Origin of the sequence: Mycobacterium sp. 134 (genome assembly GCF_048282715.1) — a bacterium.
Lineage (GTDB): Bacteria > Actinomycetota > Actinomycetes > Mycobacteriales > Mycobacteriaceae > Mycobacterium > Mycobacterium septicum.
In genome coordinates this window covers 2,150,414-2,208,084 of the sequence record NZ_JBLVUN010000008.1, presented here as the reverse complement: position 1 = coordinate 2,208,084, position 57,671 = coordinate 2,150,414, and the positions used below count along the sequence as shown (strand labels likewise).

48 protein-coding genes, 1 tRNA gene and 1 pseudogene (2 of these 50 running past the window's edge) are annotated in these 57,671 nt (G+C 66.4%); 17 read left to right on the top strand and 33 right to left on the bottom strand.

The window, feature by feature from the left end; translation table 11 throughout:
- Together ACNQVK_RS15365 and ACNQVK_RS15360 are read left to right on the top strand one after the other, a co-directional pair.
- Positions 1-1,122, top strand: partial view of a serine hydrolase domain-containing protein gene (locus ACNQVK_RS15365; protein WP_418030193.1) — the 3' portion only. It extends 66 nt beyond the left edge of the window; only the last 1,122 of its 1,188 coding nucleotides appear in the window; its start codon lies beyond the left edge, outside the window; it ends in the stop codon at positions 1,120-1,122.
- A 51-nt stretch (positions 1,123-1,173) separates the two neighbouring features.
- A complete protein-coding gene (locus ACNQVK_RS15360; protein ID WP_418030192.1) occupies positions 1,174-2,004 on the top strand; it encodes a DUF1542 domain-containing protein in 831 nt (276 codons plus the stop codon).
- A 20-nt stretch (positions 2,005-2,024) separates the two neighbouring features.
- On the opposite strand, the gene ACNQVK_RS15355 is transcribed toward ACNQVK_RS15360, so the two are convergent.
- The 7 genes from ACNQVK_RS15355 to ACNQVK_RS15325 form a co-directional block, all read right to left on the bottom strand.
- Complete coding sequence (locus ACNQVK_RS15355) at positions 2,025-3,710, bottom strand: cation:proton antiporter (RefSeq protein ID WP_418030191.1); 1,686 nt, start codon at positions 3,708-3,710, stop codon at positions 2,025-2,027.
- Positions 3,711-3,747: 37 nt separating this feature from the next.
- Complete coding sequence (locus tag ACNQVK_RS15350; RefSeq protein WP_418030190.1) at positions 3,748-4,542, bottom strand: Fpg/Nei family DNA glycosylase; 795 nt, start codon at positions 4,540-4,542, stop codon at positions 3,748-3,750.
- A gap of 3 nt (positions 4,543-4,545) precedes the next feature.
- On the bottom strand, positions 4,546-5,025 hold the full coding sequence (locus ACNQVK_RS15345) for a ribose-5-phosphate isomerase (protein ID WP_124712389.1): 480 nt from the start codon (positions 5,023-5,025) through the stop codon (positions 4,546-4,548).
- Between the two features lie 37 nt (positions 5,026-5,062).
- The gene (locus ACNQVK_RS15340; RefSeq protein ID WP_418030189.1) at positions 5,063-6,022 is read right to left on the bottom strand and encodes an isopenicillin N synthase family dioxygenase; all 960 of its coding nucleotides are present in this window, start codon (positions 6,020-6,022) and stop codon (positions 5,063-5,065) included.
- Positions 6,019-6,459, bottom strand: a complete 441-nt coding sequence (locus tag ACNQVK_RS15335) for a nucleoside deaminase (protein ID WP_418030187.1) — start codon at positions 6,457-6,459, stop codon at positions 6,019-6,021. Before ACNQVK_RS15335 ends, ACNQVK_RS15340 begins: the two co-directional genes overlap by 4 nt.
- Positions 6,456-7,853, bottom strand: coding sequence for a purine-cytosine permease family protein (locus ACNQVK_RS15330; RefSeq protein WP_418030186.1), 1,398 nt, complete (start codon positions 7,851-7,853; stop codon positions 6,456-6,458). Before ACNQVK_RS15330 ends, ACNQVK_RS15335 begins: the two co-directional genes overlap by 4 nt.
- Before the next feature lie 67 nt (positions 7,854-7,920).
- Positions 7,921-8,553, bottom strand: coding sequence for a DsbA family protein (locus ACNQVK_RS15325; protein WP_409551438.1), 633 nt, complete (start codon positions 8,551-8,553; stop codon positions 7,921-7,923).
- A gap of 280 nt (positions 8,554-8,833) precedes the next feature.
- On the opposite strand from ACNQVK_RS15325, the gene ACNQVK_RS15320 reads away from it, so the two are divergent.
- From ACNQVK_RS15320 to ACNQVK_RS15310, 3 genes are all read left to right on the top strand, one after another.
- Positions 8,834-9,238 (top strand): DUF732 domain-containing protein, encoded by a 405-nt coding sequence (locus ACNQVK_RS15320; RefSeq protein WP_044524178.1) that lies wholly within the window; start codon positions 8,834-8,836, stop codon positions 9,236-9,238.
- Between the two features lie 38 nt (positions 9,239-9,276).
- Positions 9,277-11,862 (top strand): aminopeptidase N, encoded by a 2,586-nt coding sequence (gene pepN / locus ACNQVK_RS15315; protein ID WP_418030185.1) that lies wholly within the window; start codon positions 9,277-9,279, stop codon positions 11,860-11,862.
- 93 nt (positions 11,863-11,955) lie between these two features.
- The gene (locus tag ACNQVK_RS15310) at positions 11,956-12,297 is read left to right on the top strand and encodes an HNH endonuclease (protein ID WP_205866954.1); all 342 of its coding nucleotides are present in this window, start codon (positions 11,956-11,958) and stop codon (positions 12,295-12,297) included.
- A gap of 94 nt (positions 12,298-12,391) precedes the next feature.
- Here the strand turns inward: ACNQVK_RS15310 and ACNQVK_RS15305 are convergent, their stop codons facing one another.
- The 3 genes from ACNQVK_RS15305 to ACNQVK_RS15295 are packed head-to-tail and all read right to left on the bottom strand — an operon-like array spanning position 12,392 to position 13,786.
- Positions 12,392-12,862, bottom strand: a complete 471-nt coding sequence (locus ACNQVK_RS15305) for a DUF5130 domain-containing protein (RefSeq protein ID WP_418030183.1) — start codon at positions 12,860-12,862, stop codon at positions 12,392-12,394.
- A complete protein-coding gene (locus ACNQVK_RS15300) occupies positions 12,849-13,082 on the bottom strand; it encodes a hypothetical protein (protein ID WP_044522623.1) in 234 nt (77 codons plus the stop codon). Before ACNQVK_RS15300 ends, ACNQVK_RS15305 begins: the two co-directional genes overlap by 14 nt.
- Before the next feature lie 59 nt (positions 13,083-13,141).
- Positions 13,142-13,786: an HNH endonuclease gene (locus ACNQVK_RS15295; protein ID WP_044522620.1), complete on the bottom strand. Its 645-nt coding sequence runs from the start codon at positions 13,784-13,786 to the stop codon at positions 13,142-13,144.
- 162 nt (positions 13,787-13,948) lie between these two features.
- On the opposite strand from ACNQVK_RS15295, the gene ACNQVK_RS15290 reads away from it, so the two are divergent.
- Together ACNQVK_RS15290 and ACNQVK_RS15285 are read left to right on the top strand one after the other, a co-directional pair.
- Entirely contained in the window at positions 13,949-14,335 is a 387-nt protein-coding gene (locus ACNQVK_RS15290) for a globin (RefSeq protein ID WP_418034173.1), read from the top strand.
- A 1-nt stretch (position 14,336) separates the two neighbouring features.
- Positions 14,337-15,884: a glycoside hydrolase family 13 protein gene (locus ACNQVK_RS15285; protein ID WP_418030181.1), complete on the top strand. Its 1,548-nt coding sequence runs from the start codon at positions 14,337-14,339 to the stop codon at positions 15,882-15,884.
- 87 nt (positions 15,885-15,971) lie between these two features.
- Here the strand turns inward: ACNQVK_RS15285 and ACNQVK_RS15280 are convergent, their stop codons facing one another.
- The 11 genes from ACNQVK_RS15280 to ACNQVK_RS15230 all read right to left on the bottom strand — a co-directional run bounded on the left by ACNQVK_RS15280 (position 15,972) and on the right by ACNQVK_RS15230 (position 33,053).
- On the bottom strand, positions 15,972-16,475 hold the full coding sequence (locus ACNQVK_RS15280; RefSeq protein WP_418034172.1) for a putative immunity protein: 504 nt from the start codon (positions 16,473-16,475) through the stop codon (positions 15,972-15,974).
- Positions 16,476-16,518: 43 nt separating this feature from the next.
- Positions 16,519-17,190, bottom strand: coding sequence for a hypothetical protein (locus ACNQVK_RS15275; RefSeq protein WP_418030179.1), 672 nt, complete (start codon positions 17,188-17,190; stop codon positions 16,519-16,521).
- Positions 17,187-17,594, bottom strand: coding sequence for an acyl-CoA thioesterase (locus ACNQVK_RS15270; RefSeq protein WP_276127193.1), 408 nt, complete (start codon positions 17,592-17,594; stop codon positions 17,187-17,189). The genes ACNQVK_RS15275 and ACNQVK_RS15270 overlap by 4 nt, the downstream gene beginning before the upstream one ends.
- Positions 17,591-22,432, bottom strand: coding sequence for an NAD-glutamate dehydrogenase (locus ACNQVK_RS15265; protein WP_418030178.1), 4,842 nt, complete (start codon positions 22,430-22,432; stop codon positions 17,591-17,593). Before ACNQVK_RS15265 ends, ACNQVK_RS15270 begins: the two co-directional genes overlap by 4 nt.
- A 99-nt stretch (positions 22,433-22,531) precedes the next feature.
- On the bottom strand, positions 22,532-24,205 hold the full coding sequence (gene ettA / locus ACNQVK_RS15260) for an energy-dependent translational throttle protein EttA (protein WP_276127191.1): 1,674 nt from the start codon (positions 24,203-24,205) through the stop codon (positions 22,532-22,534).
- Between the two features lie 110 nt (positions 24,206-24,315).
- The gene (locus ACNQVK_RS15255; protein ID WP_090431875.1) at positions 24,316-24,765 is read right to left on the bottom strand and encodes a single-stranded DNA-binding protein; all 450 of its coding nucleotides are present in this window, start codon (positions 24,763-24,765) and stop codon (positions 24,316-24,318) included.
- 160 nt (positions 24,766-24,925) lie between these two features.
- Positions 24,926-26,962, bottom strand: coding sequence for a cytochrome c oxidase assembly protein (locus tag ACNQVK_RS15250; RefSeq protein WP_418030177.1), 2,037 nt, complete (start codon positions 26,960-26,962; stop codon positions 24,926-24,928).
- 45 nt (positions 26,963-27,007) lie between these two features.
- Positions 27,008-29,383, bottom strand: coding sequence for a glycerol-3-phosphate 1-O-acyltransferase (locus ACNQVK_RS15245; protein WP_418030176.1), 2,376 nt, complete (start codon positions 29,381-29,383; stop codon positions 27,008-27,010).
- Positions 29,380-31,005 carry an HAD-IB family hydrolase gene (locus tag ACNQVK_RS15240; protein WP_418030175.1) on the bottom strand — a complete coding sequence of 542 codons (1,626 nt, stop codon included), beginning with the start codon at positions 31,003-31,005 and terminating at the stop codon, positions 29,380-29,382. Before ACNQVK_RS15240 ends, ACNQVK_RS15245 begins: the two co-directional genes overlap by 4 nt.
- The gene (locus ACNQVK_RS15235) at positions 31,002-32,489 is read right to left on the bottom strand and encodes a wax ester/triacylglycerol synthase family O-acyltransferase (RefSeq protein ID WP_418030174.1); all 1,488 of its coding nucleotides are present in this window, start codon (positions 32,487-32,489) and stop codon (positions 31,002-31,004) included. The genes ACNQVK_RS15240 and ACNQVK_RS15235 overlap by 4 nt, the downstream gene beginning before the upstream one ends.
- Before the next feature lie 108 nt (positions 32,490-32,597).
- Complete coding sequence (locus ACNQVK_RS15230; protein WP_418030173.1) at positions 32,598-33,053, bottom strand: group I intron-associated PD-(D/E)XK endonuclease; 456 nt, start codon at positions 33,051-33,053, stop codon at positions 32,598-32,600.
- 100 nt (positions 33,054-33,153) lie between these two features.
- Between ACNQVK_RS15230 and ACNQVK_RS15225 the strand changes: the two genes are divergently transcribed.
- Positions 33,154-33,229: transfer RNA gene (locus ACNQVK_RS15225), tRNA-Arg, on the top strand.
- A gap of 416 nt (positions 33,230-33,645) precedes the next feature.
- Complete coding sequence (locus tag ACNQVK_RS15220) at positions 33,646-34,134, top strand: universal stress protein (protein WP_418030172.1); 489 nt, start codon at positions 33,646-33,648, stop codon at positions 34,132-34,134.
- Positions 34,135-34,147: 13 nt separating this feature from the next.
- Here ACNQVK_RS15220 and ACNQVK_RS15215 read toward each other — a convergent pair whose 3' ends face one another.
- Complete coding sequence (locus tag ACNQVK_RS15215; protein ID WP_418030171.1) at positions 34,148-34,981, bottom strand: MBL fold metallo-hydrolase; 834 nt, start codon at positions 34,979-34,981, stop codon at positions 34,148-34,150.
- Between the two features lie 82 nt (positions 34,982-35,063).
- Between ACNQVK_RS15215 and ACNQVK_RS15210 the strand changes: the two genes are divergently transcribed.
- The 8 genes from ACNQVK_RS15210 to ACNQVK_RS15175 all read left to right on the top strand — a co-directional run bounded on the left by ACNQVK_RS15210 (position 35,064) and on the right by ACNQVK_RS15175 (position 44,591).
- Positions 35,064-35,846 carry a FadR/GntR family transcriptional regulator gene (locus ACNQVK_RS15210; RefSeq protein WP_211155143.1) on the top strand — a complete coding sequence of 261 codons (783 nt, stop codon included), beginning with the start codon at positions 35,064-35,066 and terminating at the stop codon, positions 35,844-35,846.
- Between the two features lie 59 nt (positions 35,847-35,905).
- Positions 35,906-37,522, top strand: coding sequence for an AMP-binding protein (locus ACNQVK_RS15205; protein ID WP_418030170.1), 1,617 nt, complete (start codon positions 35,906-35,908; stop codon positions 37,520-37,522).
- Positions 37,509-38,282, top strand: a complete 774-nt coding sequence (locus ACNQVK_RS15200; RefSeq protein WP_044522591.1) for a class II aldolase/adducin family protein — start codon at positions 37,509-37,511, stop codon at positions 38,280-38,282. The genes ACNQVK_RS15205 and ACNQVK_RS15200 overlap by 14 nt, the downstream gene beginning before the upstream one ends.
- Positions 38,283-38,296: 14 nt before the next feature.
- The gene (locus tag ACNQVK_RS15195) at positions 38,297-39,565 is read left to right on the top strand and encodes an amidohydrolase family protein (protein WP_418030169.1); all 1,269 of its coding nucleotides are present in this window, start codon (positions 38,297-38,299) and stop codon (positions 39,563-39,565) included.
- Positions 39,566-39,568: 3 nt separating this feature from the next.
- Positions 39,569-40,528: a D-2-hydroxyacid dehydrogenase family protein gene (locus tag ACNQVK_RS15190; RefSeq protein WP_418030168.1), complete on the top strand. Its 960-nt coding sequence runs from the start codon at positions 39,569-39,571 to the stop codon at positions 40,526-40,528.
- Between the two features lie 160 nt (positions 40,529-40,688).
- Positions 40,689-41,129, top strand: coding sequence for an MmpS family transport accessory protein (locus ACNQVK_RS15185; RefSeq protein ID WP_418030167.1), 441 nt, complete (start codon positions 40,689-40,691; stop codon positions 41,127-41,129).
- A complete protein-coding gene (locus ACNQVK_RS15180) occupies positions 41,126-44,002 on the top strand; it encodes an RND family transporter (protein WP_418030166.1) in 2,877 nt (958 codons plus the stop codon). The genes ACNQVK_RS15185 and ACNQVK_RS15180 overlap by 4 nt, the downstream gene beginning before the upstream one ends.
- Before the next feature lie 22 nt (positions 44,003-44,024).
- On the top strand, positions 44,025-44,591 hold the full coding sequence (locus tag ACNQVK_RS15175; RefSeq protein ID WP_418030165.1) for a TetR/AcrR family transcriptional regulator: 567 nt from the start codon (positions 44,025-44,027) through the stop codon (positions 44,589-44,591).
- Between the two features lie 88 nt (positions 44,592-44,679).
- Here ACNQVK_RS15175 and ACNQVK_RS15170 read toward each other — a convergent pair whose 3' ends face one another.
- From ACNQVK_RS15170 to prpD, 11 genes and pseudogenes are all read right to left on the bottom strand, one after another.
- Positions 44,680-44,871, bottom strand: a complete 192-nt coding sequence (locus tag ACNQVK_RS15170) for an excalibur calcium-binding domain-containing protein (protein WP_418030164.1) — start codon at positions 44,869-44,871, stop codon at positions 44,680-44,682.
- Between the two features lie 166 nt (positions 44,872-45,037).
- Positions 45,038-45,685, bottom strand: a complete 648-nt coding sequence (locus ACNQVK_RS15165) for a dihydrofolate reductase family protein (RefSeq protein WP_418030163.1) — start codon at positions 45,683-45,685, stop codon at positions 45,038-45,040.
- An 80-nt stretch (positions 45,686-45,765) separates the two neighbouring features.
- Positions 45,766-47,331 (bottom strand): long-chain-fatty acid--ACP ligase MbtM, encoded by a 1,566-nt coding sequence (gene mbtM / locus ACNQVK_RS15160; RefSeq protein WP_418030162.1) that lies wholly within the window; start codon positions 47,329-47,331, stop codon positions 45,766-45,768.
- Positions 47,328-47,597: pseudogene (locus ACNQVK_RS15155) on the bottom strand (acyl carrier protein); the annotation flags it as partial. The pseudogene ACNQVK_RS15155 and the gene mbtM, both read right to left, overlap by 4 nt.
- A gap of 101 nt (positions 47,598-47,698) precedes the next feature.
- The gene (locus ACNQVK_RS15150) at positions 47,699-48,295 is read right to left on the bottom strand and encodes a GNAT family N-acetyltransferase (RefSeq protein ID WP_418034171.1); all 597 of its coding nucleotides are present in this window, start codon (positions 48,293-48,295) and stop codon (positions 47,699-47,701) included.
- A gap of 592 nt (positions 48,296-48,887) precedes the next feature.
- Positions 48,888-49,688 (bottom strand): dihydropteroate synthase, encoded by an 801-nt coding sequence (folP, locus tag ACNQVK_RS15145; protein ID WP_418030161.1) that lies wholly within the window; start codon positions 49,686-49,688, stop codon positions 48,888-48,890.
- Between the two features lie 10 nt (positions 49,689-49,698).
- On the bottom strand, positions 49,699-50,595 hold the full coding sequence (locus ACNQVK_RS15140) for a mycobacterial-type methylenetetrahydrofolate reductase (protein ID WP_418030160.1): 897 nt from the start codon (positions 50,593-50,595) through the stop codon (positions 49,699-49,701).
- A 25-nt stretch (positions 50,596-50,620) separates the two neighbouring features.
- On the bottom strand, positions 50,621-54,013 hold the full coding sequence (locus tag ACNQVK_RS15135) for a pyruvate carboxylase (RefSeq protein ID WP_418030159.1): 3,393 nt from the start codon (positions 54,011-54,013) through the stop codon (positions 50,621-50,623).
- Positions 54,014-54,142: 129 nt separating this feature from the next.
- The gene (locus ACNQVK_RS15130; protein WP_418030158.1) at positions 54,143-55,276 is read right to left on the bottom strand and encodes a bifunctional 2-methylcitrate synthase/citrate synthase; all 1,134 of its coding nucleotides are present in this window, start codon (positions 55,274-55,276) and stop codon (positions 54,143-54,145) included.
- Complete coding sequence (gene prpB / locus ACNQVK_RS15125) at positions 55,273-56,196, bottom strand: methylisocitrate lyase (protein ID WP_418030157.1); 924 nt, start codon at positions 56,194-56,196, stop codon at positions 55,273-55,275. Before prpB ends, ACNQVK_RS15130 begins: the two co-directional genes overlap by 4 nt.
- Positions 56,193-57,671: the 3' portion of a 2-methylcitrate dehydratase PrpD gene (prpD, locus tag ACNQVK_RS15120; RefSeq protein WP_418030155.1), read on the bottom strand. The gene runs 27 nt beyond the window's last position; 1,479 of the gene's 1,506 nt are visible here — the last part of the coding sequence; its start codon lies off the right edge, out of view; the stop codon is at positions 56,193-56,195. The genes prpB and prpD overlap by 4 nt, the downstream gene beginning before the upstream one ends.

The following is a 57,671-nucleotide window of genomic DNA, read 5'->3' as shown; positions in this document are numbered from 1 at the left end:
GCCTTCGCGGACAACTTCTCCCACCACAACGAGGTCGGCGCTGCCGTCGCGGTCTGGGTCGAGGGCGACCTGGTGGTCAACCTGTGGGGCGGATCGGCCGACGCAGCCGGTACCAGGCCATGGCAGCAGGACACCCTGGCCAGCGTGTATTCCGGATCCAAGGGGCTGTTGAGCACCTGCATCCATCTGTTGGCCGACCGCGGTGAGATCGACCTCGATGCGCCGGTGGCCCGCTACTGGCCCGAGTTCGGCCAGGCTGGAAAGCAGAACATCACCATCGCCATGGTGCTGGGGCACCGCTCCGGCGTGATCGGCCCGCGCGAACCGATGAGCTGGCAGCAGGTGACCGACTGGGACGCGGTGTGCGCCAGGATCGCAGCCGCGACGCCGTGGTGGCCGCCGGGCAGCGCGCAGGGCTACCACGTGGTGACCTTCGGCTTCATCCTCGGCGAGGTGGTTCGCCGGGTCACGGGCCGCACCCTCGGTCAGTACCTGCGCACCGAGATCGCCGAACCGCTGGGCGCCGACATCCACGTCGGCCTGCCCGCCTGGCACCACCATCGCTGCGCGGAGATGGTGAACAAGCCGTCGGTGCGCAGCCTGCTGGCCGACAACGGGGTCGACGAGCCGCCGGCTTCGCTCGGAGACCATCCGATGGCCGGCTGGGCGGTGTCGATGGACTTCGTGCCGGATGACGAACTGGGCGTGCGGGCCCTGGACGCCTGGCGCAGCGCCGAGTTCCCGAGCACCAACGCCCACGTCTCCGCGCTCGGCATGGCGACCTTCTACAACGCGCTGGCCCAGGAGAAACTCCTGACCCGCGAGCACATGGAGCGCTGCCGGGTTTCCCAGGGCGGATTCGACGGCGACGTGGTGCTGGGAGCGCGGGTCGCCGATCACGGCTGGGGTCTGGGCTACATGCTCAACCAGCGCGGTATCGCCGGACCGAACACCCGCATCTTCGGGCACGGCGGGTCGGGTGGTTCGTTCGCCTTCGTCGACCTGGAGCACCGGATCGGCTACGCCTACGTGATGAACTATTTCGACGCCACCAAGTGCAATGCCGACCCGCGCACGGTCGCGCTGTCCAACGAGGTGTACTCCGCTCTCGGCGTAATTTGAGTTCTCTTCGAGGACCCGGAAACGCCGTTTTCCGTGGGTACGCTGGACGCCATGAACAGCGTTTTGCTGGTACTCATCGTTCTCGTCATCGCCGCGATCGCGTTCGCTGTCTACAGCTCGTCGCAGGCCAACGGCCGCCGTTCCGCGGAGTCGCTGGCCGACGCCAAGGCTGACGCCCGCCGGCTGATCGAACGTCTCGGCGGGCAGGTGCTCAACCTGACCGGCTCCGACGATGCGTCCAAGCAGGCACTGGCCGACGCCTCCGAGCGCTACACCGCGGCGTCCTCGCAGATCGATCAGGCCACCACCGCCAAGCAGGCTGCGCTGGCCAAGGAGAGCGCCATCGAGGGGCTCTACTACGTGCGCGCGGCCCGTACCGCGATGGGCATGGATCCGGGTCCCGAGTTGGAGTCGCTGAGCGGGCAACGTTCGGCCGGCGCGGTCACCGAGGACCGGCGGATCAACTTCGAGGGCCGCGAGATCGAGGCCTCCCCGACTCCCTCGGCGAACACCCCGAACTACTACCCCGGCGGCCGGGTCGCCGGACGCCCGGTGCCCGCCGGCTGGTACTCCGAGCCGTGGTGGAAGCCGGCCCTGGTGGCCGGCGCCTGGGGCCTGGGCTCGGTGCTGCTGTTCGACGCGATGTTCTCCGGTATGCACGGGGTCGACTACGGCGCCCAGGGTTTCGAAAACGGTTACGGTGACGGCTATTCCGACGGTTTCGCCGCGGGCCAGGACGGTGGCGGGTTCGACGGTGGCGACACCGGCGGAGGCGACGCCGGCGGTGACTGGGGCGGTACGGATGCCAGCGGCTGGGACGGCGGAGGCTTCGACGGGGGCGGCTTCGGTGACTTCGGTGGTGGCGATTTCGGGGGCTTCTGAGCCCCTGCCGAGCCGAAGCTTCAGAGGCGGCTCTCCAGACGCGCCGACACGCCGGCCTCCTGCAGGTCCAGACGCTCGAGCATGGCTCGCACAGCCTCGTCCTCGATTCGGCCTTCATCGCGCTCGGTGATGAGCGCACCGCGTTGTGCCGCAAGGACATCGCGGTACAGGCCCGAGAACACCGCGGCCCGTTTGGTGAGCGCCTCGGGGTCGGGCATCTCATCTGCGTCCTGTGAATGCCGGGCGATCACCGCGCGGATCTCGGTCACCACGCGGGGATCCAGGCCTTCGGGCGGATCTGCCTCGAACGCGTCGAGCACATCGTCAGCAGCGTCGTGCACCACGCGTTCGGCCTTGAGTTCCTCCTCCCGGTCGGCGGCGTGGTCGTCGCAGAACCGGGACAGGTTCAGCCGGCGGATCAGCAGGGGCAGGGTCCAGCCCTGGATCAGCAAGGTGCCCACACTCACCGCGAACGCGATGGCCTGGATGGTGGCGCGTTCCGGGAAGGGTTCGCCGGAAGCCGTGGTCGCCGGGATCGCGGCGGCCGCGGCCAGTGTCACCACGCCACGCATCCCGGTCCAGGACACGACGACGTTCTCCCGCCAGCTCAGGGAGCGGCGATCGATCATCCTGCGCCAGCGTGCCCTGGGCTTTCGGTTGCGCCTGCCGAGGGCACCGCGAGCACCGTCGGGCACCGGCACGCTGAACTTGCTCTCCATGTGCCGGGACAACTTGTTGCGGCCGAACATCAGGAACACCGACAGCGGGCGGATCACCAGCACGATGAGCAACACGATCACCGAGGCGACCGCGACGACAGCCAGCGACTCGTGGGCTTCGTTGAGGTCCTGCAGCACGAACCGCAGATGCAGACCGATGTAGGCGAACACGAATGCCTCGAGCAGCACGTCGACCGAGTTCCAGACATAGCGTTCCTGCAATCGCGTCTGGTACCCCGCCCCCATCGCGCCGTTGCCGACCACGAAGCCGGCGACCACCACCGCCAACACACCGGAGGCGTGCAGTTCCTCGGCGGTGATGAATGCCGCGAACGGAACCACCAGACCCTGCACCGTTTCCAGGCCCGGGTTGTCCAGGTGCTTGCGAATCCACAGCGTCACGTAGCCCAGCAGTGCCCCGACGACCGGGCCGACCGTGGCGCTGTACCCGAACAGCAGGAAGGGGTTCTCGATGAAGGTGTGGCTCCCGGCCACCTGGGCCACCGCGATGGAGAACAGGGTCAGCGCGGCCGCGTCGTTGATCAGGCTCTCGCCGGTGAGGATCGCCATCACCCGTTTGGGCAGACCGAGCTTGCGGCCCACCGCAACGGCGGTGACGGCGTCCGGCGGCGCGACGATGGCGCCGAGCACGAGGGCCAGCCCGAAGGTCAGTGGCACCAGCACCAACCAGGACGAGACCGCTGCCACGGCGAATGCCGTCACCACGACCAGGCCGATACCGAGGCCGAGGATCGGGCGGATGTTGCGGAAGAACGTCGGGAAGGAGAAGTCCAGCGCTGCCGAGTACAGCAGCGGCGGCAGCACCACCGTCAGCAGAATGTGCGAATCGAGTTCAGGTGGTTCGAAGCCCGGAAGGAACGACACCGCGCTGCCGATCACCACGATGATCAGGGCGGGTTCCATCCCACGGCGGTGCGCGATTGCTGTGACGAGGATGGCTCCGACGACGACGAGGATCAATTCCACCCGGGAATTGTCCCGTGCCCGCGCCGGCGCCGCGCGCTCACACCTGGCAGTCGGGGCACCAGAACAGGTTGCGGCCCTCCAGTTCTGCGGTACGCACCGTGGCGCCGCACACCCGGCAGGCCTCCCCCGCCCGGCGATACACGTAGGTGCGGGGCCGGCCCGGACCGTAGGACGGGGCACCGTGATCGTGCTCGGGGCGGACGACGACGATCTTGCCCCGGCGTACCCCGACCTTCATCAGCTCGACGAGATCGGTCCACATGTCGCTGAATTCGGCCTGAGCCACGTGCGTGCCCGGCCGGTACGGGTTGATGTGATGGCGGAACAGCAGTTCGCTGCGGTACACGTTGCCGACTCCGGCGATCACCGACTGGTCCATCAACAACGCACCGATTGACCTGCGCGACTTACTGATTCGCGCCCAGGCCGACGCGGGATCGGCGTCCTTGCGCAGCGGGTCGGGACCGAGGCGGGCCACCACATCGGCGATCTCGGGCTCCGCGATCACCTCGCACACGGTGGGGCCACGCAGGTCGGTGCCGTACTCGGCACCCACGATCCGCATCCGCACCTGGCCGACCGGCAGCCCCAGCGGAACGGGAGCCTCGGTGAACGTGCCGTACAGGCCGAGGTGGATGTGCACGACCCGGCCACCGTCGTAGTGGTGGAACAGGTGCTTGCCCCAGGCGTCGGCCTGCTTGAACACCTGGCCGTTGACCGCGGCCGCACCGTCGGCGAAGCGGCCCTGCGGGCTGGACACCACCACCGGTGCCCGGCCGAACCGCTTCTGGTGCAGCCGGGCCAGCCGGTGCAGGGTGTGCCCTTCGGGCATGGGTCAGGCAGGCGCGCCGGGAACCGGCGGGGCCACGTGATCCTTCTCGTAGGCGGCGAGAATGTCGATGCGGCGCTGGTGACGCTCGGCCTCCGACCACGGCGTCGACAGGAACGCGTCGACGATGGCCAGCGCCTCCTCCTCGCTGTGCATGCGCCCACCCAGACCCATCAGTTGCGCGTTGTTGTGCTCGCGGGCCAGTTTGGCGGTCTCGACGCTCCAGGCCAGGGCGCAGCGGGCACCGGGCACCTTGTTCGCGGCGATCTGCTCACCGTTGCCCGACCCACCGAGCACGATGCCCAGGCTGCCCGGATCGGCGACTGTCCTGACCGCCGCGTCGATACAGAACGCCGGGTAGTCGTCATCGGCGTCGTAGGTGTAGGCACCGCAGTCGATCGGCTCGTGGCCGGTCTTCTTGAGGTGCTCGATGATGGTCTGCTTGAACTCGAATCCGGCGTGGTCGGCACCGATGTAGACGCGCATGGCGGTCATTCTCTCAGACGGCGCTGCACGCCCCGAGCTAACCGATGGTGATGGCGTCCAGGCGTTCCTTGATGAAGGCCGACGACGTCACCGGTTCCAGGCCGCCGACCTTGCCGACGGGCGGTTCCAGTGGGGTGACGAGTGCGTCGTGGTTGGCCTCATAGAAGTAGATCAGCGAGACCAGGTCCTCCTCGGGGGCGTGCGGCTGCGGCGGCAGCACGCGGTGCCGGCCCGAGGGCCAGCGGCGGCCACTCCAGTACTCCAGCAGGTCACCGATGTTGACCGTGAGCGATCCCGGCTCCCACGGCGCGTCCTCCCAGCCCTCCTGCTCGGAGAAGACCTGCAGTCCGCCCGCACCCGGTTCGCGGTCCAGGATCGTCACCGTGCCGAAGTCGGTGTGCGGACCGATGCGGAACTGGCCCGGCTCCGGCTCCCCCACCACGCTGACCGGCGGGTAGTGGTTGATGTTCATCGTCCAGGTCGGCCGATCGGCCAGGGCGACAAAGGGATTGACCGGCAATCCGAGGGCGTGGGCGAACAGCGCCAGCAGATCGTCGGAGACCTTCCGCATCGCGGCGGTGTACTCGTCGACCAAAGCCTTCAGCACGGGCACCTCGGACGGCCACACGTTGGGTGCGAACCAGATCCGGTCGACCTCCGGGTCACCGGTCGCGGTCTCGGCACCCAGGCTGTAGCTCTCCTTGAGATCGGGCGGGGTCTCGGTGCCCTCGGCGTAACCGTTGGCTTCGGCTCCCGGCCCGATCCAGCCGTGCCCACCCACGGGCACCGAGTAGCCCCGCTTGACCTCGTCCGGGAGTGCGAAGAACTCCCGGCTGGCCGCGCGCACCTTGGCCGCCAGGTCGGTGTCCACACCGTGGCCGGTGACGACGATGAAGCCCGCGAGCTGCAGTCCGGCGTCGACCTCGGCGGCGACCGCGTCGGCCTCGGCCCCGCCGGCGTACCACCGGGACATGTCAATCGTTGCTATGGCGCTCATTCGCCGATGTCCTCCGCCCACAGATCCGGCCGTTCGGCGATGAAGTCCTCCATCATCGCCACGCAGCGTTCATCGTCGAGCAGGGTAACCGCCACTCCGTGCTCGGCCAGCCAGTCATGGCCACCGGTGAAAGTCCGGCTCTCGCCGATCACCACCGCGCCGATGTTGAACTGGCGGACCAAGCCGCTGCAGTACCAACAGGGAGAGAGCGTCGTCACCATGACCGTGGAGCGGTAGCCGCGCTGACGCCCGGCCGCCCGGAACGCGTCGGTCTCGGCATGGATCGACGGGTCGTCGTTCTGCACGCGCCGGTTGTGGCCGGCCCCCAGCAAAGTCCCGTCCGAGCTGAACAACGCGGCGCCGATCGGAATACCGCCTTCGGCCAACCCTTTTCGTGCCTCCTCGACGGCGACGTCGAGCATCTGTTCCGGGGTCATACCGAAACCGCCCGTTCAGCGGTGAGCTTGGACCGGCACAACACGAGATAGCAGGCACCGGCGATCAGGAACCCGACGAAGAAGGTGATGTCACCCAACTGCGGCACCTCGCGGGCGATGTAGCCGACGAACTTCGCCTGGTTGCAGAACAACGTCACCGACACCACCAGACCGATCAGGAACGACGCCAGGCCGGGCCAGTTCGTATAGGAGCGGTCGTAGAGGAAGTGCGCGACGGGCGCGTCGCCGCGCAGGTACTCGTCGGCGAACACCACCCCGAGCCACGGTCCGATCCAGTAGGCGATGATCAGTAGGAACGCCTCGTAGCTGGCCGCGGCGTCGGCCAGTGCCCACCACGCGATGAGGAATCCGACCACCCCGAAGAACGCGGTGGCCAGTGCCCGGGCGATGTGATGCGGGAGCTTGATCCCGATGGTGACGAAAGCCATTGCGCCCGAATAGATGTTGATCGCGTTGGCGGCCACCGCCCCGATCGCGATCGCCAGCAGGGTCAGGCTCGCCAGCCACGGAGCCAACTCAGAGGTGAAGGCAGTGGTCGGGTTGTCCGAGACCGCGGGGCCGATGGTCACCGACGCCGCACCCACCGTCTGGAGCAGCATGCAGGACACGAACAGGCCTGCGGCGGCGTAGAACCCGGTGCGCGGTCCGGCCGCGGACCGCGGCAGGTACCGCGTGTAGTCGGCGGCGTACGGCGCCCACCCGGCGACATAACCGAACGCGGTGCCCACGGTCAGCAGGAAGCCACCCGTGCCGCCGACACCGCCGGAAACCGCGGGCGCACCGAATTCCGCCTTGGTCAGGATCACCACGGACGTGATCGCGAAGATGACGGCGAGCACCGGGAAGGCCCACCGCTCGAAAGCCTGAACCAGGTTGTGCCCGAACACCGCCAGCGCGGTCTGCACCACGACGACGAGCACCAATGCCAGCACCGGAGCGATGCCGAACAGGGTGGAGAGCGCGAACGCACCGCTGACGCTGTTGGTGGCGAACCATCCGATGCCCGCGGTCACCGTCATCAGCAGCGAGGGCACGGCGTTGCCCTTGAAGCCGAACGCCAGCCGGCCCAGCACCATCTGCGGCACGCCGTGCAGGGGCCCGCGCTTGGACAGGAAGTAGTGCGCGAGCGCCCCCAGGCCGGTGCCGATCCCCAGGCCTGCCACGGCCTGCCAGAACGTCATGCCGTAGACGGAGACCGCCAGCACGCCCAGGAAGATCGTCGCGAATTCGAGGTTCGGCGAGGTCCAGGTCCAGAACAACTGGCTGGGCTTGCCGTGCCGATCGGCCTCGGCGATGTGCTCGTTACCGCCCGGCTCGACAGCTGCGATCCGGTCGCGGTAGGAACCGTCAGTACTGGGCTCAGCCGCTGTCATGCGTACACCGTGGCGTGAGCCGCGGTGTCACGCAACCGGAATCGCGATTTTGGGTGCGGTTCACCCGTCAGTCGAACTCGGGTGCCTCCGTACGGGAGCGCTTGAGCTCCCAGAAATGCGGGTACGACGCGAACGTCACCGACGCATCCCAGAGCTTGCCGGCTTCTTCACCGCGCGGGATCTTCGAGAGCACCGGACCGAAGAACGCGACACCGTTGACGTGGATGGTCGGGGTGCCGACGTCGTCGCCCACGGCATCCATACCGGCGTGATGGCTCTTGCGGAGTTCCTCGTCGTACTTGTCGGTGGTGGCAGCCTCGGCCAGTTCGGCGGGCAGACCGACCTCGTCGAGTGACTGCGCGATGACCTGATCGAGGTCTTTGTTGTTCTGGTTGTGAATCCGGAAGCCCATCGCGGTGTAGAGCGGGCTCAGGATCTCCGGACCCTTGAGTTGCTCGGCGGCGATCGCGACCCGGACCGGGCCCCACGCCTTCTTCATCAGTTCCTGATAGTTCTCGGGCAGGTCGCGGCCCTCGTTGAGCACTGCCAGGCTCATTACGTGGAACTGCACGTCGATATCGCGGACCTTCTCGACTTCGAGGATCCAGCGTGAGGTGATCCAGCACCACGGGCACAGCGGGTCGAACCAGAATCCGGCCGTGTCTTTTTGGTCTGTGGCCTTCTGATCTACGGTGGCCATCTACGCGTCCTCTCGATGTGGTTCAGGGCACAACTGCATTCAGCACAACTCTGCACCTGCACCGAGATGTTCCCGAAGCGAGTAACTATCCGGGGAGCAATCGCGACAAGCTTGGTGGCATGCATGTCGACATGCATGCTGGAGTCACGGCAGCAGCACAGGAAACGCATAGTGGGCGAACCTTTATCGAAACGTGTTGTTCCTGTGACCCTGGTAAACCACTGTTGCCCAAGTGAGCAGAGCGATGTAAGGGTTCTGCGTGATAGCTGAGGAGCTCCACATGGCCGCTCGTGCCTTCCTGGCGACCGCAGGTGCCGTCGCCGCCGCCCTCGCGTTGGCAGTCCCTGCGCAAGCCGACCCGGTCCCGGCGCCGAACGATCCGACCGATACGTCGTTCCTGAACGCCCTGAACAGTGCCGGGGTGGGCTACGGCGACCCCAATACCGCCGTCCAGATGGGCCAGGACGTGTGTCCGATGCTGGTCGAGCCGGGCAAGAACTTCGCGTCGGTGGCCTCGCAGATGCGCGGCGACGGCGGCATGTCCCCGCAGATGGCGTCGTTCTTCACCGGCATCGCGATCCAGATGTACTGCCCGCAGATGATGTCGTCGATCAGCGACGGTTCGATCCTGAACAACCTGGGCGCGCTGAACGGGCTCGCCGGGATCGCCGGCTTCCCCCAGTAGCCCGGGTCCCGCGGACGTCCAGCCACTAGGTTGGACACGTGGCACTTCCCAATCTCACTCGCGAACAGGCCGTCGAGCGCGCCGCTCTGGTCACCGTCGACAACTACGACGTCGTCCTCGACCTCACCGACGGCAACGGCAACCCCGGCGAACGCACCTTCCGGTCCACGACGACCGTGACGTTCGATGCCCTCGCCGGCGCCGACACCTTCATCGACCTGGCGGCCGACACGGTCCGCAGTGCGACGCTCAACGGCGTCGCACTGAACGTATCCGGCTACGACGAATCCACCGGCATCGCACTTACGGGCCTCGCCGAGCACAACACCCTGGTGGTCGATGCCGACTGCCTGTACTCCAACACCGGCGAGGGCCTGCACCGCTTCGTCGATCCCGTCGACAACGAGGTCTACCTCTACTCCCAGTTCGAGACGGCCGACGCCAAGCGGATGTTCGCCTGCTTCGATCAACCCGACCTCAAGGCCACGTTCGATGTCCGGGTCACCGCGCCGTCGCACTGGCAGGTGATCTCCAACGGGGCAACCACGAGCACCGAGCCCAACGGGGTGGGCACCGTGCACACCTTCGCCACCACCCCGAAGATGAGCACCTACCTGGCGGCGTTGATCGCCGGACCGTACGCGGTGTGGCGCGACTCGTACACCGACTCCCACGGCGAGATCCCGCTGGGTATCTTCTGCCGGGCCTCGCTGGCCGAGTTCATGGACGCCGACCGGCTTTTCACCGAGACCAAGCAGGGTTTCGGCTTCTACCACAAGAACTTCGGCACGCCGTACGCGTTCGGCAAGTACGACCAGCTGTTCGTCCCCGAGTTCAATGCCGGGGCCATGGAGAACGCCGGCGCGGTGACGTTCCTCGAGGACTACGTCTTCCGGTCCAAGGTGACCCGGGCCTCCTACGAGCGTCGCGCCGAGACCGTGCTGCACGAGATGGCCCACATGTGGTTCGGCGATCTCGTCACCATGCAGTGGTGGGATGACCTGTGGCTCAACGAGTCCTTCGCGACGTTCGCGTCGGTGCTGTGCCAGGCCGAGGCCACCGAATACGACACGGCGTGGACCACTTTCGCCAACGTGGAGAAGTCCTGGGCCTACCGGCAGGACCAGCTGCCCTCGACTCACCCGGTCGCCGCCGACATCCCGGACCTGGCCGCCGTCGAAGTCAACTTCGACGGCATCACCTATGCCAAGGGCGCCTCGGTGCTCAAGCAGCTGGTGGCCTACGTCGGGCTCGAAGAGTTCCTCTCCGGGCTGCGCGACTACTTCCGCGACCACGCCTTCGCGAACGCCACGTTCGGCGACCTGCTGGGTGCACTGGAGAAGTCCTCGGGACGTGACCTGTCCGGCTGGGGCCGGCAATGGCTCAAGACAACGGGTTTGAACACCCTGCGGGCCGACTTCGACGTGGACGGATCGGGTGCGTTCACCCGGTTCGCCATCTCCCAGTCAGGTGCGGCCCCGGGCGCCGGGGAGACCCGGGTGCACCGGCTGGCCATCGGCATCTACGACGACGACGGTTCGGGCAAGCTCGTCCGCGTGCACCGCGAGGAGCTCGACGTCGAGGGCCCGGTCACGGAAGTTCCCGCACTGGTGGGCATTTCACGCGGCAAGCTGATCCTGGTCAACGACGACGACCTGACCTACTGCTCGCTGCGGCTCGACCCCGCCTCGCTGTCGACCGTGCTGTCCCGGATCGCCGACATCGCCGATCCACTCCCCCGCACGCTGGCATGGTCGGCAGCCTGGGAGATGACCCGCGAGGCCGAGATGAAGGCCCGCGACTTCGTCGCCCTGGTGATGAGCGGAGTGCACGCCGAGACCGAGGTCGGTGTCGCCCAGCGACTGCTGATGCAGGCGCAGACCGCGTTGAGCTCCTACGCCGATCCCGCCTGGGCCGCCGAAATCGGTTGGCCGTCGTTCGGGGATGCACTTCTCGATCTGGCCCGAGAGTCCGCGCCGGGTTCTGACCACCAACTCGCGTTCGTGAACGCGCTGTGCACCTCGGTGCTGTCGCCGAACCACGTCGCCGTGCTGTCGACCCTGCTCGACAACGAGCCGGCCGCAGTGAACATGACCGGCCTGGTGATCGACACCGACCTGCGCTGGCGGATCGTCACCGCGCTGGCCCGGACCGGCGACGTCGACGCCGACGGGCCCGAGACGCCGTTCATCGATGCCGAGGCCGAGAACGACCCGACCGCGGCCGGCAAGCGTCAGGCCGCCGCGGCCTCGGCCGCCCGCCCGCAGGACGTGGTGAAGTCCGCGGCGTGGGAGCAGGTCATCGAGGACGACACCATCGCCAACATCACCACCCGCTCGATCGTCGGCGGTTTCGTGCAGCCCGGTCAGTCCGAGTTCCTGGCACCGTTCACGGCGCGCTACTTCGCGGCGATCTCCGGGGTGTGGGAGCGGCGGTCCAGCGAGGTCGCCCAGACCGTGGTGATCGGGCTGTACCCGTCGTGGGACATCAGCCAGAACGGACTCGACGCGGCGGACGCGTTCCTGTCCGATCCCGAGGTGCCGCCCGCGCTGCGCCGGCTGGTGATCGAGGGCCGCGCCGGGGTGGAACGCTCCCTGCGCGCCCGCGCCTTCGATGTGAGCTGATTGCCTCTGCCCCGCGAGCGACCGTGTCTGTACGGCGACACGCCGTGATTCCTGTACCGACGCGGTCGCTCGCGGGGCTCATAGGCTTGATCAGTGGCGGTCAGTCGAACCCGCGCGGCACGGGCTGCCCGCAAGCGCAAGCGCCGGATGGACCTCGTGGTCCACGACCTCACCGACGAACAGTGGGAGGCCATCAAAGCGGCATGGGGCGGGTGCGCCTACTGCCGCGGCACCGCGGGTCCGTTCCAGAAGGACTGCGTCATGGCGATCTCGCGTGGCGGGCGCTACACCGTGGACAACGTCGTTCCGGCGTGCGGATCGTGCAACGCCAGCAAGTGCAACTTCGAGGTCAGCACCTGGATGCGGCGCAAGCGGCTCGACGAGCGTGCGTTCTTGACGCGATATGTGGAGATCCGCAATGAGCTGGCGGGCTAGGTGACATCACAGCTAGGCCATCCCAGAAATGCAGCGAGCGTGCGTGCTTGTCAGTCGACAACCACGCACGCTCGCGGTGCTAGGTATTGAAAAATCAGGCAGGAGCAACGCCGGCAGACAGCACGCGCACGGCGCTGATCAGACCGTCGATCAGGTTGCCCTCCTTGAAGGAGGCGGCAGCTGCCGAGACGCCCAGCGGGGCGGCCTCTTCGATGCCACGGCCCTTGACGTCGGCGCCGTAGACCACCTCGATCGCGTGCTGGTCGGGTGAGACCGCGAGCAGCACCGCGTTGTTGGGGGTGGGCACCTTGGCCAGGATCTCGCGTGCCGAGGCGGCGGTGTCCGCGCCGAGGTCGCCGATGTAGACGGCGAACCGGGCCTTGGCCGCGCGCGAGCCGTACTTCAGGGCGTCGTCGAGCACGACCAGGTCCATCGTCGGGAACGGGTAGTGCACCGAGAGCTCACCGGGCTCGGTGACCCCGGAGATCCGGCCGCTGTAGGTCAGGGCGTAACCGTAGGGCAGGTCGAGGTCCTGCGTGGCGGTCGCCAGTTCACCACTTGCCACTTGCGCCGCCTCCGATCGTCACACCGTGTGAATCATGCCCGCCGTGCCCGTGATCCTGCGGCTCCTCGGCAGCCCACAGGATGGGCTCGTGGGTCCACGGCTCGGACAACTTGTAGGTAGCCGGGTGCGGTCCCTTGCGGGTCATAAAGATCAACGCCAGGACCACGAACAACAACAGCGGAACCCCTCCGAGGAGGGAATGGGTAAGTGCTGTGCTCACGCGCAAACCGTATCAGCCGCAAAGCGACGACGCGCCGAGAGTGCCCAGCAAGTCGGGCGTCAGGCCGCACCTTCACCCAGATAGCGCACCCAGGCCGGGTCGAGCTCCTTGATCGTCGACAACAGCCTCCAGTGCTGGCCCTTCGGCGGCATCGGCACGCACCGCAGTGACCAGCCCAGTTCGGCCAGCAGACGGTCGGCCTTGCGGTGGTTGCACGGCGCGCACGCCGCCACACAGTTCTCCCAGGAGTGCTCGCCGCCGCGGCTGCGCGGGATCACGTGGTCGACGGTGTCGGCCCGCCCGCCGCAGTATGCGCACCGGAAGCGGTCCCGGTGCATGAGCGCGGCCCTGGTCATCGGGATACGGGCCCGGTAGGGCACCCGTACGAAGGTGCGCAGCCGGATCACCGAGGGCACCACGATGGTGCGGGTGGCCGAGTGGATGACCGGTCCCGACGGGTCGTCGTGCACGACGTCGGCTTTGCCACACATCACCATGATCACCGCACGCCGCAGCGGCAGCGCGGTCAGCGGTTCATAGGTGGAGTTGAGCAGCAGCACCCGGCGCCGCCCCCACAGGGAGGCGTCAGGGTTGATCGTCGGGAGTGCCTCGACGCTGTGCAGAGGGCGATTTGGCACATGGGGTCCCGATGGGCCGGGTATGTGGCCGGTCCGTCGCATATGGCTTTTTTTGCTGTGCGCCATGGAGCCTCCGAGGAGACAGTCCACCATGGATCCTGCGGATACGCACGAAAATTCTTTGTGTGTTCGCAGGTCAGTCCAATGAACACCAGGTGACCACGATGCCGTGACCGGCGCCGACGTGCCGTCAGGCCACAATGGACCACAATGAACGACGTGACGCAGGTGCAGCGATCTTTCTACGACGAAGTCGGTGGGCACGACACTTTCGCGGCGATCGTGTCGCGGTTCTACCAACTGGTGCGCGAGGACGAGATCCTGCTGCCGTTGTATCCCGAGGACGACATCGACGGTGCCGAAGAGCGGCTGCGGATGTTCCTCGAGCAGTACTGGGGTGGGCCGCGTACGTACTCCGACCAGCGTGGCCACCCGCGGCTGCGGATGCGGCACGCCCCGTTCCGGATCGGGTACCTCGAGCGCGACGCCTGGCTGCGCTGCATGCACACCGCGGTGGCCTCGATCGACTCGACGACGCTGGACGAGTCGCACCGGCGCGCGTTGCTGGACTATCTGAACATGGCCGCAGACTCGATGGTGAACTCGGCGTTCTGACATGCGCCGGTGGTGGGCAGACGCGGTTTTCTACCAGGTCTATCCCCGCTCATTCGCCGACAGCGACGGCGATGGAGTCGGCGACCTCGACGGGGTGTGCGCCGGGCTGGACTACCTGGCGGCGCTCGGTGTCGATGCCCTGTGGCTCAACCCGGTGATGGTCTCGCCGATGGCCGACCACGGCTATGACGTCGCCGATCCGCGCGACGTCGACCCGCTGTTCGGCGGCATCGACGCCCTGGACCGTTTGCTCGACGCCGCCCATGCCCGCGGCATCCGGGTCACCATGGACCTGGTGCCCAACCACACCAGTTCGGCGCACCCGTGGTTCGTCCAGGCGCTGGCCGATCACCGCCATCGTGACCGCTACATCTTCCGTGACGGCCGCGGCCCACAGGGTGACGCGCCGCCAAACAACTGGGTGTCGGTGTTCGGCGGCCCGGCATGGACCCGCGTCACCGAGCCCGACGGCACACCGGGCCAGTGGTATCTGCACCTGTTCGACCCCGCCCAGCCCGACCTGAACTGGGACCACCCCGCCGTGTTCGAGGACCTGGAGAAAACGCTGCGGTTCTGGCTCGACCGCGGGGTCGACGGGTTCCGCATCGACGTCGCCCACGGCATGGCCAAGCCACCCGAGCTCCCCGACATGGCGGTCACCGACACCGCGCTGCTACGCAACAGCGACGACGACCCGCGGTTCGACAACGACAGCGTGCACGACATCCACCGGTTCATCCGCACGGTGCTCGACGACTATCCGGACGCGGTGGCCGTCGGCGAGGTCTGGGTGCACGGCAACGAGCGCTTCGCCAGGTACCTGCGCCCCGACGAACTGCACCTTGGCTTCAATTTCCGTCTGGTGCAAGCCGATTTCGACGCCGTCGAGGTGCATGACGCGATCGTGAACGCCATCGCGGCAGCCGAACTGGCGGGGGCGACACCCACGTGGACGCTGTCCAACCACGACGTCGAACGTGAAGTGACCCGCTACGGCGGCGGCCCTCTGGGGCTGGCCCGAGCGCGGGCGATGGCGCTGGTGATGCTGGCACTGCCCGGATCCGTATTCGTCTACAACGGTGAGGAACTCGGGCTGCCCAATGTGGACCTGCCCGATGAAGTGCTCCAGGACCCGGTGTGGGAGCGCTCCGGCCACACCGAACGCGGACGTGACGGGTGCCGGGTGCCGATGCCGTGGTCGGGCGATGCTCCGCCGTTCGGCTTCTCGTCCAACGCCGACACCTGGCTGCCGATGCCCGCCGAGTGGGCACCGTTGACGGTGCAGCGTCAGCAGGCCGACCCGGCGTCGACGCTGGAGTTCTACCGCCAGGCCATCCAATTGCGCACCAGCCGTGCGGAATTCACCGGCAGCCGGGTCGATCTCGACATCGCCGACGAGGTTCTCACGTTGCGGCGCGAAGGTGGCCTGGTGTGTGTCCTCAACACCGGTGACGAGCCGGTGCCGTTGCCGCCGGGCGAGGTGCTGCTGAGCAGTGCTGAGCTGACGGATGCCCTGCTGCCGGCCGACACCGCCGTCTGGCTGGTCTGATTCCCCTCGTTCCTCCCGCGAGCAGACGCGAAGGTACCCGGTATTCGTGGAATCAGGGCACTTTCGCGTCTGCTCGCCCAGGAAGGGTCAGCGCGACGCCCGCAAGGAACCATCCAAGGTCGCCATCAGCTGGGCCACCCGGTTGGTACCGGCCGGTGCGGGCGGATAGCGGCAGAGCACGTCGATCAAGACCGGTGTGGCCCGGTGCCGAACTCGTTGCAGCACCATGTCCCCCGCCGCAGGATCGCCGCTGTTGATCTCGGCGATGCGGGCCACGCTCGCCGCGGCGCGCAGGATGTGGCCGACCTGATGGGCCTTCGTGATCGGGTGCAGGTAGGCCGCCGAGGCGGCGTCACCGGCCGCCTGTGCCGCCAGACGCGCGGATTCGGTATCGGCGTCTTTCGCTGCCCGGTGCGCATCCAGCGAGGCGACCCGCTGCGCCTGGGATCGGGGGGCGCCGTTGACGAACCGCCAGGCGGCGGTGATGGCGGCCCGCGGCCGAGGGTCGTCGGGATGCACGCTCTCGAACACGACGAGGACCTCTTCAGCCGTCTCCGTCACGTATCGAGCCACGACCCGCAGCTCGTCCATGCTCAGCTCGAAGTCGCCCGATGTCACGTTGCACGCCCGACGGTCAGCCCAGGATCAGCGCGGCGCTGTCGCGGCGCCGGTACACCGAGCCGAATCGGGCGTCGATGCGCAACCACGACGGGTGCGCGCGGACCCGGACGATCTCCTGCTCGCTGACCTCATTGCCCGTCTGCGGCAGAAAGCCCATGGCCGTCAACGCGAAGACGCAGCGCATCGGGATGCCGACGCTGTATTCGCCTGCGCTGACCGCGATCACCTCCTGGTCGAGCAGCGAGGACGGCGGGCCGTGAGCGCTGCCGTGCTCGCGGGCCAGCGCACCACCCTGCTGGGCCAGGTCGAGCATCACCCGCGCGGGGATGTCATCGAGGTGGACGAATCCGTCCTCGGGCGGCAAGCCGCCGCGCCAGGCCGAATCCATCGGGAAACCGGGGTCGACGTATCCGTCTGCGGCAGTTGACAATCCGGTCACCAGCGCGTCGGCTCCCGCGGACAGGTCCGACGGACGTACCCGTCCGGTTACCACCCGGCTGGCCAGCACTTCCAACCCGGTCGCCACCCAGGCGACGGCTGTGCCGCCACTCCCCGGCCCGCCGGTGCGCTCCCTCAGCCGCACCACCGCAGCATCGTCCAACCGCAGGGCACGGTCGAGGAACGTCGCGAGATCCTCTCGGTCGCGCGGATCGTCGATCCACAGGCCGCGCTCCGGGATGGTCATCGCAGGTGGCTCTCCAGATAGCCGCGCTGCTCGGCCGTCAGACGTTCGAGTCGTTGCTCGGCGATGTGCACCGCGGCCAGCTGGGTCTCGCCGATCACCGACGGTTTGGAGTCGGGTGCGGCATGCAGCGAACGCACCTCGTAGCCGATCGTGAAGTCGACGGCCCGCACCCGCTTGGACCACATGGTCACCTGAAGCGGTGAGTCCACCAGCCGCAACTGCCCCTTGTAGGCGATGTTGACCTCGGCGATCAGCAGGCCGATGGTCTCGATCGTGGCGCCGAAAGGCTCACGCAGGAACGGTATCCGGGCCTCTTCGAGAAGGGTCACCATGGTGGCGTGATTGATGTGCTGGTACATGTCGATGTCCGACCAGCGCACGTGCACCGGCGTTGTAAAGCTCACGCAGTTGTTCCCGTTCCACTCGTTCGTGTCATGCTGCGGATCTGCCGCGCCGCCACAGACAGCGTTGCCAGATCCTGCTCACCATCTTGGTATATCTCGGTCAGCGTGCGACGGGCGCGGGTCACCCGGGAGCTGTTGGTCAGCTCCCACTCTGCGATCTTCTCCTCGCCGGTCTCGTCGGGTTCGCCGACGGCGAGCACATCGAAGCACAGAGCCCGAAGCGAACCGTAGATGTCGTCGCGAATCGCCAACCGCGCCAGGGAATGCCATCGATCATCACGGCCCAGTTGGGACACCGCGGTGAGCAGCCCGTCGGCACCGAGGCGATCCATCAGCGCGAAGTAGGTGTCGGCCACCTCGGCGGGCTCCCGGTCGACGATGTCAGAGATGTCGATCACGTCGAGCAGGCTGTACTGGTACAGACCCGTCGCCACGGCAAACGCCAGTTCGTCGGACACCCCCTGCGCGGAGAACTCCCCGGCCTCTTTCTCGACGATCGCCTTGTCGTCACCGCGCAGCCATTGCGACATGTGCGGGCGCAGGGCGGACACCTTCGCGGCGAACCGGTTGATCTCGGCACCGACCGCCAGCGGCTGCGGACGGTAGTTGAGCAGCCAGCGCCCGGCGCGGTCGACCAGCCGGCGCAGATCCAGCGTCATCCGGTCGGTCACGAACACCGGGACCCCTTCGTCACCGGCTGCCCGGATCTCGCGCCACACCTTGCCGATCCCGAAGATGGCGTCGGTGGCGACGTAGCTGCGCACCGCGTCGACCGGGCCGACACCGACGTCCTCGGTGATGCGGTAGGCGTAGCTGATCCCGCTGGTGTCGACGAGATCGTTGACCAGCATGGTGGTGACGATCTCCCGGCGCAGTTGGTGCGACCGGATCTCGCTGGTGAACTGCTTACGCAGCTTCTCGGGGAAGTACCGCGGCAGCCGGGAGGCGAACACCTCCTGATCGGGCAGGTCGCTGGCCAGCACATCGTCTTTGAGATTGAGCTTGACGTGGGCCATCAGCGTCGCCAATTCCGGTGAGGTCAAACCGATTCCGGCATCGACGCGACGCTTGATCTCCTTCTCCGATGGCAGCGCCTCCAGCTCACGGTTGAGACCGCGGTTGGCCACGAACTCCTTGATCATCCGGGCGTGGACCGAGAGCATGCTCGCGGCGTTGGCCCGGCTGGTCCCCATCAGGTCGTTCTGGTCCTTGTTGTCGATCAGCACCAGGGCACCGACCTCGTCGGTCATCGACAACAACAACTCGGTGCGTTCTTCGGGGCTGACCTTGCCCGCGGTGACCAGTGAGTCGATCAGGATCTTGATGTTGACCTCGTGGTCCGAGCAGTCCACACCCGCGGAGTTGTCCAGCGCATCGGTGTTGATCCGGCCACCGGCCAGGTCGAATTCGATGCGACCGAGGGAGGTCACGCCGAGGTTGCCGCCTTCGCCGATGACCTTGGCCCGCACCTCGTTTCCATTCACCCGGATCTGGTCGTTGGCGCGATCACCGACGTCGGCCTCGGTCTCGGCCTTGACGTAGGTGCCGATACCGCCGTTCCACAGCAGGTCCACGGGCGCCTTGAGAATGGCCTTCATCAGGGCGGGCGGCGTGAGTTCTTCTATGTCACCGTCGATCCCGAGTGCCGCGCGGGCCTGCGGGCTGATCGGGATGGACTTCTGCTGACGGCTGAAGACACCGCCGCCCTCGCTGATCAGCTTGGCGTCGTAGTCCTCCCAGCTGGATCGCGGGAGCTCGAAGAGGCGCTTGCGTTCCACCCACGACACCGCGGGGTCGGGGTTGGGATCGACGAAGATGTGCCGGTGGTCGAAGGCGGCGATGAGGCGGATGTGCTTCGAGAGCAGCATGCCGTTGCCGAACACGTCACCGCTCATGTCGCCGACGCCGACGACGGTGAAGTCCTGGCTCTGGGTATCCACGCCCATCTCGCGGAAGTGCCGCTTCACCGATTCCCACGCGCCCTTGGCGGTGATGCCCATGGCCTTGTGGTCGTAGCCGATGGAACCGCCCGAGGCGAACGCGTCGCCCAGCCAGAACCCGTAGGACTTGGCGACCTCGTTGGCGATGTCGGAGAACGTGGCCGTGCCCTTGTCGGCCGCGACCACCAGATAGGCGTCCTCGCCGTCACGCCGCACCACGTCGGGTGGGGTGACGACGGCACCGGTCCCCTTGTCGACGTTGTCTGTCAGGTCGAGCAGTCCGGAGATGAAAAGTTGGTAGCACGCAACGCCTTCGGCGCGGGTCGCCTCGCGGTCGACGGCGGCGTCACCGGTGGGCTCGGGCGGTCGTTTGACCACGAACCCGCCCTTGGCCCCGACGGGCACGATGACCGCGTTCTTCACCGCCTGGGCCTTGACGAGACCGAGGATCTCGGTGCGGAAGTCCTCACGGCGGTCCGACCAGCGCAGCCCGCCGCGGGCCACGAACCCGAACCGCAGGTGCACGCCCTCCACCCGGGGCGAGTACACGAAGATCTCGAACTTGGGCCGCGGCAACGGCAGCTCGTTGATCAGGCCGGGGTTCAGCTTCATCGCCACCACGCCGCGTTGCCGCGCCGAATCCGGCTGCTGCACGAAATAGTTGGTACGCAGCGTCGCCTGGATCAGGGTGGCGAAGGCACGGAGAACCCGGTCGGTGTCCAGGCTCACCAGTGCGTCGATGTCGGCGGCGACGGCAGCGGCCGCCCCCTGGGCGTCCCGGGCGCCCGCGGTGTCCTCGGACGGGTCGAACAGCGCCTCGAACAGTTGCACCAATGACCGTGTGGTGTGCGGGTTCTCGTTGACCACCGACTCGATGTGCGACTGGCTGTACGGAAATCCCGCCTGGCGCAGGTACTTCGCGTAGGCGCGCAGGATCACAACCTGCTGCCAGGTCAGGTCGGCACGCAACACCAGTTCGTTGAACCGGTCCACCTCGACCCATCCGTGCCAGATGGCGGTCACCGCGTCGGCGAATCGCCGGGCGGTGGCCTCGCGGGAAGCCGCGTCGGGTTCATCGGGGATGCCCCGCTGCCGGGCCACCTTGAACTGGTAGATCCAGACCGGCAGGCCGTCGGCCCGGCGCACGGTGTACGGACGCTCCTCGAGCACCACCACACCCATCGACTGCAGCATCGGCAGCAGTTCGCTCAGCGAGGCCGACTGGCCACCGAGGTACCAGGTGAGCTGGGCCAGCCCGTCGTCCCCGCCTTCGGCGAACACGAGCTTGACCGAATTGTCTTGGAGCCCTTCGATGATCGCGATATCGGCGATGGCATCGGCCGGGGCGACAGCTTGTTTGTAGTCTTCCGGGAACGCCGTCGCATAGTGCTCGACAGCGGCGGGACTGAGCGCCGCGTGCGCTGCAGCGCTGGTCATGCGGTCACCCCAGTTGCGGGTGGCCTCGGTCAGCAGGTTCTGGATCCGGTTCTCGTTCTCGGCCGACGTGTCCACGGTGTGCGAGGCGGTGCCGTCGGGCAGCCGGACCGTGAAATGAACCACTGCCCAGGGCGATTCGCTGACCCTGGCCGAGTAGTCGATGCTCTCGCCGCCGAGCTCGCGCACCAGGATGTCCTGCATCTCCAGCCGCACCGCGGTGGTGTAGCGGTCTCGTGGCAGGTACACCAGGCAAGACACGAAGTGCGCCAGTTGATCCGCACGCAGGAACAGCAGGGTACGGCGCCGTGACCCCAGGTCCACCACGGTCAGCGCCATGTCCAGCAGCTGCTTGGAGCTCAGCGCGAAGAGTTCGGGGCGTGGGATGGTCTGGACGATGTCACGCAGCAGCTGCCCGGGATGGCTGGGATCGCGGCGGGCCATCGCCAGCGCTTCCTCGACGCGCCGCGAGATCAACGGGATCTCCAGCACGTTGGCGTTCATCGCAGCCACCGTGAACAGCCCGACGAACCGGTGCTCGATGACCCGCTCGCCGCCCTCGCGCACGACGACGATGTACGGGTACGCGCCGTAACGCACATAGCTCGGGATCGTGGCCTGCGCCAGCACCAGCAGGTCGTCCGCGGCGGTCAGCGGCGGGAGCACATCCTCGCGCAGCTTGAGCACGCCGAGCCGGCTGGCCGGGTCGACCGAGGCGTGCCCGTCGCTGATCGCGCACTGCTGGTACCCCAGCAGCATGAAGTGTCCGTCGGAAAGCCAGCGCAACAGCGCTGCGACGTCCCTGCGGTCGGCGTTGGGAAACCGGCCCTCCACATCGGTCGCCACATCGTTGGCCAGGGCGTGCAACGCGGCACCCATGGCCGCCGAATCCAGCCCGATCTGACGGGCCTCGGCCAGCACCCCGGGCACCATCCCGACCACCTCGGTGAGCGCCGGGCCGTCGGCCGCCCCGATGACCGGGACCAGGATCCAGCATTCGTCCACGCCGTCGACGCCGGTGGCCTCGGCCGCGGGTTGGAAGTCCAGCAGCACTCCGTCGGCGTCGCGGCGCACCCGAAAGACCGGGTTCATGATGGCCGGGTAGGCGATGCCGTGGCGGTGCAACAACACCGTCACCGAATCCACCAGCATCGCCGCCTGCTCGGTGACGATCTGCAGGGCCGGGCCGGAGTCACTGTCCCCGGGATACACCATGACCTTGGTTTCGCCCGGCGCCCGTTGGCCGGCCAACGCGTAGTGGGCGGCCAACGTGGCATCGGAGACCAGGCGCTCGGCCACCGCGGCCTGAGGACCGGTGGCCGCGACCCCCGGGGCATCGGCCTGCGGAGCCCGGTAGGTGGACAGGAAAGCCACCGCGAGCCGGTGGATCACCTCAGGCGGTGCCTGTGAGCGATCCCGGTCGCTAATTCCCTGTCCCCGAAGAGCTCCCGGTTCGGCCGTCATACGGATCACTCCCTACTCACGCCCATGCACCGGCATTGGTGCATAGCTGCGACATTAGTAGCGTCACCGAGCCCGCTGCGCGGTTTATCCCGTCACGGCTCAGTCGCGGGTCAGTCTCCGGTGGGTCACCCGGTGCGGGCGTGCTGCTTCGGCACCGAGACGTTGGATCTTGTTCTCCTCGTAGGCACCGAAGTTGCCCTCGAACCAGAACCACTTGGCCTCGTTGTCGTCGTCGCCCTCCCACGCCAGGATGTGCGTGCAGGTGCGGTCCAGGAACCACCGGTCGTGGCTGATCACCACGGCGCAGCCGGGGAACTGCTCGAGCGCGTTCTCCAGCGACGACAGCGTCTCGACGTCGAGGTCGTTGGTCGGCTCGTCGAGCAGGATCAGGTTGCCGCCCTCTTTGAGGGTCAGCGCCAGGTTCAGCCGGTTGCGCTCACCACCGGACAGCACACCCGCGGGCTTCTGCTGATCCGGCCCCTTGAACCCGAACGCCGACACGTAGGCCCGCGACGGGATCTCGTTCTGACCGACCTCGATGTAGTCCAGCTTGTCGGAGACGACCTCCCAGACCGTCTTCTTCGGGTCGATGCCGGCGCGGCTCTGGTCGACGTAGGACAGCTTGACCGTGTCGCCGACCTTGACCGTGCCGCTGTCGGGCTGCTCCAACCCGACGATGGTCTTGAACAGCGTGGTCTTGCCGACGCCGTTGGGGCCGATGACGCCGACGATGCCGTTGCGCGGCAGCGTGAACGACAGGTCCTTGATGAGCTGGCGACCCTCGAAGCCCTTGTCCAGATGCTCCACCTCGACCACCACATTGCCCAGCCGCGGCGGGGTGGGGATCTGGATCTCCTCGAAGTCGAGCTTCCGGGTCTTCTCGGCTTCGGCGACCATCTCCTCGTACCGGCCGAGGCGGGCCTTGTTCTTGGCCTGACGGGCCTTGGCGCCCGAGCGGACCCAGGCCAGCTCGTCCTTGAGCCGCTTCTGCAGCTTCTGGTCCTTCTTGCCCTGGACCTCAAGGCGCTCGGCCTTCTTCTCCAGGTAGGTCGAGTAGTTGCCCTCGTACGGGTAGGCCCGGCCGCGGTCGAGTTCGAGGATCCACTCGGCGACGTTGTCGAGGAAGTACCGGTCGTGGGTGACCGCCAGGATGGCGCCCTTGTAGTTGGCCAGATGCTGCTCGAGCCACAGCACGCTCTCGGCGTCGAGGTGGTTGGTCGGCTCGTCGAGCAGCAGCAGGTCCGGCTTGCTCAGCAGCAGCTTGCACAGCGCGACGCGGCGGCGCTCACCACCGGAGAGGTGGGTGACCGGCTCGTCGGGCGGCGGGCAGCGCAGCGCGTCCATGGCCTGCTCGAGCTGGGAGTCGATGTCCCAGGCGTCGGCCGCGTCCAGTTCCTCCTGCAGATGGCCCATTTCCTCCATGAGCTCATCGGAGTAGTCGGTGGCCATCAACTCGGCGACCTCGTTGTACCGGTTGAGCTTGCCCTTGATGGCCACGCCGGCCTCGACGTTCTCGCGAACGGTCTTGGTCTCGTCGAGCTGCGGCTCCTGCATCAGGATGCCGACGGAGGCGCCGGGTGCGAGCAGCGCGTCGCCATTGTTGGCATGGTCGATGCCGGCCATGATCTTCAGCACACTCGACTTACCAGCCCCGTTGGGACCGACGACGCCGATCTTCGCGCCGGGCAGGAAGTTCAGGCTGACGTCGTCAAGGATGACCTTGTCGCCGTGCGCCTTGCGAACCTTGCGCATCGTGTAGATGAATTCGGCCATGCCGTGATGTGCCTTTCTGAAACTCTTCGGGAATGTCGGATGGGCGCTTGCGCGAAGGGTTGCGTCAAGCCCAACTCACTCGCGCCCATCCTATGCGTGACCGAAACCGGCTAGGCCGACAGTGGCAGGTCGCCCTCGTCGGGCTCGGCTTCGGGCGCGTCGCCGGCGACGGGTTCGGGCTCGAGTACCGGGCCGGCCGACGGCTTCGGCAACGGTGCGACCTTGGCGGTGCAGCGGGACAGATCGGGCCCGACCGCGGTGGCCCGCACCTCCACCGAGGACCGGCGCACACCCTCTTTGTCTTCGTACTCATCGGTGTGGACATGCCCGACCACGATCACGGCGTCGCCCTTCATCAGAGAGGCGCTGGTGCCGGTGGCGAGATTTCCCCAGCAGTTGACCGTGACGTAGAGCGAGTTGCCGTGCTCCCAGTTGCCGTCGGGCGTGCGGCGCCGCGAATTGCTGGCCACCCGGAACTTGTACAGCTCCTGATCGCCGAATCGCCGTCGGACGGGGTCGGTGATGATGTTGCCCACGATCGTGAACGGGGTCTCGAACATTTCTGGTTCCTTTCGCTTCATCCATTGCGGTGGCCGACGCTGAATCGGCGCGGCCGCCTTACGCAGCCATTGACCGCCGGAAGCCCGACGCGCGGCCGGCATGCGGACCCGACGTACCCGTCGGCTGTGGATGAAACGCAGGCTGGGGATAACTCCGGTGTCAGCCGGACGGATGGTCGCGCCGCGCCATCTCGGCGAGCATCGCGTTGTAGGCCGCCAGATCGGCGTCGTCATCGCGGTCGGCGGCCCGGTCCAGCCGCTTGGCGGTGCGCTGATCGCTGCGCCGCCACTGGATGAGCAGCGCCAGCATCACGATGACCAGCGGGACTTCCCCGGCCGCCCACGCGATGGCGCCGCCGAGGTGCTGGTCTCCGAGCAGGTCTGTGTGCCACGGCAGTAGCAGCGACCGGTAGAAGCTCTCGCCGAGCACGTTCTTCATGCCCATCAACACCACACCGAAGAACGCGTGCAGCGGCAGCGAGGCGAACACCATCCCGATCTTGACCAGGTGCGGGACGGGCCTCGGGGTCGGGTCCACGCCGATGACCACCCAGTAGAACAGGTAGCCAGACAGCAGGAAGTGCACGTTCATCAGGATGTGCGCAGCGTGGTTGCTGACCGCGGCGTCGAAGATGCCGCCGAAGTACAGGCCGTAGAACCCGGCCACGAACAGCACGGTGGCGACGATGGGATGGGTCAGGAATTGCGACACCCTGGAGTGCAGCGCCGCCAGCAGCCACTCTCTGGGGCCGGGTGGCGAGCCGCGGCCCGCGGTCGGCAGCGCCCGCAGCGCCAGGGTCACCGGGGCGCCCAGCACCAGCAGCACCGGAACCAGCATGGACAGCAGCATGTGGGCGATCATGTGCACGCTGAACATCGCCGGCATGTAGCGACCGAGCCCCGATGAGGTGGTGAACAGCAGGACGGCACAGCCGAGCAGCCAGGCGAACGTGCGGCCCACCGGCCAGGCGTCGCCGCGGCCGCGCAGCCGGTACACACCGGCCAGGTACACCACCGCACCGACGATGGCCGCGGTCCCGAACAGCAGGTCGAATCGCCAGTCGAACAGCACCCGAGCGACCGTCGGCGGCCCGGCGAAGTCGTATCCGATCGCGACCTCGGTGGCGCTGGGGGTCCTCGGCTCGGGCGGCGGCGGGGTGCGTCCCAGCCCGACGGCGATGCCGAATGTGGCGCCGAACAACGCGGCCTCCGTCAGCGCCAACCGGATCAACGGCCTGCGCGCACCAGCGTCGGCGGCCAGAGCGGTCAGGCTGACCCGACGCTGTCGCCAGCCCAGCACGCCGAGCAGGCCGAGGGCCACGAGCTTGGCCACCAGCAACCAGCCGTAGCTGGTGCGCACCAGATCGGCCGGTTGGATCCGCACCAGCGCGTTGACCACACCGCTGATGGCCATCGCGATGAAGCACCACAGGGCCAGCGCCGAGAAGCGGCGTGCCGCCAGCGCGGTGGCCGGGCCGTCACCGCCGGACCCGGAACCGGCCCGGATCGCGTGGGCCAACAACGCCAGCAGACCGCCGGCCCACAGCGCGGCGGCCACCAGGTGGATGAACAGGCTGTTGGTGGCCAGATCGTGGGCTCCGCCTGCCGACGAATGCCCGGTCAGAACCAGCGGCATCAACGTCAGCAGGGACCCGGCCAGCAGTACCGGCGTCCACCCCCACCGCAGCACCGGGAGGCTGGCGATGGTGACGGCGGCCGCCAGGATCGCCGTCCACCGCCAGGCCACGGCGACATCGACCAGGCCGGCGGCCGACCACACGTCGACCGGTGCGAGATGGTCGAGCAACGGCTGCCCGGACACGTCGGAGACCGTCAGCGGAACCAGCAGCGCTGCGCACACCGTCCACACGCCCGAGGCCGCCGAGCCGAGCCGCAGCGCCCGGTAACCGGCGACATCGAGCACGCCGTTGGTCTGGGGTGCGGCCAGGAACGCCGCGAACAGGAAAGACCCCACCGCGACGACGGCGGCGATCTCGCCGGCAGCGCGCACGAATGGCAGTCCGTAGGTGGTGACCGGGCCGGGATCGGGTAGGCCGGTGGCAGTCAGGGCGTCGGCCAGCGACAGCGCGCCGATGCCTGCGGCCACTGCCCCGGCCAGCAGACCCACGCCGACCAGCACAGGCCACACCACGCTGTTGCGCACGCTGGATGCGGCCACCTGGCCGGCAGAAGTCATGGTGCAAGGGTATGGCGTGGGCTCCACCACACCTCCAGGCGTCGCCTAGCTGGACGGGCCCCGCACGACCCGACGCTGCTTTTCCCGGTTGTAGAACTGCTCACGCGCGATCTCGTCGACCTTGTCCATGTCGGCGACGATCCCGCGCAGTTCCTCGCGGAAGGCGTTGCGGCGCGCCTGCAGATCGGGGCCGTTGACCAGCAGGTTTTGGTCGGCCGCCACCTGCCGCGCGGTGGCGAACAGCAACGCCGAGACCGACTCGTTGCTGCTGACCCGCCCCTGCGCGACGTACTGACGACCGACACCGAGCGCCCGCCTGGTCAGGTCCCGCTCACCGATCTCGGGCGGTGCATCGCGCAGTACGTCGGCGACGATCGCATAGGCCTCGAAGAACGGCCGCAGCATGGCGCCCACCAGCAGCGGTCGCTTGCTGCGCAACATCTGATAGATCTCGTCGCCTCCCGCCGAGACCTTCGTTTCCCAGCCGCCGGCCGCCTGCCCTTCCGGTGTGCGGTCGTACCACGACATCTCTTCGGCGACGTTGTCGCGGAAGGCCTCCGAATCGGCGAAATAGAAGTCGAACTTGAGCAGATCGCGCAGCCGCATCACCTGGTCCCAGAAGACCTGTAGCGGGTCGCCGGCGACATGCGCGGCATGGGCCAGGGCCAGTTCGACGATCGAGGTCTCCTGGAAGGCGTGGATCAGCGAGTTGCGGTAGAACGCCGCCTCCAGTTCGTCCTCGGGGGCGATCCGCCATACCGGTTCGCGGCCGCTGTCCACCATCGTCACGGGGTGTCCCCCGGAGAGCGCGTCGACGGCCGAGCGCACCCCCTCGGCGGTACGCAGGCGCAGTGCGCTGTTGGTCACCGGGGTGTTCTTGCGCTCCAGGTAATCCAGCGAGTCCTGCAGCGTGTGGTGCAGCTGATCGAGGGTCAGGGCGACCCCTCGGGCGCCCAGCAGCAGCGCCGAGACCAGGTTGGTCGCGCTGACCGGGGTGACCCGCAGAATCCGCCAGGCCACCTCGAACGCCATCTTCTGCATCGCCAGGCGTTTGGCCGCCTCGTCGTGGGCCATGTCGCCGCCCGGCTCTCCGAGGTGCTCACGCATCGAAACCGCTTCGGGGAAGCGGACATAGATCTTGCCGTAGTTGCGTTCGCCCTGCGCCTTGATGAAGTTGTACAGCCAGCTCAGGCCCTCTGGCGTCTTCTCGCCGCCGCGGGCGTACGCGGCGTACTCGGCGGTCTCGTGCAGTTGGTCGAAACTTATCGAGACCGGCTGCAGCAGGATGTCCTCACTTCGGCCGTCGAGGTAGGCATTGGCGACGTAGGCGAGCAGACCGAGCTTGGGCGGCAACATCTTTCCGGTCCGTGACCGGGTTCCCTCGATGGACCAGTTCAGGTTGAACCGCTTCTCCACGATGTAGCCGACGTACTGGCGCAGCACGTACTTGTACAGCGGGTCATCGAGTTTGCGGCGCAGGAAGATGACGCCGGAGTGCCGGAACAGCGGACCCATCAGGCCGAACGACAGGTTGATCCCGGCGAACGTGTAGACCGGCGGCAGCCGGTTCTCCTGCATGGCCACCGGGACGATGACCCCGTCGAGATACGAACGGTGGGAGAACAGCAGCACCGCCGGATGTTGTTCCAGGGCATGGCGCATCGACTCGATCTCGGAGCGGTCGTAGTCGATACGCGGATCGAATCCGCGGCTGAAGATGGCCCGGCCCAAAGTTGGGATCAGGTCCACCGAGAACCGGCTCCACCCCGTGGAGAGCTCGTCGAGCATCTCCCCGGCCTTGTCCACCGTCGCGCCGGGAATCTGTTCCAGGCCTTGACGGAACCGTGCCGAGTCGAGCATCTCCGGCTTCACCAGCCGCGGCGACTTGTATTCGGGGCCCAGCAGGCGAAGCTCCACCCGCTCGATCGCCAGTACGGCCCGGCGCAGCACGAATCGTGCGAATTCCCTGGGGTTTTCCGCGACCGTGGTCTCGCTCCACTGCTTCCGCAGCTCCGATACCTTGGCCGGTTCACCGGCGACGATCCGGGCCCGCGTCGGGTCCTTGCGCAGGATGCGTCGCTGCAGGATTTCCGGCGGCCGGTAGGTGTCGCGGCCCGAGATCAACCCGACCACCTTCAACCGGGTGGGCAACCCCGCGGGCACCCAGAACACCCGGACCGGGACCACCAGCCGGTCCTCGTCGGATTCCAACTCCTCGACCAGCCGGGCCACCACCCCGGGCGCGGGCTCGTCGGTGGCAGGCAGCTGCAGGACCTCGACCGTCGAGTCGGGGTGTTCGCGCCGCTGCGTCTTGAGCCAGTCGTTGAGTAGTTCCAGTTCGGCCGGCGACGACGCCGATGCCAGCACCAGCGCATCGTCGGTGGTGCTGAAGCTGGGGAAATCGTCGAGCCCCGCGGTCACGGTCGACCCTTGGGGGTCGATCGCGACGACGAGGTATCCGGTTTGGGCGCAGCCTTTTTCGCAGGCACCTTCTTCGCCGGCGCCTTCTTGACGGCCCGGCGCGGTGCGGCCTTCTTGGCCGGAGTGGGTCGGGCGTAGACGTCGAACACCGGCAATTCGCCCTCCGGCCAGGATTTCAATGTGTCGAGGTAGATCTGGCGGACCTCGGCGATGCGGTCGGACAGGTTGTCGACGGTCCAATCCTCGACTGATATCGGCGGGTACACCGCGACGTCCACCTTGCCGGGGTTGAACGTGCTGGAGTCGCGGGCCGCGATGACCTCGGCGTTGCGGATCACGATCGGGACGATCGGAATGCCCGCAGCCATGGCGATGCGGAACGGACCCTTCTTGAACGGGCCGACCTCGGTGGTGTCGAGTCGGGTGCCCTCGGGAGCGATCAGGATCGACAAACCTTTGCGGGCAAGCTCTTCGATCCTGTGCAGGCTTTCGACGGCCTTTTCCGGGTCGTCGCGGTCGATGAACGCCGCGTCCATGACCTTGCCCAGCGGGCCCATCAACGGGTTCTTCTCGAGCTCCTTTTTCCCGACGCCGGTGAAGTCCACCCCGACCAGCCGGCCCGCGATCATCGGGTCGGCCTGGTTGCGGTGATTGAAGATGAACACCGCGGGGCGCTGCGCGGTCAGGTTCTCCTCGCCGAGGATGTTGAGCTCGATGCCCGTGGTGAGCATCAGCAGCTTGCTCCAGTTCGACGTGAAGAAGTTGACCCCGGTGCGCTTGTTGCGGGTGAGCAACCCGAGGCCGATCGCACCGGCCGCGACGGTCGGGATGGTGGCAAGGCTGGCGAGCGTGCGTAGTTGCGCGACGGGGCTGCTGCCACTGCGGCTGCTGAACCTCAGTACGGGCCAGCCGCGTTTGGCGGCCACGGCGGCCAACTTGCCTGCCGGATTGGTCGGCCGCGGATTGCCCACCAGGTACATCAGGGCGACGTCCTCGTCACCGTCGGCGTAGAAGTAACTCTTGGCCAGGTCCACCCCGTTGGCCGCCGAGAAGTTCTGCACCGCACGGGCTTTGCCGGGACCCCAGATGACAGGTCTCATCACCTCCCCGGTGATCAGGCCGTCCTCGTCGGTCTCGAACTTGTTGCAGAGCACGTTGTCGATGCCGAGAAAGCGCGCCACCGGCTCCACCTGAACCGTCAGCGCAGAGGAACTCAGCACCACGGTATGGCCACGGGCCATGTGGGCGCGCACCATCGCACGCATCTCCGGATACATGCGGCCCTTCACGTGCTGGACGAACAGCCGCTCGCCCAGCTCGTCGAGATCGCTGAGCGAGTTGCCGTTCAGCATCCGCGCGCCCTTGCCGATCAGGTCCTCGAACTCTGAGCGTCCCAGCTGGTGATTGAGCCCGGCCTGCACCATCCCGATGAACTCGCCGATGCTCATCTGACCGCGACGCAATCGATCCTGCGTCATCAGCACGCCCGTGAACCCGGCCACCAGTGTCCCGTCGAGGTCGAAGAACGCCCCGATCTCCGGGCCTTCCGGACTCGCCTCGATCTCGGCCAGTGACCCCGGCAGCCGCTGCTTGGATTTGCCTGCCTGCCCTGATGACGTCACTGTGCAGCGCTCCCGTTCGACGACGCGTTGTCAGCCCCTGGTGGCACCGCGGCCGCGAAGGTGACCGGTTCGGCGCGCCCGTCGCCCCCGAGCGCGAGCACCTCGTTGAAGCCGTCGAGCAGGCATTGCGCGAACAGGGCCTCCTCGGTGATCGCCGCGCGGTCGTAGCGCGTGGTCACGGTGAAGTACCCCGACCGCGAGATCAGCACCGCCATGATCGCGACACCGGGCAGCGGGCCAATTCCGTAGTGCCGCAGGATCTTCGCTCCGGCGATGAACGTATCGCCGGCATACATCGCGACGTTGCTGGCCTGCACGTCGGAGTTCACGACCGAGCCGGCGACCGACTCCAGGATGTTGTCCGGTAGCAGACTCAGGACCGGAGCGATGGCGCCCACGATGTCGATCGCACGTTCTTCACGCTTGGTGGTCATCTGGGCCCGAACGGCTTTGATCCGTAGCTCCGGATCGGCGATGCCGACCGGGGCGGCCAGATTGACTCCCGCGAATCGGTTGCCACCGGCCGGATCATCCTCGGAACGCAGGTTGACCGGCACCGCCATCGGCAAGTCCTCGATCGGGACTCCCATCGCCTCGTGGTAGCGCCGCAGCGCGCCGCACAGGCCGGCCAGGTAGGCGTCGTTGATCGAACCACCGGCGGCCTTGGCGGCACTCCGCAGGTCACCGAACGGGATGTCGATCGCCTCGGTCCGCGAGGACAAGCTACGCCGACGCAGCAGTGGCGACCGGTCGGCCGCAGGCCGATTCACCCGGGCTCCCGACATCGCGTACTCGACGACTCCGCCGACCGCCGATACCGGGTCCCTCACCGTCCGGTTGGCGACGCGCGCGGCACCGCCGATCAGGCCGAGCACGCCACCGGCGATCTTGCCGGGAAGCCGGCCGAGCCCTTCCCGCATGAGATCGTTGGGCGACAGGTCCTGAGGAATGGGCACCGGCGCCATCTGCCGAGGCTCGGGATCGCGTTCCAAGTCGTAGATGTTGGCGAACATCTCGATCGCGCCCACCCCGTCGGTCACCGCATGGCTGAGGTGCAGGATCGTAGCCGCACGCCCGCCTTCGAGCCCTTCGACCAGCGTCGCACTCCACAGCGGGCGCGTGATGTCCATCGGTGTCTGCAGCGCAATCTCGGCCAGGTCGAACAAGTCCCGGAGTGTGCCCGGGGAAGGCACTCTCATGCGCCGGACATGGAAGTCGAGGTTGAAGTCAGGATCGACCACCCACCGGGGCGACGCCGTCGGCAGCGTCGGCATGACGACCTTCTGCCGCAGCCGTAGGACGTTGCGGGAGGTGTTCTCGAACCGGGTGCGGAACCGCTCCCAATCTGGGGTGGTGTCGAGGATTTCGAGGCCGACGATGCCCGATCGCGTCCGGGGATTCGCCTCACCACGATGCAGCAGCTGGTCCACTGCGCCCAGTTTCTCGGGCAGTCCGGCCGCATCGACCTCCGGCACGTCGCTCATAAGCGTGGTCCCTCTCCCCTCCCCTGGCCACCAAGTGCAGCGTCCACGCTAGTCCGCCTCCGGCTCCGCGGGAGGGCTTTGCCGGGCGTCCGTCGCGCGTCACCGCCCTCACGCCGAGGTACGGGTTTCGTCGATCGGCGGGAGGTGTTTGTCCGGTAGGTCGCGAAACGAAGCGGCTGCCAAGATCCGTTTCTGCTGACCGTTCTTGGTCGGCGTGATCCGGAGATTGACGGAGACGCCGTGATCGGTGGGCCGGATGTAGTAGCACTCGTCGGTGTCCGGACAGTAGATGCAGATGACGTCGATCGCGTCCTTGTCGATGGGCGTGCTGTGCGCGCCGTGGCGATCAGCCCAGGTGGACCGGAGGTTGAGTTTGACCGCTCCCGCTCGTGCCGACCGGTACTTCACCTGGATGCGGTGGAAGGCGCCTGCCGCGTACGCCACAAGGTCGAAAGGAGCATGCTCGGTCGCGGGGAACAGCACGTAAAAACCCTTGCCTACCAGGTCGGCATGCGCTTTGGCGACGCCAAGGTCGCCTTTGTCTTTGGTGTGATGTCGACCCACTGACTCGCTCGTTTCATCGGTCGCGGTTCGAGCAGCCCACGTGCTGCATATCCGTTTCGGCAACGACACCCACGCGGTGTAAATTGTGGTGGTCCGACTTGCCCCCGTGGCGCAACGGATAGCGCATCCGGTTTCTACCCGGTCGGTTGCAGGTTCGAATCCTGTCGGGGGTGCCATTTCTCGTTCGTTTGACGTGTGCTTCTCGTTCTTGAGCGCACCGTACCCCGCACATCCGACAACTCCATTTCGGTCGACTGCTCGCTCAATACGAGGGTGAGCCTGAATCTCACGTCGCTCGTCTGATTAGCAGACACGCTCGGCAGCATGCTCCTTTCGGCGTTGGCCTCGCCGGCGTGCCAGTACGGCGAAAGCATCAAGCGCATTTGCTTGACTTCAGTTGGCACAGACCTTCGACGTTGCCGTTTACTCGGCGCACATGACCGAAAACCGCTCTCCATCTGCAAGACGTCGGCTGATTGTTGACACCTGTGTCGGTTGATCCTTGACGCGGCGCGAAGCCCAATCTCCAACAGCGGAAGATTGACGTGCATTAATGTCCTGTTCGCCCCGCTAGCCGAAGTTCGGAGACAACATGAGCACGTATCGGACGATCCTTGTCGGGACCGACGGCTCCGACTCATCGCTACGCGCGGTCCACCGCGCTGCCGAGATCGCCGCGCAGGAGAACGCGAAGCTGATCGTGGCGAGTGCTCATCCGCCCGTGGCCGAGAAGGGCGGCTGGTCGCGACCGCCGTCGCCCGATCATGTGGTCGATACCCGTGCGGAGGACAGCCTCAAGAGCGAGGGCTACCGGATGCACGGCGCCGCCCCGGTCTACGAGATCCTCCAGGTGGCGCGCGACCGGGCCAAGGCCGCCGGCGCCACGGATATCGTCGAGCGGGCGGTCGAAGGTGCCCCGGTCGACGCCCTGGTGAAGCTCGCCAAAGAGGTCGATGCGGATCTGATCGTCGTCGGTGACATCGGACTGGACTCCGTCGCCGGCCGCCTGTTGGGCTCGGTGCCCGCCACCATCGCCCGCCGCGTAAAGATCGACATCCTCATCGTCCACACCGCGGTCTGAGACGCTCGCGGTCTTAGGCCGACACCCAGATCAGCCTGTCGTCGTCGGCGACGACGGTGCCTGCGGTCGGGGCCGCGAAATGCGTTCCGAACAACAGTGCCTGCTCATCGACGATGCCCTGCAGCAACCGGGCGCGGGTCACCGCGGCAGCTGCCGGATCGTCGTCAGGCAGGGCCTGCACCTCGGGGTGGGTGATCTGGATCGGATGGTGGATGACGTCACCGCTGATGATCGCCACCTCCCCGTCGGATTCGATCCGAACCGCGGCATGCCCCGCGGTGTGACCGGGGGTGGCCAACAGCCGGATCTCGTCGGTGATGGCGTGGTCCGAGTCGGTCAGACGCAGGACGTCATGTGCGACAAGCGGTTCGACGGTCTCGGAGGCGGCGCGGTTCGGCGCCGAGGACTCCCGCCATGACGTGTACTCGTCGGCGGTGAGCAGGTATGTCGCGTTGGGATAGGTCGGGACCCAGGCACCGTCACGCTGGGAGGTGTTGCGCCCGGCGTGGTCGAGGTGAAGGTGAGTGCAGACGACAGTGGTCACATCGCCGGGGGTGAATCCGGCCGCGGCCAACGACTGCCGGTACTGCTCGGGATCCATGGGGATCTGATAGGGCAGGTCGTGGCCCTCCCCGAAACAGCAGTCCACCACCACGAGTTCGTCACCGGATTCGATGAAGAACGACTGGATGGCCACCAGCAGGTTGCCGGCACCGTCGACATAGTGCGGCTGAAGCCAGCTCGGCAGCTCGGACGGAAGCCCGCGAAACAGCCGGTCAGGCCGGGTCGGCACCACCGTCTCCAGGACGGAGTGAACCGTCAACCCGCCGATCGTCCACTTCTGCATGGCTCACCGTATGAGACAAATCATTTGGATACAAGGCTCCGCACAGCCCCATCATCGACCGACCATCTGGCACACTCGACACGTGGCGCAGCCAAACGTCCGGTTCCAGCGACTTGCCGAACAGGTCGCCGACCAGTTGCGTCGCCAGATCCTCACCGGGGAACTGCCCGACGGCACGATCCTTCCCAAGGAAGACGAACTTCTCGTCGAGTATCCGATCAGCAAACCGTCCCTGCGTGAGGCGATGCGGATCCTCGAGGCCGAGGGGCTGTTGACGGTACGGCGCGGCAAGCTCGGCGGCGCGGTGGTCCATCGACCCGACGCAGCAAACCTCGCATACACCATGGGGTTGGTGCTCGGCGCCGGGCAGGTCGGACTCGCCGACGTGGGCACGGCCCTGCTGCAGGTCGAGCCGGCATGTGCCGCGCTCTGCGCCCAGCGCCCGGACCGCAAGCGCACCGTGGTACCCATTCTCCGTGAATTGCACGAAGAATCGGTCAGATCGGTTTCTGATCTGCTGCAGGCCACCTCGGCGAGCCGCCGGTATCACGAAGCGCTGGTGCGGCACTGCGGAAACGAGACGATGATCATTCTGGCGGGCGCGTTGGAGGCGCTGTGGTCAGCCCATGAGCAAAACTGGTCGGCTCAGGTGACGGACCACTCGACCGTGCCCGTCGAGGAGCGCCGAGCGGTACTGGAAGACCATCGGCAGGTGATCGACGCGATCGACATGGGTGACGCACAGCGAGCCCGCGACCTGGCCGCGGCTCATCTGGTGAACGCCCAGCAGTACCCGGGCGTCGACGGGGTCGTCGATCCGACGATGGTGCGCACATGGGCGCAGTCCGGCCCCCGACGACCGTGATCGACGGCCGGCATCGATGTGACCGTTGACACAGGTTCTTATTTTCATATGATTTGGTGATGAAGGTCGGCGACGTCGCCGTGGACGTAGTAGACGCGGCCCGCTATCGGTCGGCCGGGTGGTGGTCTGACCGCACGATCTCGCAGACCGTGCGCGGTCACGCACTGGCCCACCCCGACAAGCCGGCCTATGTGGACCACCCCGCCGCCACCTATACCTGGCGTGAATTCGACGAGGCCGCAACATCACTCGCGGCCCAGCTGGCGGGCGCCGGAGTTGACCCGGGTGACCGGGTCGCCGTGTGGCACGGCGACACCGCCGCCATTCATGTGCTGTTCGTGGCGATCGAACGATGCGGTGGTGTCGTTGTCGGGATCGGTGCCCGCGCCGGGACGCGCGAGGCCACCCAGATCCTGCGGACCACCGAACCGCGCCTGCTGATCAGCGACGCGGCGCGGCAGGCCCCGGCGCGGGCCACCGTCGCCGGCCTCGCTCCGCAACTCGACATCGCCGCCGTGGTCCTGCGGACCGAACAGGATGGTCTGTTCATCGACACCCGCACTCCCCCGCGTGCGCCCGACGACGCCGCGGCGGTCGGCCCCGACGACGTGTTCCTGATCAACTCCACCTCGGGGACCACCGGCCTACCCAAATGTGTTGTACACACGCAGAACCGGTGGCATTACTTCCATCAGCAGGCGGTCGCCAACGGCGCGCTGAGCGCCGACGACGTCTTCCTGCCCGTCATCCCGGCCCCGTTCGGGTTCGGCATCTGGACCGCCCACACCACCCCGATCTACCTCGGCGTCACCACGATCCTGCTCGAGCGGTTCGACGCGGCGGCCGCGTGCGAGGCGATCGCCCGTCACCGGGTCAGCGTGTTGTGCTGTGTCAGCACCCAATTGATGATGATCATGGCCGACCGTGCATCGCGCGAGAACGACCTGAGCTCGTTGCGCGTCGTCTTCACCGGCGGTGAGGCGCTGCCGTATCAGCGCGCCGCCGACTTCGAGGAACTCACCGGCGCCACCATCCTGCAGTTCTACGGCTCCAACGAAACCGGCCTGCTGAGCGGGACGACGCTGGACGATTCCCGGGAGCGCAGGCTGCGCACCGCCGGAAGGCTGGTGCCGGAGATGGCGGTGCGCCTGTTCGACGGCGATGACGACGTGACCTCGACGGGCCGTGGGCAACCGGCCTGCCGCGGGCCGGCCACCAGCCTGGGCTACCTCGGCGGCCTCGACCACGACAAGCTCTACACCCCGGACGGCTGGATGCGGATGGGCGACGTCTGCGAGGTCGACGCCGACGGCTACCTGTCGGTCACCGGTCGCACCTCGGACTTCATCGTGCGCGGCGGCAAGAACATCAGTGCCGGCGAGGTCGAGGACGCGGTGACGACGCATCCGGCCGTGGCCGTGGCCGCCGCGGTGGCGATGCCCGACCCGGTCTTCGGCGAGAAGGTCTGCATCTACGTAGAACCTGCGAACGGGCAAGCCGTCGATCTCCCCGGGCTCGTCGAACACCTCCTGGCCCAGGGCATGTCGAAGGAGCTGCTTCCCGAGCGGCTCATCGTGCTCGACGAGCTGCCCCGGTCGTCGGGCGCGAAGATCGCCAAAGGGCAACTCCGCGAAGATATCCGGACGCGGTTGGGAGACGACTATGAACGTCGATGAGATGCGGCAGGGCGGATTGAAGGTGTGGTCGCCGTCGGTCACCCCGCCGATCGGCGTCGACCTGTCCGAGGAACAGGCGCTCGCCGTGGCGTTCCGGCACCTGGCCGCCATCGGATTCGCCGAGAACATGGCCGGCCACATCACCTGGCAGCCTGAGGGCCGCACCGAGATGCTGGTCAATCCGTGGGGACTGTGGTGGCAGGAGCTCACCGCATCCGACATCTGCGTGGTCGACGAGAACGCCGCCGTGGTGCGTGGCCGCTGGGATGTCACCCCGGCCATCCACATCCACACCGAACTGCACCGCATGCGCGACGATGCTCGCGTAGTCATCCACAACCACCCCTACTACGTGAGCCTCATCGCGGCGTTGGGGAAGCTGCCGGACCTGGTGCACCAGACCGGATCGCTGTTCCTCGACGACATGTGCTTCGTCGAAACCTATGACGGCGAGGTCGATTCGGCGCCCAGGGCGCGCGAACTGGCCGAACGGATCGGCACCGCCAATCTCACGATCCTGGCCAACCACGGCGTCATCACCACCGGAGGCACCGTGGCCGAGGCCGTGTACCGGGCCGCCTCGATCGATCGGGTGTGCAAACTGGCCTACCAGGTGATGCTCACCGGCCGGGAGCCGACGGCGATGAACCGCTCCGACATGTACGGCATGAAGGCCTCGCTCATCGAGCGAGCCGCCGACGTGTACTGGGCCGGGGCGGCCCGCATGACCATCAAGGCCGACCCCGACGTGCTCACCTAGAAGGAGATTGCCCCATGAAGTCCATCGACGAGCTCGCCGGCAATCTCAACTTCACCACCGCGCAGCAAGGCGCCGAACGCACGGTCACGTTTCTTCCCGAACCGCAACGGGCCGAACGCCTGTACACCGTGATCTCGGTCGACGATCACATCGTCGAGCCGCCGGACACCTTCACCGGCCGGGTGCCACGTAAGTTCGCCGACCGTGCCCCGAAGGTCGTCGATACCGAGAACGGCGGGCAGACCTGGATGTACGACGGCCAGTCTCTGCCCAACGTCGGCTTCAACGCCGTGGTCGGCCGGCCGGTCTCCGAATACGGATTCGAGCCGGCGCGGTTCGACGAAATGCGCCGCGGCGCCTGGGACATTCACGAACGCGTCAAGGACATGGATCTCAACGGCGTGTACGCGTCGCTCAACTTCCCGTCGTTCCTGCCCGGGTTCGCCGGCCAGCGGCTGCAGCAGGTGACCAAAGACCGGGATCTGGCGATGGCCGCGGTGCGGGCCTGGAACGACTGGCACCTCGAAGCATGGGCCGGGCCCTATCCCGACCGGATCATCCCGTGCCAGCTGCCGTGGCTACTCGACCCCGAGGTCGGCGCCCAGATGATCTACGAGAACGCCGAACGTGGTTTCCACGCCGTGACATTCAGCGAGAATCCCGCCATGCTCGGGCTGCCGACCATCCACTCCGGCTACTGGGAGCCGATGATGGCGGCGTGTGCCGAGACGGGCACGGTCGTCAATCTGCACATCGGGTCCTCGGGCTCGGCACCGTCCACCACCGACGATGCTCCGCCGGATGTTCAGGGTGTGCTGTTCTTCGCCTACGCCATCACCGCCGCGGTCGACTGGCTGTACTCAGGTCTGCCCAGCCGCTATCCAGACCTCAAGATCTGCCTGTCCGAAGGTGGAATCGGTTGGGTGGCAGGGCTGCTCGACCGGCTCGACCACATGCTCAGCTACCACCAGATGTACGGAACCTGGAAGGCGTTGGGAGAAACTCTCTCCCCCGCCGAGGTGTTCACCAGGAACTTCTGGTTCTGTGCGGTCGAAGACCAGTCCTCGTTCGTGCAGCACGAACGGATCGGTACCGGCAACATTCTGCTCGAAGCCGACTATCCGCACTGCGATTCCACCTGGCCGCACACCCAGGCCACCATTCACGAGCAGATCCAGGGCCTGCCCGCCGAGGTGATCCGGAAGATCACCTGGGAGAACGCGTCCCAGCTCTACCAGCATCCGGTGCCACCGGCGGTGCAGAGCGATCCGAACGCCTACTGATCCATGACCGAACCGCTGCGCATCGCCGTTCTCGACGACTACCAGGGGGTCGCCGGCACCGTCGACTGGACGCCCATTCCCCGCGCCACCGAGATCACGTCACTGCGGGAACACATCGCACCCAGCCAGGCCCTGGTCGAGACGCTGGCCGGCCACGAAGTCGTCGTCGCGATGCGGGAGCGCACCCCGCTCGACGCGACGCTGCTCGCCCAGCTATCCGACCTGAAGCTTCTCGTGACCACCGGACCGTTCAACGCCGCCATCGACGTGGCCGCCGCGCACCGACTCGGTATCACCGTGTCGGGCACCGGCGGAGCGATCACCCCGACGGTCGAACACACCTGGGCACTGATCCTGGGACTGCAGCGACATCTGGTCACCGAGGATCAACGCATCCGCAATGGGCTGTGGCAGAGCACGATCGGCGGCGACCTGCACGGAGCTACTTTGGGGCTGGTCGGAGTGGGCCGGATCGGCAGCCGCGTGGCCGCGATCGGCAAGGCATTCGGCATGAACGTCATCGCGTGGAGCCCCAACCTCACCGACGAGCGGGCGGCCAAGGCCGGCGTGGTCCGGGTGGAGCGGGAGGCGCTGTTCGCCGACGCCGACGTGGTGTCGCTGCACATGGTGCTCGCCGAGTCGACCCGGAGCCTGATCGGTCGCGCCGAACTGGGCGCGATGAAGCCGTCGGCGATCCTGGTGAACACCTCGCGCGGCGGCCTCATCGATGAGCCGACCCTCGTCGAAGCACTACGCAGCAAACAGATTCGGGGCGCGGCGCTCGATGTGTACCAGCACGAGCCGCTGCCTCCGGGCAACCCACTGGCGTCCCTACCCAATACGCTGCTGACCCCGCACCTCGGGTATGTCACCGAGGGCGTGATGACGATCTTCTACCGCGACATCGTCGAGGACATCGCCGCCTTCTGCAGCGGTTCCCCGCTACGTCCACTCACCGCGTAGGTCACCAAAAAATTCCGTTTCGCAAACAACTGTGAGGTATCTCAATATCCCTTAATGGAACGTTGAGGATCCACTAAGGGCCTGTTACGTTCAGCCGATCAAAACGCGGTCGGATGGGGTTTCCGTCGGCATGCGCCGAAACGGAGAGGTGGATTTTGCCGTGGCTACGCTATTTCGGCTCGCCAAACGCTTCTGGATTCCCTTGGTGTTGGTAGCTGCCCTCGCCGTCAGCGGCTTCGCGATGAACCGCATGCACGGGATCTTCGGTACCCACATCAACACCGAGCCGGGGCAGTCCGCCGCTGACGACATCGTGGAGTTCAACCCGAAGCGCGTCGTCTACGAGATCGAGGGTCCCAGCGGGACGAGCGGCCATGTCAGCTACCTGGACGCCGATGCCCAGCCCCACACCGAAAGTTTCACCTCGTTGCCGTGGCGGCACGAGGTCGTCACCACCCTGCCCACGGTGTTCGCCAATGTGGTTGCCCAAGGAGATAGCGAAGTGATCAGCTGCCGGATCGTCGTCAACGGCGAAGTCCGAGACGAGCAGACCGTGAACCAGCACGACGCCCAGGCCTTCTGCTTGGACAAGGCCGCATGAGCAACCACAGCGCCGCCCCCGCACAGTCGGACAACCCCTCACACAGGGGCATCGCCCGCGTCATCCGTGTCGCCGCGATCCCGATCATCCTGGCGTGGGTCGTACTCGTGGTCGTCCTCAACGCCCTGGTCCCCCAGCTCGAGGTCGTCGGCCACGAGCACGCCGTGTCCCTGTCGCCCCAGGACGCACCGGCGCTGGTGGCGATGAAGAAGATCGGCGATCGCTTCGATCAATTCGACTCCGATACGATCGCGATGGTTGTGCTGGAGGGGGAACAGCCGCTCGGCACCGAGGCTCATCACTACTATGACGAGTTGGTCCGCACACTGCAGGCCGACACGAAACACGTTCAGCACGTACAGAATTACTGGGGCGACCTGATCACCGCGGCGGGATCCCAGAGCACGGACGGCAAGGCCGCCTACGTACAGGTCAACCTCGCAGGCAACCAGGGCGAGACGCTGGCCAACGAATCGGTCGCCTCCGTCCGCAAGATCATCGACGAGTCCAATCCGCCCGCGGGCGTGAAAGCCTACGTCACCGGCCAAGGTCCGCTCACCACGGACATGAACGAAGCCGGCGACAAGAGCATGGTCAAGATCACCTTCGTCACGATCGCCGTGATCGCCGTGATGCTGATCGTCGTCTATCGGTCGATCGCCACGATGCTTCTGATGCTCATCGTGGTGCTGTTGGAGATGTCGGCCGCGCGCGGTGTCGTGGCGGCCATCGGCCACGCCGGCCTGCTCGGCCTGTCGACGTTCTCGGTGAGCCTGTTGACCTCGTTGGCCATCGCGGCCGGAACCGACTACGCGATCTTCCTCGTCGGCCGATATCAGGAGGCGAGACAGAAGGGCGAGGAACGGGAAGACGCCTACTACACCGCGTTTCACGGTGTCGGGCACGTCATCCTCGGCTCGGGTCTCACGGTCGCCGGCGCCATGCTGTGCCTGCACTTCACCCGGCTGAACTACTTCAGTTCGATGGGTATCCCCAGTTCCATCGGCATGTCGGTGGTGGTGCTGGCCTCACTCACACTCGCTCCGGCGATGCTGGTGGTCGGCAGCCGATTCGGTCTGCTCGACGCCAAACGTGAGATCCGGTCGCGCGGTTGGCGCAGGCTCGGCACCTCGGTGGTGCGCTGGCCGGTGCCGATCCTGGCCGCGGCCATCGCGGTGGCACTTGTCGGACTGCTGGCCCTGCCCGGCTACAAGACCTCCTACAACGAGCGCCTCTACATCCCCAAGGATCTGCCGTCCAACGTCGGATATGCCGCCGCCGAAAGACATTTCACCGCGGCGCGGATGAACCCCGACCTGCTGCTGGTCGACGCGGGCCGGGATCTGCGCAACCCCGCCGACATGATCGTGCTGGACAAGATCGCCAGGGAGCTGATCCGCGTCCCCGGCGTGGCCCGCGTACAGAGCATCACCCGGCCGCTGGGCCGCCCCATCGCGCACAGCTCCGTGCCGTTCCAGGTGAGCATGCAATCGGTGTCCATGACCGAAAACCTGCAGTTCCTGCGTGAACGCATGGGCGACATGAATACGCTCACCGACGATCTCGGCCGGATGATCGTGATCATGGAGAACATGCTCGGCCTGATGAACCGGATGACCGACATCACCCATGAACTCACGGCCAGCATGAACGACATGCAGGCCAGTACCAACGAAATGCGGGATCACATGGCTGATTTCGACGATTTCATGCGGCCGATGCGGAACTACCTGTACTGGGAACCGCACTGCTACGACATCCCGATGTGCCATTCCATGCGCTCGTTGTTCGACGGGCTCGATGGCATCGACACCATGACCGAAACCCTCTCGGAATCGGTGAAGAACATGAACGAGATGGATCAGTTGATGCCGCAGTTGGTGGCGCAACTGCCACCGATGATCGCCATCTCGAAGTCCATGCAGGGCACGATGAAAACGATGTTCAGCACGTTCAACGGGCTGATCGACCAGATCGGCAGGATGACCGACACCGCGTCGGTGATGGGCCAGGCGTTCGACGACGCCCGCAACGACGACTCCTTCTACCTGCCGCCCGAGGCCTTCGACAACCCGGACTTCAAACGCGGTCTGGCTCTGATGGTCTCGCCGGACGGCCAGGCCGCACAGTTCATCATCACCCACGACGTGGATCCGGCCACCGCGGAAGGTATTTCGCATGTCGAGCCGATCCTGAAGACGGCCCGGGAGGCGATCAAGACGACGCCGCTGGCCGACGCCAAGATCTACCTCGGCGGCACGGCGGCCACCTACAAGGACATCCAGGTCGGCGCCCAGTGGGATCTGCTGATCTCGGCCTGCGGCGCGATCACGTTGATCTTCATCGTGATGCTGTTGATCACCCGCGCGCTGATCGCGTCGTTCGTCATCGTCGGCACCGTGATCGTGTCCCTGGCCGCATCGTTCGGTCTGTCGGTCCTGGTGTGGCAGTACCTACTCGGGATCGATCTGCACTGGATGACCCTGGCGTTCTCGGTGATCATCCTGCTGGCCGTCGGATCGGACTACAACCTGCTGGTGGTCTCGCGGATGAAGGAGGAGATCAGCGCGGGCATCAACACCGGCATCATCCGGGCCATGGGCGCCACCGGCGGCGTGGTCACCGCGGCCGGCCTGGTATTCGCGTTCACGATGGCGTCGATGGCCACCAGCGATCTCATCGCGATCGGACAGGGCGGGACCACCATCGGCCTGGGCCTGCTGTTCGACACCCTCGTCGTTCGCTCGCTGATGACACCGACGATTGCCGCGATCCTCGGCCGCTGGTTCTGGTGGCCGCTGCCGGTGCGTCAGCGTCCGGCGCGTTTCCTCTCTGATCGGACCGCACCGATACCGGTGGCGAGAATGTCGTGACCCGCGTCGATACCATCGACGCATGAGCACAGGCGAGCTCTCGGCCACCCAGTCGCGCACCCGTGGTGCGATCATCGAGGCCGCCGCCGTCGTCCTAGCTGACGACCGGACCGCGACGTTGCCCGATATCGCCAAGGCGGCCGGGGTCGGCCGCACCACGGTGCACCGCTACTTTCCCGACCGGGAAAGCCTGATCAACGCGACAATTCTCGACTCGGTGCAGGTCGTGACCAACGCCGTGGCCGCTGCCGCGCCTGAGGATGGCTGCGCGATCGAGGCGATGCGGCGCGTCATCAACGCGATGATCTCGGTCGGCAGCCGGCTCCTGTTTCTTTTCGACGACCCCAACGTTCTTCGTGGCCTGCCACCCGAGGTGGTCCCCGACAACAGCTATCTCACCACCCTGATCGAACGCGGCCAGGCCGAAGGCGTGTTCGATCCGGAATCGAGCACACAATGGCTCGAACATGCCCTCTACGGTCTGGTGATGTGGGCCTGCCAGGACTCCAAGGACGGTCTCATGCCGCAGCACGCCGCCGCTCCCGCCGTCATCCGCACCTTCGAGCGCGGAGTGCGTTGCCGCGATTGACGCGGTACCTCCTCTGCGACGAAACAGCCCCGGTCCCGCATGAGCGGGGCCGGGGCTGTTCACTGTTCTCGACTTGGTGATCCTCGAACTACTCGCAGGCGATGCCGTCTCCGTCGCGGTCCAGATGCGATGCATACCCCGGTTCACCCTCATGTATGGGGGCGGCGCCGGCCTGCCGGGCGGCGCTGCAATTCTTGTAGTAGGGGTCGGCTGCGGCTGTAGCCGACCCGCCCAGGACAAGACCACCGAATATCGCTGTCGCGATGAGTGCACGAACCATGGAGAGCTCCGATCTTGATATTGACGCCTGCGTCAGGCAAGCGCAGCGTAATCGGAACGCGCCATTGATCTATGGCAATTGGGAAAACTGGCGTGACCGTTTGCTCAGATCACGAATGAGTCGGTCTCACCAGCAAGTCTGTCGTGGTCAGCGCAGCCTCCGGGGCTCAGCGTCTCCAGAACAGATGATGGGTGACCGCGCCGCCGGGGCTGGGGACGACGTCGTGATGGAACCCGTCGTTCAACTCATCGGGTGACTCCCACAGACGCGACCCGCTGCCCAAATCCACGGGCGACACCGCCACATGCAAGGTGTCGACCAGGTCGGCGTCGAGGAACTCCCGGATGGTGCTCGCTCCCCCGCCCAACCGAACATCCTTGCCCTGCGCCGCGACCCGGGCCTGCTCCAGCACGGTCGCGGGATCGGCGTTGACGAAGTGGAACGTGGTGTCGGACAAGCTGAACGACGGCCGCTCGTGGTGGGTCAGGACGAACACCGGGGTGTGGAACGGTGGCTCGTCGCCCCACCAGCCCTGCCAGTCGTGGTTTTCCCAGGCACCGCGGTATGGACTGAACTTGTTACGGCCCATGATCTCGGCACCGATGTTGTGATGAAAGTCCCGGGTGAGGTAATCGTCGAGGCCCCGGCTGCCGCCGGGCTCCGTCCGATTGGGCCAGCTGGCCGTCGCGCCGGCCCAAGCGAACATCGTCCCCGGATCGGCGTGGCCGAAGGGACGCTCAAAGCTCTGGTTCTCACCGGCACCGAATCCGTCGCCGGAGACATTGAAATTCTGGACTTTGAGCAGTTGGGCCACGTGTTCTCTCCCGTTCGGTTCAGCGGTGGATGCTGATTGGACTCGGGACGAGGGTAAAACTCATCGCGCGCACCAGGCGGCTACCGGGCGGCCTCCAGTTGGCGACGGACCTCGAGCCGCCGGAGCTTTCCCGACGATGTGCGCGGCAGTGATCCCGGCGACATCAGCACGACGTCGGCAGGAGTGACACCGCACACCGACACGACCCGCCGGATCACGGCGCTGCGGGTGGTGTCCTGCTCGGTCCCGATGAACTCCGCCGCCACCAGTAGCCGCGATTGCGCGGCGCCGGATTCGGTGCCGACCGCGACGACCGCTCCTTCGCGGACACCGTCCACCTCACCGACGACCTGCTCGATCTCGGTGGGGAAAATATTGCGTCCCGCGATCGTGATGATCTCTTTCGAGCGGCCACAGATCACCAGCGCACCGTCGACGAGGTAGCCGATGTCGCCGGTCGGGAACCACTGGCCGTTGCCGCCCACGTCGACGGGTTCATCCCCCAGGTAGGACGTCATCATCGACGAACCGCGGATCTCGACTTCCCCGGACTCACCGGTCTCGTCGTGTGCAGACGGGACGATACGAATCTCCATGCCCGGCACCGGACGACCCAGCAGCGCGTAGCGCCGGGCGGTGTCCGCAGCGTCCGGAATGTCGATGCGCAGGCCTTCCCCGGGCGCGGGGATGGTCACCGCGCAGGTCGACTCTGCCATTCCGTAGGAGGGCGCCATCGCACCCGCGTCGAAGCCGAACCGGCTCATGCCGATGGCAAATCGATCGACTCCGGCGCAGTCGACAGGTTCACCACCGTTGATCGCTACCCGCAGCGCGCCGAGATCGACGTCGGAGACGCGGTTGGCGAATCGGCCGAGCACCGAGTAACCGAAGTTCGGACCGGCAGTGAGGGTTGCGCGTGATTCGGACAGCCATTCGGCCCACCGGAGCGGCGCGGCCGAGAACGCGCCCGTCGGGGCCAGCCACAATGACCCGCCGGACATAGTCGATGTCAGCACCATCGCCAGGCCCATGTCGTGGTAGATCGGCAACCATGAACACCCGACGTCGTTGTGGCCCAGCGACAATCGCTGGGTGACGGACATGATGTTGTTCAGCACCGCCTCCGGTGCCAGCACCGCGGTGCGTGGAGTCCCGGTGGATCCGGCGGTGCCCTGCAGGATGGCCACGTCGGCATTGTCGGGATACCGCAGGTGCGTCGATGTCGGCGTGCGTGCGGCATCGGCGATGTCGCACACCGCCAGCGGGGAACCTGCGTCTTGGAGCAGTTGCAGGGTGGCGCCGTAGCTGAACACTGTCGTCACGCCGATGCTGTGGAACCGAGCCAACGTCGCCTGCGCCCACTCCGACGGTTCGGCACCGCGTTGGGGACGCGGAAGGATGGACACCCCCGAACCCGCCAGCCACGAACCCTGAATGGCGGCAATCAATTCCACCGTCGGTTCGCCGACCAGTCCCACCGCGCCGGGCTGGTCCCGGCCCAGCAGGTAGGCCGCAATACTCTCGGCGATTCCGTGTACCTCGGGCCACGGACGGCGCTGCCAGGTATCGGTCTCGCGATCCAGGACCACCAGGTCGTGCGGCGAGCCGACCATTGCCTCCCGGAGGGCTCCTGCGAGCGGGTTCACGCCGCGCTCCTGCGGTCGATCACCGACTGCAGATCTCCGACGGTCCGGCAGGTGATGAGGTCTTCCTCGCTGAGCTGCACACCGAACTTCTCCTCGATGCTCACCAGGCCCACGGCGAACGACACCGAATCCATCCCGAGGTCGTCGACGAGACGTGTAGCGGCACTGAGTGACTGACATGGGAGTTCGAGGTCGTCACGCAGGATGGAGACCAGCCCGTCGGTGACGGCGAGCGACGTCGGTGAATTGGTATCGGTCATATGTGAGTATCCGGCTGGTCGATGAGACCAAGCCTCACCTTTCGTTTCCGGTGCGGATCAATTGATTTGGAACCGGCTGTCGAGCAGCCGGATTGAACATTCTGGTGTCACGCCATCCATTTCCGGGCGGTGTCCCGGTCCAGTTGGTAGAGCGCCATCCTGCGGTTGGACATCCGGTGCTCGCCGAGGAATCGGCACCCGGCGAACTCGCACAACCCCCGCACCGTTGCGTTGCGGTGGTCCGGGTCGAACATGATCCGCTGACAGTCGGGATCGGCGGCCAGGACGCTTGCGACGATTTTGGGCAGCAGCATCGGGCCGAGCCCACGGTTGACCAATTCCTCGTCGGCAATCGCGCCGTGCAGCCCCAGATCGTGCGGCTCACTGTCGTACCGATCGGCGATGGAATCTTTGGCGGCACGGTAGATTTCGAGGTAGCCACGGTCCACACCACCGATGCTCAGGACCAGAGGTAGTGAATAGTCGCCGTCGACCTGCGCTTTCAGATGATTGCGCCAGCGCTCGACCGGCCAGTCATATTCCCAGGTCTCGGCCAGGTGCGGCCGATTCATCCACTCGGCGATCAGTGTGGCGTCGTCGTCGGTGGCCACCCGAACCTTGCTCGGCCGCAACAGTTGTGGAACTGGCGGTCCCGGGGCTTGCCGTACAGCGTCGGAAACCTCCGTGAGTTCGCGTGGAAGCACCGGATAGTCCGGTGAGTAGCCATCGTGGCGCACCAGGGATTGAGCCGTAGCGCCCCCTGTCCGCGATGACACGTCAGTCACGCGCCGCGCTGCGTTCGAGCACGCGCATCACCAGTTGCGCTGTGCTGCAGCACTTCATCGCACGTCAAATGCCTATCCCCCTATGTCCGGCGCAGGTCGGAGGACGCCACCCATGTGTGTGCGCCGCGCCCAGACCCGCAGCCTCCTCAGATCAGCGAGGGTGACACTAACTAAATCTCCTCCAACGGTGGGGAGTCCCTTTCCGTACGCACGCCGAGCTCTGGTGAAACCCAAAACAACCGTCAATATTCGGCGCGGTTTCAAAAACCCAGTACAACAGCCTTTTTCGCACCCTCGCGGAGCACCACAGGCGTCAGACGACGACGACAGCACTTCGACTCATGGGTGCGGTCCGATGCGATGCAATCGGGGTATCTCCGCGAACGCTTCTGCCCAACGAGCGGGGTTGTTGTGGTCGGTTTTCTCCGCCGGGGGCGCGTCTCAGCCAATTCCGCATCAGTGCATACGCATCAGGTGTGGGCTATCCCACACTTCGCGGGCCGATCCGGCGTCACGGTGCCGTCGGCGATCCCCAGATCGCCTGCAACATTGCGATCGTGTCCAGTGTCTCGACGACGTCGTGAACTCGGATGACATCGACACCGGCCGACCACGCGGGCGCGACAACGGCCAGAGATCCAGCCAGCCGGCCGTCCACTGCGCGTCCGGTGACGTTGCCGACGAATGATTTTCGGCTCACTCCGACCAGCACTGGAAAACCGTGATCGCAGAGTTCAGGAAGCCGGCGCAGCAACTCCAGGTTGTGTCGAGGGGATTTGCCGAATCCGATGCCTGGATCGATCCACACCGGAGCGGCGCCGCCGGCGGCAGCTGCCTGCGCGACCCCGGTGACAAAGCCCGTCACGTCGCTGACCACATCTTCGTAGTCCGGGAAGCCTTCGGCGAGGACGGGAACCGTGTGGGCGTGCATGCTCACGTAACCGACGCCGAGCCGCCCCGCAACGTCGCAGAGCTTGCCCGAGACGTCGTTGATGATGCCGGCACCGGCCAGTACCGCCTCTTCGGCCACCTCGCGATTGCGGGTGTCCACCGAGACCGTGCCCAGATGGGCAAGCCCAGCGACGACCGGAAGCACGCGGTTGCGTTCCTCATCGATCGACACCGGGGTGGCACCCGGGCGAGTGGATTCTCCACCCACGTCCACCGCCCACGCCCCGGCTTCGAACATCCGTCGGCCCGCCGCGATTGCCAGTGCGGTGACGTCGAATCTGCTGTCGACCCAGAAAGAGTCGGGAGTGGCGTTCAGCACCCCCATCACCTTCATCTGGCCGGGATTGGACCGTGCGTTCATCGCGATCCGATCAGGACGCCTGTTTTGGTGACCAGTACGCCAGCATCTCGGCGAACGTCTCGAACGCCGGCCGGGAAACGCCATATGGCGCCTCGAAATGCAGGCTCAACGGAAACCCGAGGCCGACCACCCCGTCGATGACCCTCTTGTACAGATCAACCAGTTGTCTCCTTTTCGCGGCGGGCTCACCGGCCGCCAGAGATCTGACGAAGGCCTGCTCCCGCGCAACGGCGTCATTGCCCGGGTCCTGGATCAGCCAATCGATGAGGCCGACCTTGTTCTCCAGCTTCGGCACGAAACCGAATGACAGCAAGATCTCCGGCCGGTGGTTGCTTTCCAGAGCGAACCGCCGCAGAAACTCGACCACCGCATCCGAATAGAGGAGTTGCGTCATGGCGAACGTGGCGCCCTGATCGCATTTGAAAGTGAAGCGGCCCCGCTCGCCATCGCGGGTCGGGATCAGGATCACCCCCCGGTTCTCGACGAGACCGTCGAATTTCGACAATGCGTCAGTCGGCGCGACGCCGGAGCCTTCGCCGTCACTCATGGTGCGTGGCACCCCGACGAAGATCACCCCGTCGAAACCCGCCGCACTCAAGTCGGTCAGCCGATCCCGCAATACCGCCTCGTCTGAGAATGACGTGACCTGCGTGCACAAGCCACGCACACCCGGAAGCTCGGTTTGGATGGCCTGCCAGTAGTCCAGGACGTCCATCTTGGGCTTCATCTCAATGGGGCGGTCACCATCCTCGGCAATCATCGCCGGGAGCATGACGTGGCCGAGACGTCCTGCCATGCCGCTCTCCGCGGAGAGCTGCGCCACCTTTCGCGCCTCCTCCAAGGCCTGGTCGACTCCGAGGTCGATGTTGGGTGGCACCAGCTCGAGCGCGACCGTGTTCAAGGGCACAGGTATCTCCAAAGCAGCCACCGCACTATCCGACGACGACCAGCAGATCGCCGCCTTCAACCTGAGCGGTCCGCGCGACCGCGATTCTGTTGACCGTGCCGGATTCGGGCGCGGTGATGGCTGCTTCCATTTTCATGGCCTCGATGGTCGCGATCGATTGGCCGGCTTCGACGACCTGGCCCTCAACGACATTGACCGAAACCACGCCCGCGAAGGGAGCACCAACATGGGCAGGGTTGTTCCGATCGGCCTTCTCAGCGGCCGGGACCTCACTGGCGATGCTGCGGTCGCGCACCACGATCGGCCGCAGCTGTCCATTGAGGATGCACATCACCGTGCGCATTCCCCGCTCGTCGGCTTCTGAAATCGCCTCGAGCCCGATCAGCAATTCGACACCGGGATCCAGTTTGACCCGATGTTCCTCGCCATGACGCAGACCGTAGAAGAACTGGTTGGCACTCAGCCTCGAAGTATCGCCGTACTCCTCGCGGTGTGCCTCGAACTCGGCGGTGGGCCCGGGGAACAACAACCGGTTGAGAGCCGCCTGCCGCTTGGGCCCCGGTGCGGCCAACAAGGTTTCATCCTCAGCGGACAGATCCTGTACCGGTCTGGCCGGGCCCCGACCATCGAGCGCCTTGGACCGCAGAGGTTCCGGCCAACCACCCGCAGGATCTCCGAGTTCGCCCCGCAGGAAACCGATCACGCTGTCCGGAATGTCGTAGCGAGCCGGGTCGACGGCGAATTCCTCGGCACCCACACCCGCTCCGACGAAGGCCAGTGCGAGGTCCCCCACCACCTTGCTCGACGGGGTGACCTTCACCAACCGGCCCAACATCCGGTCAGCGGCAGCGTAATTCGCCTCGATGTCTTCGAAGCGGTCACCCAGTCCCAACGCGATGGCCTGCTGCCGCAGGTTACTCAACTGGCCGCCGGGGATCTCGTGGGTGTAGACCCGTCCGGTGGGAGACGCAGGACCCGACGCCACTACATCAAACGGAGCGTAGACGCGGCGCAGCGCCTCCCAGTACGGCTCAAGGTCACACACGGCATCCAGTGACAAGCCGGTGTCGAACTGGCTGTGCGCGGCGGCAGCCACGATCGACGACAACGACGGCTGACTTGTGGTGCCGGCCAACGGGGCCGCGGCACCGTCGACGGCATCGGCCCCGGCGTTCCACGCCGCGACATAGGTGGCCAGTTGGCCGCCGGGAGTGTCGTGGGTGTGCACGTGCACCGGAAGGTCGAACCGTGATTTCAGAGCGCTCACCAGAGTGGTCGCGGCAGGTGCACGCAGCAGCCCGGCCATGTCCTTGATGGCCAGCACATGCGCTCCGGCCTCGACGATCTCCTCGGCCAGCCGCAGGTAATAGTCGAGCGTGTAGAGACGTTCGCCGGGGTCGGACAGGTCGCCGGTGTACGACATCGCGACTTCCGCGATGGTCGTGCCGGTATCGCGGACTGCATCGATGGCCGGGCGCATGGAGTCCACGTTGTTGAGAGCATCGAAAATCCGGAAGATGTCGATCCCGGTTGCCGCTGCTTCATCGACGAACGCACGCGTCAGCGTCTCCGGATATGGCGTGTAGCCCACGGTGTTGCGACCCCGCAACAACATCTGCAGGCAGATGTTGGGCAGTGCCTCGCGCAACGCTGCCAGCCGCTCCCAAGGATCCTGCTTGAGGAACCGCAAGGCGACGTCGTAGGTCGCACCTCCCCAGCACTCGACGGACAGCAGCTGCGGCATCATCCGCGCGATGTAGGGCGCGACACGTATCAGTCCGCTGGTGCGGACCCGGGTGGCCAGCAGGGATTGGTGTGCATCACGAAAGGTGGTGTCGGTGACCCCAATTGCCTTGCCGTTCCGCAGCCAGGCGGCGAAGCCTTCGGGACCGAGTTCAGCCAGCCGCTGCTTGGAGCCTGCAGGTGCAGGGGCGGTCAGATCGCACGCGGGTAGCTTGTCGCGCGGGTAGACGGCCGACGGGCGTGGGCCGTGCGGCTGGTTGACCGTCACATCTGCCAGATAGTTGAGGATCTTGGTGCCACGATCCGCGCTACCACGTGCGGTGAGCAGCTGGGGTCGTTGCTCGATGAACGACGTCGTCACCCGTCCTGCTATGAAATCCGGATCGTCGAGAACCGCTGCCAGGAACGGGATGTTGGTTGCCACCCCGCGAATCCGGAATTCCGCCACAGCGCGACGGGCCCGCGCCACCGCCGTCGGGAAGTCACGACCCCGGCAGGTCAGCTTCACCAGCATCGAATCGAAATGCGCGGCCACTTCGGCGCCCAGGTTGGTTCCTCCATCGAGCCGCACACCGGCACCGCCGGGTGACCGGTACCCGGTGATGCGCCCGGTATCGGGACGGAAGCCGTTCGTTGGATCCTCGGTGGTGATCCGGCATTGCAGGGCCGCCCCGCGAATCTTCACGGCGTCCTGGGCCAGCCCGAGATCGGCCAGGGATTCCCCGCCTGCGATCCGCAGCTGGCTCGATACCAGATCCACATCGGTGATCTCCTCGGTCACCGTGTGTTCGACCTGTATGCGGGGGTTGCACTCGATGAAGACGTACCGGCCCCGCTCATCGAGCAGAAACTCGATCGTACCCGCGCAGGAGTACCCGATCTGGCGTGCGAATGCGACGGCGTCAGCACAGATCCGCTGCCGTAGCTCGGGATCCAGATTGGGAGCCGGCGCCAGCTCGATCACCTTCTGGTGGCGCCGTTGCAGGCTGCAGTCGCGCTCGAAAAGGTGGATGACGTCACCCTGGGTGTCAGCCAGGATCTGCACCTCGATATGCCGCGGGTTGATCACCGCCTGTTCGAGGAACACTGTGGGATCGCCGAAGGCGGACTGCGCTTCGCGGCTGGCCGCCTCGATGGCTTCCTTCAGGTCAGCCGGTTCGTTGACTCGGCGCATGCCCCGACCACCGCCGCCGGCAACGGCTTTCACGAACACCGGGAAGGTCATCGATTCCGCTGCCGTCAACAATTCCTCGACCGAACTCGACGGAACCGAAGAAGCCAGCACCGGAAGACCCGCCTTGCGGGCCTCGGCGATGGCGCGCGCCTTGTTCCCAGTCAGCTCCAGCACGTCGGCCGACGGGCCCACGAACGTGATTCCCGCCCGCTCGCATGCCCGTGCCAGCTCGGGGTTCTCGGACAGGAACCCGTACCCGGGATAGATCGCATCCGCACCCGCCTCCAGGGCAACCCGGATGATCTCGTCGACCGATAGATAGGCACGGACCGGATGACCTTCCGCACCTATCTGATACGACTCGTCGGCCTTGAGCCGATGCTGAGAGTTTCGGTCCTCATAGGGATAGACGGCCACCGTCGAGAGCCCGAGTTCGTAGGCTGCACGAAATGCGCGGATCGCGATCTCGCCGCGGTTGGCGACCAGAACCTTGTCGACCACTGTTTCCTTTCAAAACATCACACCCGATCCTGCGAGCAGTCCCCCGCAAGCGGAAGGAGCCCCAGCTTGGGTACCCGTCCGGAGCGCTTTCCGGGTACCTACACGTCTGCTCGCCGGAAAACATGCGAACTATGCCAAGGCCCGCTGCGGATGCCCGCTGTAGTCACTGAGCGGACGGATGAGTGCGTTCGACGCGGCCTGCTCCATGATGTGGGCAGTCCAGCCGGTGATCCGGCTCATCACGAAAAGCGGTGTGAAGCTGGGGATGTCAAAGCCCATGAGGTAGTACGCCGGCCCAGTCGGAAAGTCCAGGTTCGGCTTCATCTTTGTGGCCGCGAACATCGCGCTCTCCAGCACGTTGTAGATGTCCAGCCATTGCTGCCCGTCGCGCACAGCCGCAACCTCCTGCAGAGCGGCCTTCATGGTGGGCACCCGGGAATCGCCGTTCTTGTACACCCGATGGCCGAATCCCATCACCTTGTCCTTGCGGGACAGCTTGCCGTGCAACCATTCCGCAGCGCGGTCGGCCGACCCGATGTCAAGCATGTCGTGCATCACAGCCTCGTTGGCACCGCCGTGCAGTGAGCCTTTCAATGCGCCGATGGCGGCCGTGACGGCGCTGTAGATATCGGACTGGGTCGAGGTGACAACCCGTGCCGCGAACGTGGACGCGTTGAAGCTGTGTTCGGCGTAGAGGACCATCGACTGCTCGAAAGCGTTGACGATCAACGGGTCCGGCACCTCACCGAAACACATGTTGAGGAAGTTCTCCGAGTAGCCCATGTGACTGTGCGGGGCGATCGGTTCCAGCCCCCGCCGCCTACGCATATCGGCAGCCACGATGGTCGGCAGAACCGCGAACATCCTCAGCGACTTGGCCATGTTGGCCGAGGGACTACTGTCATCCTCTTCCGGATCCTCAGCGCCCAGGTAGCTGATCGCGGTACGCACCACATCCATCGGATGGCAGTTGTCCGGCAGCTTGGCCAACAGCGACTGCATCGAACGGTCGATCCGGCGCGAGGCCCGCTCGCGCTGGGTGAACAGAGCCAACTCCTGATCGGTCGGCAGCTCACCGTGCCACAGCAGGTAGGCCACCTGCTCGAAGCTGCAGTGTGCGGCCAGGTCCTGCACCGGGTAACCGCGATAGGTCAGCGTGTTGGTCTCCGGCACCACCTTGGAGATGGCGGTGGTGTCGACCACCACCCCGGCCAGGCCTTTGTGGATGCTCGGTTTGGCTGTGGCGTTCTCGGTAACAGTCATGGCGTCGCCCCTTGCAGCGAGAAATTGAAGATGTCCGAGTCGAACTGGTTGTAGTCGTTGTAGCGCAGGAGTTCGTAGAGCCGGCTTCGGTGTTGCATCTGATCGAGAAGGCCGGATTGCGTACCCGCCGAGGAAATTTCACGCAGACCTACCTCGACGGCGTGCATGGCCAGGCGCAGGGTGGTGACCGGGTAGATCACCATGTTGTAGCCGATCTCGGACAACTGCTGTGCCGTGAGCAGTTCGGACTTCCCGAACTCGGTCATGTTGGCCAGCAGTGGAACGTCCACTGCCTCCCGGAACTGTTCGAAATCCGCAGGGGTGTGCAGCGCCTCGGTGAAGATCAGGTCGGCACCGGCGTCGGCGTAGGCCTTGGCCCGGTCGATCGCCGCGGAGATCCCCTCGATCCCCGCGGCATCGGTACGGGCACAGATGACGAAGTTGGGATCACGACGAGCCGAGACGGCGGCGCGCAGCCGCTTGACCATCTCTGCAGTCTCGACCACTGCCTTGCCGTCGAGATGCCCGCATCGCTTCGGATTCACCTGGTCTTCCAAGTGAAGCCCGGCCAGGCCGGCATCTTCGAGCAGAGTCACTGTACGGGCGGCGCTCATCGGTTCACCGAACCCCGTGTCGGCATCGATCAACGTCGGAAGATCTGTGCCCGAAGCGATCTGGGCACCGCGCCCAGCCACCTCGGTCAGCGTCGTCAGGCCGATGTCGGGCAGGCCCAGGTCTGCGGACAAGACCGCGCCGGAGACATATACGCCGTCGAAGCCGATCTCGGCGACGAGCTTGGCCACCAGCGGCGAGAATGCCCCCGGAAAGCGCAGCAGCCGGCCGGACTCCAACCCGCGGCGGAACTTTCGGCGCTTCTCGGAAGCCGGAGTGGCCGCACCGAGGAGGCCGGAAGCGCTCATCGGAAAATCCCCGAGGGGATCGTCGGCGCCTTGTCCAACACCCGCGGATCGACCCGGACATTGAGCGCGCCGAGCCCGCCCGACTTGGTTGCCGAGACATTCTCGACCGCAGACAGGAAACGCTTCTGCTCGTCGGATTCGACGACACCGTCGGCCAGTTCGGCGAACTTGGCGACGTACTGCTCACGCTCGAACGGCCGCGCCCCCAACGGATGAGCGTCGGCGACCGCGAGTTCGTCGACGATGGTCTCGCCGCTCTTGAGGGTGACGACGGCTTTGGCGCCGAACGCCTTCTCGGCCGGGTCATTCGAGTGGTACCGCCGCGTCCACTCCGGATCCTCGACCGTGGAGATCTTGCGCCACAACTCGATGGTGTCGGGCCGGTGCGCCCGCTCGGGGGCATACGACCGTTCGTGATGCCATGTGCCGTCCTGCAGTGCGACGGCGAAGATGTACATCACCGAGTGGTCCAGCGTCTCCCGCGACGCATCCGGATCGAACTTCTGCGGATCGTTGGATCCGGTACCGATCACCACGTGGGTGTGGTTGCTCGTGTGCAGGACGATCGTGGCGATCTGATCCAAATCGCCGATGCGCTCGCGCATCCGGCGGGCCAGGTCGATCGGCGCCTGGCTCTGGTACTCCGCCGAATGCTCCTTGGTGTAGGTGTCCAGGATGGCGCGCTTGGGTTCGCCCGGGCCGGGCAGCGGAACCTGATAGGTGTGGTTCGGGCCGGACAGCATCCAGGCGATCACGCCGTCCTCGCCCTCCCAGATCGGGGCGGGCGATCCCTCGCCGCGCATCGCCCGGTCGACGGCCTCGATCGCGACCTTGCCGGCCCACGCCGGTGCGTAGGCCTTCCAGCTGGAGATCAGCCCCTTGCGGGACTGCCGGGTGGCGGTGGTCAGGTGCAACGCCTGTCCGATTGCGGCATAGATGGTTTCGGGGTCGAGCCGCAACATCGTGCCCAACCCGGCGGCAACCGACGGGCCCAGGTGGGCGACATGGTCGATCTTGTGCTGGTGCAGGCAGATTCCCTTGACCAGGTCGACCTGCACCTCATAGGCGGTGGCGATGCCGCGGATCAGATCCGAGCCACCGACGCCCAGCTGCTGCGCCACCGCGACCAGCGCGGGAATGTTGTCACCGGGGTGCGAGTATTCGGCGGCCAGGAAGGTGTCGTGGAAGTCCAGTTCGCGGACTGCGACGCCGTTGGCCCACGCCGCCCATTCGGGCGAGACCGTGCCATCGACGCCGAACACCGTGGCGCCCCGCGGCGTCTTGTGCGCGAGAGCCTGCGCACGGGCCACCGTCACCGGCCGGCGGATCACCGACGCGGCCGACACCGCGGCGTTGTCGATGATGCGGTTGATCACCATCGCCTCGGTCTCCGGCAGTACGGCCACGGGGTCTGCCGCGATCTCGGCGATTTTCCAAGCCAAGTGCTCGGTGCGGGGGAAGTCCTCGGCGCTGCG

Bases quoted from the DNA above. Each gene is read 5' to 3' on its own strand.
- ACNQVK_RS15215 (WP_418030171.1), bottom strand. From the start codon at position 34,981: ATGCAGAAGTGGACGATCGGCGGGTTGACGGTTCACTCCGTCCTGGAG.
- ACNQVK_RS15250 (WP_418030177.1), bottom strand. From the start codon at position 26,962: ATGACTTCTGCCGGCCAGGTGGCCGCATCCAGCGTGCGCAACAGCGTG.
- ACNQVK_RS15325 (WP_409551438.1), bottom strand. From the start codon at position 8,553: ATGGCCACCGTAGATCAGAAGGCCACAGACCAAAAAGACACGGCCGGA.
- ACNQVK_RS15340 (WP_418030189.1), bottom strand. From the start codon at position 6,022: ATGAGCGCCATAGCAACGATTGACATGTCCCGGTGGTACGCCGGCGGG.
- ettA (WP_276127191.1), bottom strand. From the start codon at position 24,205: ATGGCCGAATTCATCTACACGATGCGCAAGGTTCGCAAGGCGCACGGC.
- ACNQVK_RS15285 (WP_418030181.1), top strand. From the start codon at position 14,337: ATGCGCCGGTGGTGGGCAGACGCGGTTTTCTACCAGGTCTATCCCCGC.
- ACNQVK_RS15170 (WP_418030164.1), bottom strand. From the start codon at position 44,871: ATGGTTCGTGCACTCATCGCGACAGCGATATTCGGTGGTCTTGTCCTG.
- ACNQVK_RS15330 (WP_418030186.1), bottom strand. From the start codon at position 7,853: ATGACAGCGGCTGAGCCCAGTACTGACGGTTCCTACCGCGACCGGATC.
- ACNQVK_RS15220 (WP_418030172.1), top strand. From the start codon at position 33,646: ATGAGCACGTATCGGACGATCCTTGTCGGGACCGACGGCTCCGACTCA.
- ACNQVK_RS15190 (WP_418030168.1), top strand. From the start codon at position 39,569: ATGACCGAACCGCTGCGCATCGCCGTTCTCGACGACTACCAGGGGGTC.
- folP (WP_418030161.1), bottom strand. From the start codon at position 49,688: ATGAACGCACGGTCCAATCCCGGCCAGATGAAGGTGATGGGGGTGCTG.
- ACNQVK_RS15360 (WP_418030192.1), top strand. From the start codon at position 1,174: ATGAACAGCGTTTTGCTGGTACTCATCGTTCTCGTCATCGCCGCGATC.
- ACNQVK_RS15335 (WP_418030187.1), bottom strand. From the start codon at position 6,459: ATGACCCCGGAACAGATGCTCGACGTCGCCGTCGAGGAGGCACGAAAA.
- ACNQVK_RS15350 (WP_418030190.1), bottom strand. From the start codon at position 4,542: ATGCCCGAAGGGCACACCCTGCACCGGCTGGCCCGGCTGCACCAGAAG.
- ACNQVK_RS15235 (WP_418030174.1), bottom strand. From the start codon at position 32,489: ATGAGCGACGTGCCGGAGGTCGATGCGGCCGGACTGCCCGAGAAACTG.
- ACNQVK_RS15255 (WP_090431875.1), bottom strand. From the start codon at position 24,765: ATGTTCGAGACCCCGTTCACGATCGTGGGCAACATCATCACCGACCCC.
- ACNQVK_RS15180 (WP_418030166.1), top strand. From the start codon at position 41,126: ATGAGCAACCACAGCGCCGCCCCCGCACAGTCGGACAACCCCTCACAC.
- ACNQVK_RS15205 (WP_418030170.1), top strand. From the start codon at position 35,906: ATGAAGGTCGGCGACGTCGCCGTGGACGTAGTAGACGCGGCCCGCTAT.
- ACNQVK_RS15175 (WP_418030165.1), top strand. From the start codon at position 44,025: ATGAGCACAGGCGAGCTCTCGGCCACCCAGTCGCGCACCCGTGGTGCG.
- ACNQVK_RS15295 (WP_044522620.1), bottom strand. From the start codon at position 13,786: ATGGCGCACAGCAAAAAAAGCCATATGCGACGGACCGGCCACATACCC.
- ACNQVK_RS15195 (WP_418030169.1), top strand. From the start codon at position 38,297: ATGAAGTCCATCGACGAGCTCGCCGGCAATCTCAACTTCACCACCGCG.
- ACNQVK_RS15265 (WP_418030178.1), bottom strand. From the start codon at position 22,432: ATGACGGCCGAACCGGGAGCTCTTCGGGGACAGGGAATTAGCGACCGG.
- ACNQVK_RS15280 (WP_418034172.1), bottom strand. From the start codon at position 16,475: ATGGACGAGCTGCGGGTCGTGGCTCGATACGTGACGGAGACGGCTGAA.
- ACNQVK_RS15200 (WP_044522591.1), top strand. From the start codon at position 37,509: ATGAACGTCGATGAGATGCGGCAGGGCGGATTGAAGGTGTGGTCGCCG.
- ACNQVK_RS15345 (WP_124712389.1), bottom strand. From the start codon at position 5,025: ATGCGCGTCTACATCGGTGCCGACCACGCCGGATTCGAGTTCAAGCAG.
- ACNQVK_RS15130 (WP_418030158.1), bottom strand. From the start codon at position 55,276: ATGACTGTTACCGAGAACGCCACAGCCAAACCGAGCATCCACAAAGGC.
- ACNQVK_RS15275 (WP_418030179.1), bottom strand. From the start codon at position 17,190: ATGACCATCCCGGAGCGCGGCCTGTGGATCGACGATCCGCGCGACCGA.
- ACNQVK_RS15320 (WP_044524178.1), top strand. From the start codon at position 8,834: ATGGCCGCTCGTGCCTTCCTGGCGACCGCAGGTGCCGTCGCCGCCGCC.
- prpB (WP_418030157.1), bottom strand. From the start codon at position 56,196: ATGAGCGCTTCCGGCCTCCTCGGTGCGGCCACTCCGGCTTCCGAGAAG.